The sequence below is a fragment of the Dyella sp. 2HG41-7 genome (assembly GCF_021390675.1).
Classification (GTDB): domain Bacteria; phylum Pseudomonadota; class Gammaproteobacteria; order Xanthomonadales; family Rhodanobacteraceae; genus Dyella_B.
Genome location: NZ_JAJEJV010000004.1, coordinates 2,177,920 through 2,233,538, shown reverse-complemented (window position 1 = coordinate 2,233,538; position 55,619 = coordinate 2,177,920). Strand labels below are relative to the sequence as shown.

Sequence of the window (55,619 nt, the reverse complement as noted above, 5' to 3'; positions counted from 1 at the left end):
GCTGCCCGTTTCCGTGCATTCGACCACGCCCGAAGGCATGCGCCGCGCGATTCTTGCTGGCGTGGACACCGTCGAACACGCTTACGGCGCCACGAAAGAGACCTTCGCGCTGATGAAGCAACACAACGTCGCTTATATCCCCACGCTTGAAGCTGAAACTGCGTATTCCGAATATTTCCATGGCTGGAAGCCCGGCGCGCCGCCCACCGACGATATGCAGCAAGCCGCACATGCGTTCAAGCTCGCCCTGGAATCCGGCGTCACCATCGGCAACGGCAGCGACGTGGGCGTGTTTACGCACGGCACCAATTACAAGGAACTGGAATGGATGGTGCGCGATGGCATGTCGCCGACACGCGCACTGCTCGCCGCCACGGCGGTAGACGCGAAAATCTTGCGGCAGCAGGATAAGTTCGGGCAGCTAAAAGCAGGACTGGATGCCGATGTGATTGCAGTGCAAGGCGATCCGACTCAAGACATCAGCGCAATCGAGCATGTGCCGTTTGTGATGAAGGGCGGCGTGATCTACAAACAGCAGCAATAACTGCACAAATTACAGCCGAAAAAAATTACACCCTCCAGAATGAGGGTGTAATGATTGCTCTACGTGGGATCAGCCGATCTTCAAAGCATCGGCAACTTCAGCCCCTGCTCTTTCGCGCACTCGATAGCAATGTCGTATCCAGCATCCGCATGCCGCATCACGCCGGTACCCGGGTCGTTCCACAGCACGCGTTCGATGCGCTTATCGGCCGCTTCAGTACCGTCGCACACGATCACCACGCCGCTGTGTTGGCTGTAACCCATGCCAACACCGCCGCCGTGATGGAGGCTCACCCACGTCGCACCGCCTGCGGTGTTGAGCAAGGCGTTGAGCAACGGCCAATCGGACACCGCATCGCTGCCGTCTTTCATCGCTTCGGTTTCGCGGTTGGGGCTGGCGACGGAGCCTGAGTCCAAATGATCGCGGCCGATCACGATCGGTGCTTTCAGTTCGCCTTTGCGCACCATTTCGTTGAAGGCCAAACCAAGTTTATGGCGTTGACCTAAGCCGACCCAGCAGATGCGCGCGGGCAAGCCCTGGAAGTCAATGCGCTTCTCGGCCATATCGAGCCAGTTGTGCAGGTGCTGATCGTCGGGGATCAGTTCCTTTACTTTGGCGTCGGTTTTCATGATGTCTTCCGGATCGCCGGAAAGCGCGACCCAGCGGAACGGACCGACGCCGCGGCAGAACAGCGGACGCACGAAGGCCGGCACGAAGCCCGGGAAATCGAAAGCGTTGACGCAACCTTCGTCTTTCGCCATCTGACGAATGTTGTTGCCGTAGTCGAAGGTGGGAACGCCTTGCACATGGAATGCGAGCATGGCGTCCACGTGTTTTTTCATCGATTGCTTGGCCGCTTTGGCAGTGCCGGCGGGATCGCTCTTGCGGCGTTCGAACCACTGCTCCACCGTCCAGCCTTGCGGCAGATAACCGTTCACCGGATCGTGCGCGCTGGTTTGATCGGTGACCGCATCCGGCTTTACGCCACGACGCACGAGTTCCGGCAACACATCGGCGGCATTGCCGAGCAGCGCGATGGATTTCGCTTCGCCGGCCTTGGTGTATTTCTCGATGCGCGCGAGCGCGTCGTCGAGATCGGTGGCTTGCTCGTCGACGTAGCGGGTCTTCAAACGGAAATCGATACGGCTCTGTTGGCATTCGATATTCAAGCTGCACGCGCCAGCCAGCGAGGCGGCCAACGGTTGCGCGCCGCCCATGCCGCCGAGACCCGCGGTGAGTATCCATTTGCCTTTCAGGCTGCCGTTGTAGTGCTGGCGACCCATTTCCACGAAGGTTTCGTAGGTGCCCTGCACGATGCCCTGCGAACCGATGTAGATCCACGAGCCGGCCGTCATCTGGCCGTACATCATCAGGCCCTTTTTATCGAGCTCGTTGAAGTGCTCCCAATTCGCCCACGCCGGAACGAGATTGGAATTGGCGATCAGCACGCGCGGCGCATCGGGATGGGTGGGAAATACGCCGACCGGCTTGCCGGATTGCACCAGCAGTGTTTCGTTGTCGTTGAGATCGCGCAACGCACGCAAAATGGCGTCGAAGCATTCCCAGTTGCGCGCAGCGCGACCGATGCCGCCATAGACCACCAGTTCGGCCGGATTTTCCGCCACGGCGGGGTCCAGGTTGTTCTGGATCATGCGATACGGAGCTTCGGTCAGCCAGCTTTTGCAGGTGAGCTCCGTGCCGCGCGGCGCGTGGATGGTGCGGGTGGTGTCGATACGGGTGGGGGCGTTCATCGGACTTCCTACGACTGCCTAGGGAAAGACCCTAATTATGGTCGCCTTGTTTCTGGGTCGCCAACCGCAGTGCGGCAAAAGCCGAAATCGCCGCCACAGCAAGGTTCACAGCGCATTGACAGCCAAGAAAGCGACGCCCAGACTCGCCGACGGAACCCGGGGTGGCCTGCTCAACCGACGTGGGAGGCCGTATGCGTGCGATCGAATCGAGGTACCGCATCACCATCGTTGCCGCCATGCTCGTCGCCGCGAGCGGCGTGTTGGCGGCCGACAAACCCATGCCCAGCGATGCCCAATTGATCGCCAGCGCCATGCGCGCAGCGCCGCCGGCCGTGGGCAAGGGAGCCACCATCATCGCCATGAGTCCCGATGGCACGATGCGCACATTGCGCCAGGGCACCAACGGTTACACCTGCATGCCGGACAACCCGGCGACGCCCGGACCGGACCCGATGTGCATGGACAAGAATGCATTCGAGTGGGCGCAGGCATGGATGGGTCACAAGCCGCCGGTGGTCGGCAAAATCGGCGTGATGTACATGCTCGAAGGCGGTACGGATGCCAGCAATACCGACCCTTACGCAAAAAAACCGTTGCCCAATAATCATTGGATCAAGACCGGACCGCATTTCATGATCGTGGGCGCCGATCCTGCGTTTTACGACACGTATCCGAAGAATCCGGATCCGGACACCTCGATGCCTTATGTGATGTGGCCCGGCACGCCGTACGAACATTTGATGGCCCCGGTGAAATAACCGGCATCCGGAAACCGTTGCCCGACGGTTTCGCTAGTGGCGTGTCCGGCGCATGACCCGACGCGATGCGCTGTGCAAGCGCCCAGGTGCTTGCACATGATGAAGTGTGTGAAAGCTGTAACCGTTCGGCTGTTATGTTCGAAGTAACCGGCATCATCCTGCTGCAAGGACGCTGTGTGTTGCTTTCTCTTCGGCAATCGATGTTGACATCGGTTCGTCGCGCTTACGATATTTCATCGGCAAGGACATGACCTTATGCATGCCCCACTTCCTCTTTCCGGTCGCGCTATTTTTCTAAGGCTCGCCCTTATTGGCGTTGTACTTCTTGTTATCGTGCTTGCGCTTGCGTACGTGGGCGGCTGGATGACGCCAAATCGGCTGACCGCGCAGCGCATGGTGAATCAGTTGCAAGCTAATGCCGGCGTCTTCCCAGGCTATCGCCGCAATCACGCCAAAGGTGTGTGTGTGGCGGGTTATTTCGATAGCAATGGTCAAGCGCAGACATATTCGGTCGCACAAGTGTTCGCAGCCGGTAGAACGCCGGTGGTCGGGCGTTTTGCCGTGCCCGTAGGCAATCCGTATGCACCGGATAGCGCCGTTCCGATTCGCAGCATGGCGTTGCGCTTTTCACAGGCGAACGGCCAACAGTGGCGCACGGGCATGAACAGCATGCCGGTGTTTCCCGTAGCAACGCCGCAATCGTTCTTCGAGTTTTTGCAGGCGCAACAGCCCGATCCTTCCACGGGAAAACCCAATCCCGCGAAAGTCGGGGCGTTTTTCGCAGCGCACCCCGAGACCGGAGCCTTTCTGGCATGGGTTAAAACGGCGAAGCCTTCCGCCAGTTACGTGACGGAAGGTTATTGGAGCTTGAATGCGTTCAAATTTGTTGATGCAAACGGCGAACAACACGCGGTGCGCTGGCGCATGGTGCCAGAGGCGCGCGATTCCACCGCAGGCGGCGCCGATCCAAATTATCTCGACGCCGATTTGACCGATCGTCTCGCGCAAGGGCCACAGCGTTGGCATTTGATCGTCACGCTCGCTAATCCTGGCGATCCCACCGACGACGCTACAAAGGCATGGCCGTCGGATCGCCGCGAGATCGACGCAGGCACCTTGGTGCTTACGGGCACTGAGTCGCAAGCCAGTGGCGAATGTCGCGATATCAACTACGACCCGACGGTGCTGCCGCACGGCATCGCGATTTCCGACGATCCGCTGCTGCCCGCACGTTCGGCGGCCTATGCGACATCGTATCTGCGCCGTACCAGCGAAGAAGCCCACCTTCATGGCACAGCGACGCCAAACAATCAGCCGGAGGCCAAGTGATGACACGCTCATCCGACTATTTCGTACTCTCCGCCCGCGTGCTGCATTGGCTGATGGCGCTGATGATCGTGTCGATGCTGTTTATCGGTGTGGGCATGGTGTCTTCGGTATCCGAACGACACGAATGGTTGCTCAGCATCCATAAGCCGCTTGGTGTCGCGATATTTATCTTGGCGATCGTGCGTTTGATCGTGCGCCTGCGCAATCCGCCGCCGCCCTTGCCTGCCGATCTGCCGCCGATTCAAGCATTGGCGGCATATGCATCGCACTATTTGCTGTATGCGCTGATGCTGATCATTCCGTTGATCGGCTGGGCGATGTTGTCGGCGGGTGGCTATCCGGTGATGTTGAGCCATTCGCTGCGGCTGCCGCCAATCTTTCCGGTGAGCGCAACGGCTTTTGCGATTCTTCGACACGCGCATGCATGGTTGGCGATGTTGTTGTTTCTGACCTTTCTGGCGCATCTCGGCGCGGCGTTGTATCACGGGTTGATACGTCGCGATGGTGTGTTGTCGAGCATGACGGGTGTGGGGCGTCATAGTTAGGCGTTTAGGGAAATCACGTTCGCGGCAAGCTCGTGCGACCCCACCCCAGCCCTCCCCTGCCACACAGGGGAGGGAGTAAGAGGCGCAAGCGTTGATGTCCGAAAACGGCGAGTTTCGCGTCGGCAAGGGTGTTAGCCTGCGTCTATGCCAGATACCCACGCCCTCCCCGCGCTGGACCCGCAAACCTGCGAGCGAGCTCGACTGAGCCGCGATGCGCGTTTCGACGGGTTGTTTTTTATCGCCGTGCGCAGCACCGGCATTTACTGCCGACCGGTATGCCCGGCGTCGCCATCGCCCAAGCGCGACAATATTCGCTACTACGTGACTGCAGCGGCGGCTGAAGCGGAAGGGTTTCGTCCGTGCCTGCGTTGCCGCCCTGAGCTGGCGCCTGGCAACGATGCGTGGCAACGCGGCGATCATGTCGTGACGCGCGCGTTGAAACTTATCGAATCAGGTTTGTTGCAGGATCACCCTGTTGATGAATTGGCGCGACGTGTTGGCGTGGGTGCGCGGCAATTGCGCCGCTTGTTCGTAGAAAGATTGGGCGCGCCGCCGATCGACGTGCATACCACGCGCCGCCTGCTTTTCGCCAAACAACTGCTGACGGAAACGCGCATGCCGGTGACGGATGTTGCGCTCGCTTCCGGCTTCGGCAGCCTGCGTCGGTTCAACGCCGCGTTTGCCCAAGCCAATCGCATCGCGCCGCGCGATCTGCGTCGCCATCCGCACGCCGGCAGCGACGACAGTTTGAGTTTGCGGCTGAATTATCGTCCGCCCTACGACTTCGCATCGCTGCTCGCGTTTCTGCGTGGCCGCGCGCTGCCTGGCATCGAAGTGGTGGACGACGATAGTTATTCGCGCGTATTCGGCCCGGCCGACGCACCGGGTTGGTTACGATTGAGCGTGTGGCCCGGCAAGGAAAATGCGCTGCGTTTGCAACTGCATTGCCCGCAGCCCGCGCACATGCTGGCGGTCGTCACGCGAATCCGGCGCATGTTCGATCTGGATGCCGATCCGCAAGCGATCGACGCGGCGCTGCAGACGACTTCCCACATGCGTTCGTTGTTGCGCAAACGCCCCGGCCTGCGCCTACCGGGCAGTTGGGACGGTTTCGAAGTGGCCGTGCGCGCCATTCTCGGCCAGCAAGTAAGCGTGGCGGCGGCCCGCACGCTGGCGTCGCGCATTGTGCATCGCTATGGGCAACCGCTGGCGACACCGGTGGCCCCCGGCTTGGAGCGTCTTTTTCCTACTCCGGAAACGTTGGCTGACGCCGATCTGAATTCGCTTGGCATTACGACCGCGCGCGCTGAAAGCATTCGCGGGGTGGCGCGCGCCTTGTTGGATGGACGCGTGGACTTTCGCGTCGAGCAATCGTTGGATGAATTCGTGCAACGATGGGTTGCCCTGCCAGGCATTGGCGAATGGACGGCGCACTACATGGCGATGCGCGGCTTAAGCCATCCCGATGCGTTTCCGGCCGCCGATTTGATCTTGCGCCGAGCCGCATCGAACGGTGAAGAAGCTCTCAGCACCAAAGCGCTAACGCAGCTTGCCGAAGCGTGGCGACCCTGGCGCGCTTACGCCGTGATGCATTTGTGGCGCAGCGCAAGCGAATTACCCAAACCGGTCGCCGCATCTGGACAAGGAGCCGTCGCATGAAACCCTCTGACGCCACGATTTGGTACGACCAACTCGCCACACCCATCGGCACATTATTGCTGGCCGCCGATGCAAACGGTTTGCGCGAAGTGTGGTTCGAAACAGGAAAGCACAAGAAAGAACCTGATGCCGCGTGGAAACGCGACCCTTCCAAACTGCGTTTTGCGCGCAAGCAGTTGGAAGAATATTTCGCTGGCGAGCGCACGGTGTTCGATCTGCCGCTGCATCCGCTGGGCACAGATTTTCAGGTTACGGTGTGGAAAGCGCTGGCAAAGATCCCCTATGGCGCCACCATCAGCTACGGCGAACTGGCGCGGCGCATCGGACAACCGCAAGCGGTGCGCGCGGTTGGCGCTGCGAACGGGCGCAATCCGTTGCCTATCGTCTTGCCCTGTCATCGCGTGATCGGCAGCGATGGCAGCTTGACCGGTTTTGGCGGCGGCCTGCCAACCAAGCGGTTCCTACTGGCGATGGAAGACCGTGTATCACGAGGCGATTTATTCGGTCCGGCGGCGGTTGAAAAGGCGCTGCAGTAAAAACAAATCGTCGTGCGCGATTGAGATAGGCTTGTCGGCGTTTCGCTTCGAGTCGACATAGCCCCATGACCACGGCACATCCTTCCATCGCGCGCATCATCGACAAACTCGACCTGCAACCGCATCCCGAAGGCGGCTTCTATCGCCAAACCTATCGCAGCGATGAATTCGTCTCGCGATCGGCCGAGGGCAGCACTACAACCCAACGACGTGCATCGACCGGCATCTACTACCTGCTGCACGGCCGCGCCTTTTCCGCCTGGCATCGTATCGATTCGGACGAAATGTGGCACTTCTACGCTGGCGACTCCCTGCTGATCCATATGCTGGATCAGCACGGCGATTACTCCGTCCAGCGGTTGGGCAACAGCCTGCACGCAACGGATGCGGTATTTCAGTTCGTCGTGCCGGCCGGCCGCTGGTTTGCCGCGGAACGCGACGGCGCTGAGGGCTTTTCGCTGGTCGGCTGCACAGTCGCGCCGGGATTTGAGTTCGACACCTTCGAACTGGCAGAGACCAAGGCGTTGCTACGGCGCTATCCGCAGCACGAAGCGCTGATTTGTAGGCTCTCGCCTGACAGACATCGCGTCTAACTCTTTCTACAATGCAGGGCCTTTCACGCTACGCCCGCGCATGTCTTCGTCATCCCAACATCCTCCAGGCTTGGTCATTATCGGCGGCGGCCCCGCCGGCCTGATGGCGGCCGAAACGGCGCGTGCGCAAGGCTTCGAAGTCGATCTGTACGAGGCCAAAGGCTCGGTGGGTCGTAAATTTCTGATCGCCGGCAAGGGCGGCATGAACCTCACGCACAGCGAGCCGCGTCCCGATTTCGATCACCGCTACGGCGAGCGCGCTGCGGAAGTCGGCAAATGGTTGAATGCTTTCGACGCCGAAGGACTGCGTGCATGGGCGCTCGAATTGGGGGTGGAGACCTTCGTCGGCAGCTCGGGGCGCGTCTTTCCTAGCGACTTGAAAGCGGCGCCATTGCTGCGGGGCTGGGTGCGCCGCCTGCGCGAAAGCGGCGTGCGCTTTCATGTGCATCATCGTTGGTTGGGCTGGCACGACGATGGCGCTTTGCGCTTCGCCACCGACGGAGGCATGTGCGCGATTCACGCCAACGCAGTGGTGCTGGCATTGGGCGGCGGCAGTTGGCCGCAGCTCGGTTCCGATGGCGCGTGGCAACCGTGGTTGTCGGAGCATGGTGTCGACGTAGCGCCGCTGCAGCCTTCCAATTGCGGTTTCAATATCAGTTGGACCGAAAAGTTTCGCTCGGATCACGCGGGCACCCCGCTTAAATCCGTGGTTGCGCATTGGCGCGACGCATCCGGGCGTGAGCATGCGCGACAAGGCGAGTGCGTGATCACCGAAACCGGTATCGAAGGGAGTTTGATCTACGCGGCGTCGCCGCACTTGCGCGACACCATCGCGCTTCAAGGCCGCGCAACGCTGGAGCTGGATCTTGCACCGGACCGCTCGCTGGAACGCCTGCTCCACGAAATGTGCAAGCCGCGCATGCGGCGCACTGTCAGCGAGCATTTGCGCCGGCACCTCGGCATGACGGGCGTCAAGGTGTCGCTGTTGCGCGAAGTCCTGGACGCGAATCAACTCAAGGACAGCGAACTTCTCGCCAGAACCATTCATCGTCTGCCACTGCGCCTGAAATCGCCGCGCCCCCTCGCCGAAGCCATCAGCAGCGCCGGCGGCGTACGGTTGGAATCAATGAACGATTCGCTGATGCTGACCGCGCGTCCTGGCGTATTTTGCGCTGGCGAAATGCTGGATTGGGAGGCCCCCACCGGCGGTTATCTGTTGACCGCATGCTTTGCCAGCGGCTATCGCGCCGGACGGGGTGCATCAGCATGGCTGAGAGATTCGAAATAGCCTTGAAAGACCTTGAAAGCCAGAGCCATTGCGTCTATACCGGCTCGCGTATCACCGCAATACATGCCGCCGAATAATTCGGCACGCGTTACCTCTTGTCGTAGAAGATCGTCGCGTTCGTTCTGACTACTCATCGGAGGTGGACCATGTGCGATCACGCTTCGCATTCGTTTCATTCGCGTCGTCAGTTTCTGGAAGCCGGCCTTGGGCTGCTCGCCCTCTCGGCGGTTGCGCCATGGAGTGCGCTGGCGGCAAGCCCACCGGTTCAAAATGCGATTACGCCCGATGCTGCCTTGCGTAGATTGCTGGATGGCAACGCGCTGTATGTTGCGAACAAGCTAGACGCCAAGGATTTTTCGGTCGGCCGCGCTGCCCGTGCGAAAGCGCAATATCCGATCGCGGCGATATTGAGTTGCGCCGACTCGCGCGTCGCGCCTGAACTGGTGTTCGATCAAGGCCCGGGCGATCTGTTCGTGATGCGCATCGCAGGCAATTACCTGAGCGGCGATATTCTCGCCAGCCTCGAATACGCCGTCGGCGTGCTTAAAGTGCCGCTGATCATGGTGATGGGCCATACCGAATGCGGCGCGATCAAAGCCACCATCAGCGAGATCAAAGACCCTGCCCCATTGCCGGGACATATCTGGGATATCGTCGACGCGGTGCGCCCTGGCATCGACAAGGTCGTGCAAACGGGTGGCGGCAACGTACTGCTCAACGCCATCGGCGCGAATGTGGACTACAACGTCGCGCGTATCGCCTCAGCGCAACCGGTGGTCTCCGAAGCGATAAAAAGCGGCGCGGTGAAGGTCGTCGGCTCGGTTTACGAATTGGCGACGGGCAAAGTGCTGATGCGTCAGACCGCGTAAGCACAGCGCGCGTTGTTCGGCGGTATCGGAACAACGCGCGCCTGATGCTTCACAGCCCCAGATCGCTAAGCCCCGAATGATCGTCGGGCCTGCGCCCTTGTGGCCAGTGGTATTTGCGATCCGCCGCTGCAATCGGCACATCATTGATGCTGGCGTAGCGTGCGGCCATCAGACCGTTGTCATCGAACTGCCAGTTCTCGTTGCCGTATGAGCGAAACCAATTACCGGAATCGTCGTGCCATTCGTACGCAAATCGCACGGCGATCCGATGACCTTCGAATGCCCACAATTCCTTGATCAACCGATAGTCCAATTCGCGTGCCCATTTGCGAGTGAGAAACGCGACGATGGCCTCTCGCCCGTCGACGAATTCCGCGCGGTTGCGCCAACGACTGTCCGGCGTATAGGCAAGCGCAACGCGGCCGGGTTCGCGCGTGTTCCATGCGTCCTCCGCAAGGCGCACCTTTTGAATGGCGGTCTCGCGAGTGAAAGGCGGTAATGGTGGACGTTGTTCGACGGTGGACATAGTTGCTCCAACACGTGATGGGGTAAGGCGATCCGTCACATTGTAGACCCGACGGCACGCACCGACTGGGGCGGCTTCAAGAACTTGCGTCGGGGATCACATCCATCGACATGCTGAATTAGTCACACATCTGCGTCATGATGGACCGCTGTATGTCGATCCACATGGATTCCGCCCCGATGAAATGCTTGTCCCGCTTGCTGCTTTGTTCATTTGTCGCCCTGAGCGTCGCCGGCTGCGCCACCCACCCCGTGTCGGCGCCCACCCAAACGCAACAAGCGAAGATCGAGGCCACCGCACCCTTGCTGCTTATCTCGATCGACGGCTATCGCGCCGATTACATCGGCCGCGGTTTGAGCCCCACGCTGCAGCAGCTCGCCGCCACCGGAGTGCATGCCGATTCGATGCAACCTTCGTTTCCTTCGCTGACCTTTCCCAATCACTACGCCATCGTGACGGGCATGGTTCCGGACCATAACGGCATGGTCAACAACACCATGGTCGATCCACAACTGGGCAGGTTTACGCTTAGCGATCGCAAAGCGGTGAGCAACGGTTTGTGGTGGGATCAAGCCACGCCGCTGTGGGAAACGGCGGACGCGGCGGGGCTGCGCACGGCGACCATGTTTTGGCCCGGCTCCGAAGCGAATATTCAAGGCCAGTATCCCGATTACTGGAAGCCTTACGACGGCAAGGTGACGCCCGATCAACGCGTCGATCAGGTGCTCGCATGGCTGGATCTTCCCGCCGACAAGCGCCCTACGTTCATCACGCTGTATTTCGACGCCGTCGATCACGCCGGTCACGATCATGGACCGGATTCGCCGCAAGTGAATCAGGCGCTGCAAAGTACGGATGAAGCCATGTCGCGCCTGGTCGACGGACTGCGTCAGCGCCAGTTGTTGGACAAGATCAATATCATCGTGCTGGCCGATCACGGCATGGCCAGCGTGCCGCTGGAAAACTCCATCTATATCGACAAGCTGATTTCCATGGACGATGTGGACGAAGTCAGCCTGGGCGTGCTCGCCGGCTTCAATCCCAAGCCCAAGCATGACTTCAACGCGATCGAAGAAAAAATGGAACAACCGCAGCAGCACATGCAATGCTGGGATAAAACGCGCATCCCCAAACGCTTCAACTACGGTGCGAACGCGCGCGTGCCACGCATGGTGTGCTTGGCCGATGTGGGCTGGCGCATCACGACCACGAAATATGCTGAAAAGCATCAAGGTCATATCAGCATCGGCGAACACGGTTACGACAATGCGGACCCGCGCATGCAAGCCCTGTTTGTCGCGCACGGCCCGGCGTTCCAGAGTGGTATCCGCTTCCATCATTTCCCGAATGTGGACGTGTATCCGCTGATGGCGCATCTGCTTGGCGTCAAGGCCAATTTCAGCGACGGAAACTACGAAGACGTGAAAGGGATGCTGAAGCCCGAGCCAGAGGCGGCAGGCCAGTAATTGTCCTGTGGTGCGAAAGCGCCGCGACGTCGGTACGCTATGCGAACTTAAGCCTGAGCAAGGCATGCGCATGAATATCGAACTTCGCCATTTGCGCTATTTCGTGGCGGTGGCCGACACCTTGCATTTCGGCAAAGCGGCAGAGCGGCTGGGCATGTCTCAACCGCCGCTCAGCCAGCAGATTCGTCAATTGGAAGAATCCTTGGGCGCGCGCCTGTTGACGCGCACTAACCGACGCGTGGCGCTGACCGAACCGGGTCGTGTTTTTCTGCAAGAGGCGCGGGACATTCTCGCGCGTGTCGATCACGCGGTGGATTTGACGCAGCGTGCACAGCGCGGCGAATTGGGCGAGCTGCGTATTGGATTCACGCGCACGACGCCGCTTTCTCAGGACATTCCACGTGCGATCTTTGCGTTTCGTCAACGCTATCCTGCCGTGCATCTGCAACTGGAGGAAATGAACTCCTTGCAGCAGATCGACGCATTGCTAGAACGGCGACTGCAAGTCGGAATTTTGCGCCCGGGTACATTGCCAACTTCACTGCTTTCGAAGCGACTGTTCCGTGATCCATTGGTCGCAGTGATGCGTTCGGATCATCCAGCGATCAAACGCGTCGGCACGCGCGGCAAGTTGGCGGTCAAAGCCTTGGCGCAGGAGCCGTTTGTGGTGTTTGCGCGCAGCGCTGGGGCGGGTGTGCACGAACATGTGATGTCTTTGTGCCGCACCGCCGGCTTTGCGCCGCGTATTTCGCAGGAAGCGCGGGAAGCGTCCACCATTATCGGCTTGGTGGCGGCGGGTTTCGGCGTGTCTATTCTGCCTAATTCATGCAGCCATATTCAGGTGGAAGGTGTGAGTTATGTGCCGCTCGTCGACGCCAACGCGATGTCGGAAATCCATGTGGTCTACCGCGAAGACGAACGCTCGCCGCTAGTGCCGCGCATGCTGCAATTGCTGCTCGCGGTAAAAAGCTGATCAGGGCATCGCGCCTTTGCTCATCGGCGTTGGCGGCGTAACCAACTGCGGCAACGGTGGCAAGCGGTACAAGCGCAGCGAAATCAGCAGTCCCGCCAGCACCAGCACGCCGACAAAAAGCGCCACGCCGTTCCAGCCGTGCGACGCATAGAACAATCCTCCGCTCCACCCGGCGACGCTCGAGCCCATGTAGTAGCTGAAGAGATACATCGATGACGCTTGCGCCTTGGCCGCGCCGCCGCGCCGACCAACCCAGCTGCTGACGATGGAATGACCGCCGAAAAATCCGAAGGTGACGGCGGTAATGCCGAAAATGATCAGCCACAACGGCTTCGTCGCCGTACACGCCACGCCCACCAACATCAAGGCGAAAGCCGTCCACAACACTTTGCGCCGCCCGAGCTTGCCGGCCAGATGTCCCATCCATGCCGAACTAAATGTACCGACCAGATAAATGCCGAAGATCAATCCTACAACCGTTTGACTGAGGCTGTAGGGCGGCGCCAACAAGCGATAACCCAGATAGTTGTAAACCGTGACGAACGCGCCGAGCAGCAGAAACCCTTCCAAAAACAACCAGGGCAACCCGGGATCGCGAAAGATGCCTGCAAAGCGCGCGAACAGCGTGCGCCATTGCAAGGCGCTCCGCTCGAAATGACGCGACGGCGGCAAGGCTTTCCAAAAGACCAGGCCTGATAGCAACCCGATTACACCCACGACAGCGACGCCCGCACGCCATCCCGCATAATCCGCCACGATGCCGGCGATCAACCGTCCGCTCATGCCGCCTATCGCGCTGCCGCTGATATACAGCCCCATGCCGAGCCCGATGGATTCGGAATGCATCTCTTCGGTGAGATAGGTCATCGCCACGGCAGGCAACCCGCTCAGCGCAATACCCAGCAAGGTGCGCAAGGTAAGCAGCGCATACCAGTTGGGCATGAGTGCGGTGAGCAACACCAGCACGGCCGATGACAACAGCGAGGCCACCATCACCGATTTGCGCCCAAATGCATCGGATACACCACCGGCGAACAACATCGCGAACGCCAACACACCCGTGGTCAGCGACAGCGACAACGCGCTAGTGGCCGCGCCGACGCCGTATTCGTGACTGAATTGCGGCATCAATGGCTGCACGCAATACAGCAGTCCGAATGTAGCGAGCCCCGCCGCGAACAACGCCAGATTGGTGCGTTTGAATGCGGGCGTCCCGTGGCGGATAAGGTCGTCGGTCGGGAAAGATGTGGTTGGCGACATATGCATGCGGAATGGTCGGTGATATGGCCCGGTTTTCCGCATCGCGCGGTGCTAAACGATGAGGGATATCGCGGGATTTCCGAATGTCCTAATCATAAGGTGGTACTCGTCGACAATCGATAAGGAGCGAAGTCCGGCTCGATAGTCTTCAAATATCAATCCTGCGCCGGTAGCGCGTCGCGCAGAAGGCCAAGCACCTGCGCTGGAGCTTCCAGATTTACGTGGTGCCCTGCGCCGTGCACGACAACCATGCGGGCGTGCAGCAGCCCTTCGACCAGTTCCTTCGACAAGGCATGCACTTCCGGCTGATCCTCGCTTCCTACGATCAGCACGGTCGGAACGTCAATGTCCTGAAGACGCTCCAGGGCGCTTGGTGAGGGTGTGCGCTGATCCTTTGCTGCATGGGTCCAATAGCTGATCTCGCGCTTGAACAGGCGCGCGGTCATCGCTTCAGTGCGTTTGCGCGCAACAGGATCGACGTCATGGCTGGCGCGACGCGGGCCATCTGTAAACGCGCGCAATGAACTATCAATCAATCCATGGGCATCCAGGGTTCCAAGCGCCTGCAAGAAGGCGCGCGCCGCCGGCGTGCTGTCGGCGAATCGGCCCCAATAGCCCGCTCCGACGAACACCAGACTGCTGACGCGCTCCGGATAGGCCAGCGCGAAATCCAACGCCGTCGCCGCGCCGCCCGAACAGGCGAGCAAGGCGGTACGTTGAACTCCGCACGCGTCGAGCACGGCGACCAGATCTTCATGATGCGCATAACGGCCAGGCTCGATGGTCGAACGACCGAATCCGCGCGCATCGTAGCGAATCACATGATGCGTGTCGGCCAACGCAGCGAACTCGGCATCCCATTGCCCGCTGTCGACAAGAAAACCGTGCAGCATGGTGATCGCGTCGCCGGCGCCGGCTTCTTCCACATAAAGCCTGGCGTGATCGACACCGATCACGCGTGATGTTTGATGGGTCATGACCTTCCCTCTTCGCGCAAGGTCCTCCCTCTGCATGCAGAGGGAGGAAGAAACATCAGCGGGCTTTGATCTCGCGCGCCTCCAGCTTCGGCACGAATACCGGTGGCGCGTAACCGGCGGGCTTGTCGCCTACCGCGACGCCACCGTGAATTCGCGTCTGCTGGATATCGGCGAACATGTAATACGGGAACGGCTTTTCCGTCGCGCTGACGGCATCCAACCTCGCACGCAATTCCGCAGGCAGTTCGAATGACAGCGCGTCGAGATTCGCGTCGAGCTGTTCCAGTTTGGTCGCGCCGACGATCACCGAAGCGATACCCGGTTGCGTCGCCACCCAATTCAAGGCGACCGCCGCCATGCTTTGGCCGGCCTCTTTCGCCACTTTTTCCAGCTCCGCAACGATCTTCCAGTTGCGCTCGGTAAAGCGCTCGAAGCCCGGCGCGCTGGTGACTTTGGCGAGGCGTCCATCGCCCTCCCCGCCTTGCTGGCTGGGTTTGTATTTACCGGAGAGCATGCCCATCGCGAGCGGACTCCATGCGGTGATGCCTAGGCCCAAGTTCTGAGCGAGCGGTACGTATTCGTTTTCGATATTGCGTTCGGCCAGCGAGTATTCCAGCTGCATATTCACGAACGGAGTCAGCGCATGCGCTTCGGCGAATGTCTGCGCACGCGCCGCATACCATGCGGGAATATCGGAAAGCCCCGCGTAACGGATCTTGCCCGCGCGCACCAGATCGTCGAGCGTGCGTACTACCTCCTCCGCCGGCGTAATGCGATCCCACGTGTGCAGCAGATACAAATCGATGTAATCGGTGCGAAGACGACGCAGCGAACCTTCCACCGCACGCATGATGTTCTTGCGGCCGTTACCGCCTGCGTTGGGATTACCGGGTTGCGCGTTGTACGTGAACTTGGTGGCGAGCACGACGCGATCGCGCGTGCCGCTTTCCTGCACAAACTTGCCCAGCATGCTTTCGCTGGCGCCTTCGGTGTACATGTCGGCGGTATCGATGAAATTGCCGCCCGCTTCCAAGTAACGATCGAACATGGCGCGTGCGGTCGCCTCGGCGGTGCCCCAACCCCAGTCTTCGCCGAAGGTCATGGTGCCGAGCGAGAGGCGGCTAACGCGCAGGCCAGAACGGCCAAGGGTGAAATAGTGATCGAGCGACATGGCGGAACTCCGTGTGGGTGGCGACGGAGTGCAGTCTGCGCCGGCCAATCCTCTTGAAAAACCACCCTCAGCTTGATGCATTATTAAGCCAAGCTAATTAATGAGGAGCCAGCCATGCGCGACCACGACGCCTTGCGCGCCTTCCGCGCCATTGCCGAGCACGGCAGCTTTACCCGGGCTGCAGCGGCGTTGGATGTCACCGCATCGGCCCTCAGCCAAACCATGCAGCAACTGGAAAGCCAGCTCGGCACGCGCCTGCTCCAGCGCACCACGCGCCGCGTAGGCCTTACCGAGGCGGGCCAGGAAATGCTCCAGCGTATTGCGCCGGCGCTCAACGAGCTGGATCTGGCGCTCGACGCGATACGCCAGCACGGCGACCGACCGCGCGGCACCTTGCGGTTGACGCTGCCGACGGTGGCGGCGCGATCGATCCTGCAGCCGATGCTGGGCGAATTCACCGCGCGCTGGCCGGATGTGCAACTGGATATTCGGGTGGAAGACGGTCTTACCGATCTGGTCGCCGAAGGATTGGATGCAGGTATTCGCCTTGGCGAGCGTTTGCAGCGCGATATGGTGGCGGTGCCGATCGGCGGTCCGATGCGTTCGGTTGTGGTGGGATCGCCGGCTTACTTCGAGCGCCACGGTTATCCCAAGGAACCGAAAGACTTACAGCATCACAATTGCATCAAGCACCGCCTGATCGGCAGCGGTGCGATCTATCGTTGGGAATTCGCCCATCGCAGCGGCCCGATGAAGGGTCGCTGGTTCGAAATCGCCATCGACGGCAGCCTTACCGTCAACGATATTCCGCTCGCCATTCGCGCTGCAAAAGAAGGCATCGGATTAGCGTGCATGTTGGAAATCTCCGCGCGCAAAGCGATGCGCGACGGAAAATTGGAAAGCGTGCTCGAACCGTGGCTGCCGCCGTTCGAAGGTTTTTATCTGTATTACCCGAGCCGATTCCAGGTACCGCCCAAGCTGCGCGTGCTTATCGACTTTATGCGCGAGTGGGGTGCGCGCGAAGTCGATGCATCGAACCGCATGTAAACACCGCAGCTTCGACGAATGCGCTTAGCGATAACGCCAATAGCCGCCTACCCACACATGTCCCCCGCCCCAATAACCGGGTACCCAAACGCGCGCAGGACGCGGTGCGACGACAACGCAGCCCGTCTGCGCCAGGCTTCCGCCAAGCACGGCAAGCGCAATCAAAAGTGTGGAAAGGTAACGGCGCATGTGTTTCTCCCAGTGAGTGAAAACTCACATCGGAAAACGCGACCGAGAATCTGGCGATGACGGCGAAAAGCTGAACTGATGCCGAGGGTTCAGCCTCGCCGACAGCAAAGTGAAAGACATGCCGCTGCGCCAAAAATTACGAAATCTCTACGCAACGGCTCGAATCGTTCATGCCGTTTCTACGCGACCGCGCGCATGATGCGCTCGCTTCGATGTTCAGCAGGCTTGCAGCCGGAGGCCCCCACGCGAGGTAGCGGGCAGCAGCCTTCAGATGATCCGGCTCCGGCTGCAAACCTGCTGAACATCATGGGTGGAAATGCGCGCCGTTATCCGACCAACGACAGCATGGCGGTTCGATAGCGCGCCGCGATGCGCGTTTCGTCGCGATGTCGAAAATCGCGAACCACCCATTTGCCGCCCGCCATCACATGACGCACCGGCGATACGTTTCCGGCGAAGAGAAAACTGTCCATCGCGGAACGATGATCGCGTGCGGCAAGCAATGGCGAATCGTTGTCGAGCACGATGAAATCCGCGCGCATATCCGTATCGACAGCGCCGATAGGCATGCCGGCTGCCTGCGCGCCACCCTTCAAGGCATGACGCCACAACGTTTCGCCCACGCTTTCGTCCGCGTGGCGCGCGGCGACATTACGGTGACGCGTGCTCAATCGCTGCCCGTATTCGAGCCAGCGCAATTCTTCGATCGGCGAGATCGAAATATGCGAATCCGAACCGATGCCAAGCGTTCCACCTGCATCCATAAAACGCGCCAATGGAAAGAGACCGTCGCCGAGATTCGCTTCGGTGGTGGGACACAAACCGGCAATGGCGCCGCTACGCGCGATGCGTGCGGTTTCCGTATCGGTCAGATGCGTCGCATGCACAAGACACCAACGGCGGTCGATAGCCGCGTGATCCAATAGCCATTCGACCGGTCGCGCACCACGCGTAGCGAGGCAATCTTGCACTTCGCCGATTTGCTCGGCGATGTGGATATGCACGGGTCCGGTTTTCAGCGCTTCGTGTTCGATGACGCTGCGCCAGGCTTGCTCGGGAATAGCACGCAGCGAATGCAGCGCCACGCCCACACGCACGTCGGCGCTTTCCAATTTGCGCAAGTTGGAAAGCAGACTCAGATACGCATCCACGTCGTGACCGAATCGCCGTTGACGCGCCGAAAGCGGGCGCCCGTCGAAACCGCCGCTCATATACAACACGGGCAACAACGTCAGCGCGATGCCGGCTTCGCGCGCCGCTTCGATCAGCGCCAACGACATGGCTTCTGGTTGCGCGTACGGCGTGCCGTCGGGTTGATGATGCAGGTAGTGAAACTCGCAGACCTGGGTATAGCCCGCTTTTAGCATTTCGACATAGAGCTGCGAGGCAATGGCCTGCAAGGTGTCCGGCCCGATGCGCGCGGCGAAGCTGTACATCGTTTCGCGCCACGTCCAGAACGAATCGTCGCCAGGCCCGCGACGCTCCGCCAAACCGGCCATTGCGCGTTGAAAGGCATGGGAATGCAGATTTGGCATACCCGGCAAGACCCAGTTGCCGACGTAGTCCGGCGATTCGCTGCTTACGGGGGTAATCTTTCCGGTGCTGTCCACACCGAACGCGGCGTCGTTGCGCCATTGCGCTTCGTGCCAGAGATGACCCGCTTTGAACTGGTATGCCGCCGCATCGCTCATGAACAATCTCCATATAGCCCGTTAAGTGTAACCGGCCGCACCGGCAATACTCGCATCTGCTTCACCTTCCGTACGAAAGGATGAAGAACATGGCCAAGAAGAATGAAAACGCACCCAAACTGGCCTTGCGCCAGGCTGTGCCGGCCGATGTGCCGGCGCTCGTCGACCTTACCGCCCGGGTTTACACGGCCGAATGGGGCCACTCGGCGGAAATGCTGCGATCTCAGCAAACACATTTCCCCGAGGGTCAATTTGTCGTCGAATACGAGGGCAATATCGTGGGCTATTGCGGGACGTTCCGCATCGACGAATCGCTTGCGCTCAAGCCGCATACGTGGATGCAGATTACCGGCGGCGGCATGGCCTCGCGCCACAATCCCGATGGCAATTGGCTTTACGGCATGGAAGTGGTGGTGCATCCGGATTATCGCGGCATGCGCATCGGCCAACGGTTGTATCAGGCGCGCAAGCGGCTGTGCATGGACCTAAAGCTGCGCGGCATCACCTTTGGCGGCCGCGTTCCTGGCCTGGCGCGCAACATCCAGCGCTACGGCAGCGCGGAAGCGTATGTGCAAGCGGTGGTGGAAGGACGCCGGCGCGATCCCACCTTAAGTTTTCAACTCGCAAACGATTTTGAGATTGTCGGCTTGCTGCGCGGTTACGTGCCCGCAGATTACGAATCGCTCGGTTATGGCGCGCATTTGATATGGCGCAACCCTACCCTGCTCGATCAGCCCGATATCCCGACGATCAAATCGTCGCAGCATTTGCCCGACTCGGTGCGCGTGGCGACCGTGCAATATCTGCAGCGACGTATCAAATCGTTCGACGAGTTCGCTACGCATGTCGAATATTTTACCGATATCGCCGCGGATTATTCCGCCGACTTTGTGACGTTTCCCGAATTGATCACACTGCAATTGCTTTCCATCGAGAATGAAGAGCTTTCGCCGGTGGACACCATTCGTAAACTCAGCCACTACACGCCGCAGGTGAAGGAGCTCTTCAGCCGCCTCGCCGTGCACTACAACATCAATATCGTTGCGGGCTCGCATCCTACCGAGCAACCCAACGGCGATATCCATAACGTTTGCTACGTGTGCCTGCGCGACGGCTCGATTCACGAGCGCGAAAAACTGCACCCCACGCCGAGCGAGCGCATCGTCTGGAACGTCACCGGTGGCGAAAGCGCGGCCACCATTCAAACGGATTGCGGCCCCATCGGCGTGATGATCTGCTACGACTCCGAATTCCCCGAAGTCGCCCGGCATCTGGCCGACCAGGGCGCGTTGATGCTGTTCGTGCCGTTTTGTACCGATGTGCGCGAGGGTTATCTGCGCGTCCGTTACTGCGCGCAAGCGCGGGCCATCGAAAATCAGTGCTACGTCATTCTCTCCGGCAATGTGGGCAATCTTCCAGGCGTAAACAATTTCGATATCCAGTACGGACAAAGCTGCATCCTGACGCCTAGCGACTTTTTGTTCGCCAGAGACGGCGTTGCCGCCGACTCCACGCCCAATATCGAGACCGTGCTTTTTGCCGATTTGCGACTGGAAGGACTGGCGCGTGCCCGCAACGCCGGCACCGTACAAAATCTGAAAGATCGGCGATTCGATCTTTATGAAACGCGCTGGCTGAGGCAATCGCGATAGAGCGATTCTCTCGCAATACGGGAAATTCGCGGCGGCGCGCTCACAGTCATCTGTCATAATGGATGAATGTCCGAATCCCCTGCACCATCGCCGAAAGCGTCCAATCCCCGCCTGCGGGCGGTGCTCGGGCATGAATTCTTTGCGCCCTATCAATGGAAGCGCCGCATTGCGCTTTGGAGCGGCGCGGTGCTGGTGGCGCTCTCCGCGATCTTTTTTGCCAAGGCCAGTGAGTTCGCCTATGCGATCTTCAACAAGATCGTCGCCCATGGCATTTGGATTCCGCTGATTCTGACACCGACAGTCTTCGGCTTACTGTGCTGGGTAACGCAAGGACGACTGCGCGCGGCGCGCGGCAGCGGCATTCCACAAGTGATCGCCACCATCCACGTGGACGATGAGGGCTTTCGTTCGCGCATGCTCGCGCTGCCCATCGCTGCAAGCAAAATGGCGCTCACGTTATTGGCGCTGATGGTCGGCGCGTCCATCGGCCGCGAAGGGCCCACCGTGCATGTCGGCGCGGGCTTGATGCATTGGCTGGGTAAGCGCTTCGGCTTCACCGATCGCACCGCGCTATCGCGATTTATTCTTGCCGGCGGTGCGGCCGGCATCGCTGCGGCGTTCAATACGCCGTTGGCGGGCGTGGTGTTTGCGATTGAAGAATTGGCTGGCACGTTTGAGCATCGCTTCAGCGGCTTGTTGCTGACATCCGTATTCGTCGGCGGCGTGGTGTCGATGGGCATCATCGGCAACTACGCCTATTTCGGCACGGTGCAGACGAGCTTGCCGCTGGGATACGCGTGGCTGGCAGTTTTGCAATGCGGGATTATCTGCGGATTGTGCGGAGGGTTGTTCGCGCGCCTGATTCTGCTGAGCAGGCGTGGCCCGCTCGCGGCGCTCGGCAGGTTGCGCGAACGCTTTCCGGTATTGTTTGCGATCGGCTGCGGATTTGCGTTAGCCGCTATTGGCGTGCTCTCGCACAATGCGGTCTACGGCACCGGTTACGCGCAAGCGCGCGCGTTTGTGCAGGATATGCCCGATACGCCAGGGCAAAGTTTCGGCATCCTCAAACTGCTGGCCAACGTGGTGTCGTATTGGGCGGGAATTCCCGGCGGCATATTCTCTCCAGCGTTGGCAGTCGGCGCAGGCCTGGGTCATAACATCGCGACCTTTCTTCCGCATATCCCCGAGGCCGCGGTGGTACTGCTGGGCATGAGCGCGTATTTATCCGGCGTAACTGGCGCACCGCTCACCTCCGCGGTGATCGCGATGGAATTGACCAACAACCAGGATATGGTGATACCCATCATGGCGGCCTGCCTGCTGGGACGCGCGGCGGCGTCGATTTTTTCGCCGACGCCCGTGTACAAAGATTTCGCCGAGCGCATGATCCAAGATTTCGAACGACAGCAAGCCGCGCGCAACGAGGCGGGAAAAAATGCCGAACCGCCTTCGCCAGTGGAAGATATCGGCAACACCAGCACGTATGGCGAACCGGTCGTTCCCACTCACACCGAAACCAAAGAAACCAAACCATGAATTGGGATCTGTTGCTGACGCACGCAACGCTCGCGACGTTTGCCGGCGATAGCGGTTACGGATTGATAAGCGACGCGGCGATCGCGTGCCTGGATGGAAAGATCGCGTGGCTTGGCTCGATGCGCGATTTGCCTTCCAACGCCGCATCCTCCGCACGCGAAGTGCATGACGTGAATGGCGCGCTGATTACGCCAGGCTTGATCGACTGCCACACGCACCTCGTCTTCGGCGGCGACCGCGCGCAGGAATTCGATATGCGCCTCAATGGCGCCACGTATGAAGAGATTGCGCGCGCCGGCGGCGGCATCGTCTCCACGGTACGCGCCACGCGCAACGCCAGCGAAGACGAGTTGTTCGCGCAATCCTTGCCGCGCGCGCGTGCGCTGCTGGCAGACGGCGTAACAACCTTGGAAATCAAATCCGGCTACGGCCTCGAACTGGACGCAGAGCGTCGCACGCTGCGCACGGCGCGCCGGCTCGGACAAGCGCTTGGCATCCATGTTCAAACCAGCTTTCTCGGACTGCATGCCTTACCGCCCGAATACAAAGAACGCCGCGACGACTACGTTGCGCTGGTTTGCAGCGAACTGCTTCCCACGTTAGCCAACGAGGGTCTGGTGGATGCCGTCGATGCCTTCTGCGAAGGCATTGGCTTTACGCGTGCGGAAACGCAGCGCGTGTTCGAACATGCGCGCCAGCTTGGGTTGCGTGTAAAGCTGCACGCGGAGCAGCTCTCCGATCTGGATGGCGCCGCGTTGGTGGCCGAGTTCAACGGGCTATCCGCCGATCACCTGGAATATCTCAGCGACAAAGGCATCGACGCCATGGCGCGCGCGGGAACCGTTGCCGTGCTTCTTCCCGGCGCTTTTTATGCCTTGCGCGAAACCAAGCTGCCGCCTATCGAAGCGCTTCGCGCGAGCGGCGTTCCCATCGCTATCGCCACCGACTGCAACCCAGGTACGTCGCCGCTGCTTTCCGTGCGACTGGCGGCGAACATGGCGTGCACCCTCTTCCGCTTAACGCCCGAAGAAGCGCTGCGCGGTATTACGGTGAATGCAGCCCGCGCGCTGGGTCTGCCTGATCGCGGGGAACTCGCGGTAGGTAAGCGCGCGGACCTGGTCGTATGGAACGTTGCGCAACCGGCGGAGCTTTGCTACTGGATTGGCGGCGCGCTGGTGCGGCAAGTGTGGATCGGCGGCGTATCGGTTTCGACTCAGGCATAAAAAAACCCCCGATAAACGGGGGCTTTTCGTTTCGGCGAGCGGATCGCTCAGGCCGATTTTTTCTTCGGAGCGGCAGCCTTTTTGACGGCGGCCGGCTTGGTCACGGTCGTCTTGGCGCCGGTCACGGCAGGCTTCACGGAGTGCGCGCGCGAGTTACCGTAGCTGTTACGGTAGGTTTTGCCGCGACGGGTTTTACGATCGCCCTTACCCATAGGAAACTCCTTGATTCGACATACGGTTGATGGTTAATCATCCTAGCAGCGGCCCGCCAAAGCGCAAGCGGGAGTAGAAACTGGAACCGGGCTAGTGACGATGGTGCTGCGTACCGCAACCGGGACTGCCGTCCGGGCAATGCCCTGGGTCGATCTGCACCGTGGCGTGCTGAATGCCAAAGCGCTCCAACAAAATGCGATGGACCGATGCCAACGCACGCGCGTCGTCGTTCCGATCATGCAATTCCAGATGCAACGTCGCCATGAACGAACCGGACGCCACCTGCCACACATGCACATGATGCACATCGCGAATCGACGTGTCGGCGTCGCGCAACACGGTTTCCACTTCGTGCGGATCCATGCCTTCCGGCACGCCTTCCAGCAGGATGTGCGTGGAACGTCGCAGCAATCGCCATGCGCTGTTCAAAATCAGTAACGACACCAGCACGGATAACGCCGGGTCGGCCCAATTCCAGTTCAGCCAGCGCACCAACAACGCGGCGATTACCGCACCGACCGAACCGAGCAGATCGCCCAGCACGTGCAAACTCGCCGCGCCAATGTTGACATCGTCGTGCGAATGCCCATGCAAGCTGCGCAATACGATCAGATTCACCAGCAAGCCGACGACTGCGACTCCGAACATAACGCCGGAGAGAATTTCCACCGGTTTGAAAAAGCGCGAGATCGCTTCATAGGCAATGAAACCGACCAGCACGAATTGCGTCAGCGCATTGACGAAACCCGCCAGCACTTCCATGCGGCCATAACCATAAGTACGACGCGCATCGGCGGGACGCTGCGCCATGCGCACGGCCAACAAGGCCAGCATCAACGCCGCCGCGTCCACCAGCATATGCCCAGCATCGGCCAGCAAAGCGAGCGATCCGGACCACCAGCCGCCGATGACCTCGGCGATCATCATCCCTGCGGTAAGGACGAACGCGAAAAGCAGTTTTCGCTCGCGCCCCATCGTTCCCGCAGGATGTGCGTGATCGTGATGATGGTCGGCGTGGCTGTGCACGTGATTCATATCGCCATGCTAAAAAGCGATGCGGCCGTTACACAATCACTGCACATCAGCCGTGCGCGCACTGCGGACCATGCACATGACCGTGCAGGCGATCAAATCGAAGATTCGTGAAGTGCGCGGTGGCGACCAGCAAACCGCCGCACGTCACCATCACGCTATGCACGACGATCGAATAATTTTCCGCGAAGGTGACGCCGAGGATCAGCAGCGCAAGGCCGGGCAGCGCCAAACGCAGCGGCAGCGCGCGATGGTGCCGACGATAGCCGTTGACCAGCGCAAACAACGCCAGCGAGCTGGCGAACAGCACAAAACACCGTTCGAACGCGCGGCCGCCCAGAAAGCTCAGGCCCAGCAACGGGAGCACGGCAAGCAAGAACGGTAACGCGGCGCAGTGAATGGCGCACAGGAACGACGCGGTCGCGCCAACGCGATCGGCAAGGTTCCAGAAGCGAGCATTCGGCTGCGTTGGTGTGGGATCCATGGGCGGGACGGCACCATAAGGAAATGGCCGGCGGGTATCGGCTAGTTTTGATACATTATAACATCCAATGCCCGCACGCAAGGCGTGCTGGTGCGTCAGCCGAGGATTGGGGAATCGGATTGGGGAATCAGGCCTTACGGCACTGCTTGCACACGCCGTGAACTTCCAGCGTTTGCGCCTGGGGGCGGAAGCCGAAAGTCTTGGCCTGGGCCTCGATCAGCTCCGCGACGCGCTCGTCGCAGACTTCCTGGGCGCTGGAACAAACATCGCAAATCAGAAACGGCACCTGATGCGCCTCGGCCGGGTGATGGCAGGAGACGAAGGCGTTGATCGATTCCAGCTTATGGATAAAGCCGTGCTCCAACAGAAAGTCCAAAGCACGATAAACGGTCGGCGGCGCGGCGTTGCCGTGACGTTCGCGCAGATGATCGAGCAAGTCGTATGCCTTCACCGGCTTGCCGGCCGCGGCGATCAATTCCAGCACTTCTTTGCGCAGCGGCGTAAGGCGAAGGCCGCGTTCCTCGCTGGCATGTTCCACCGCCGCCACGAAGTCTTTGGGACTCTCGTGATGGTGATGTGCATGCTTGGTGGTTGTGCTGTTGCTCAACGTGTTCACCTCGTCGGCGATCATACACCGCTACCGTGGCAGCGGCGGCGGCTTAGCCAATTTGGGGGCGCGCAGCACGATTATCCAGCCGATGGGCCCCAGCACTGCCGCCCAGATTACGCCGGCTAGCAATCGCCCTCGCCACCAACCTAGCAAGGCCCCGACGGCGATAAACGCGAGATTCCACCAAAACAACGCGACCCAGGGCATCATCGCCATCAAGTTGATGAAGATGTGCAGATAGGCGTCGGGCGCATTCAGATCCACACCTTGCGTGGCTTTGGCGAGCAGCTCGTCCATGTATGTGTTGTCGTTTGCGCGCCGACGATCAGGCTTGCGCCAACGCGATCGCGTCGTCGATGCGCTTGAGCGCGACGTCGCGTCCGGTAAGATAAATCGTGTGGTCGATGGACGGCGACACCTGCGTTCCGGTCATGGCTACGCGTAGCGGTTGCGCAATTTTGCCCATGCCAAGTTCCAGCTTTGCGGCAACTTGCTCGATCACCTGATGAATCGGCTCCGGCTTCCACTCGCAGGTGGCGAGCAATTCGCGCGCGGCGCTCAGCACTTGCGCGGCGCTCTCGTTTTTCAGGTGTTTGGCGACTGCTTTGTCGTCCCACTCAACGATCGGGCCGTACCAAATCGCCGCGCGTTCGGCCATTTCCTTCAAGGTGTGCACGCGATCGCGCAACGCCACGATCACTTCGGCTGGCGCTGGCCCTTTGCTTGCGTCGATGCCAGCGCGCGCGAGATGCCATGCGAACTCGGGCGCCAGCGTTTGCGGATCGTCGGTTTTCAGATAGTGCTGGTTGAGCCACATCAACTTTTCGACGTCGAAACGCGACGCGGCTTTGTTGACATCGCCGACGTCGAACAGCTTGATCATTTCTTCGCGCGAAAAGATTTCCTGATCGCCGTGCGACCAGCCGAGGCGGACGAGATAGTTGAGGATCGCGTGCGGCAGAAAACCGTTCTCGCGGTACTCCATCACGCTGACCGAATTGGTGCGCTTGGAAAGCTTTTTGCCTTCCTTGTCCAGGATCATCGGCAGATGCGCGAACTCCGGCACCTTGGCGCCCAGCGCGTGATAGATGTTGATCTGGCGCGGCGTGTTGTTGACGTGGTCGTCGCCGCGAATCACTTCCGTGATGCCCATGTCGATATCGTCGACCACCACGGCAAAGTTGTAAGTAGGCCACCCGTCGGAGCGGAAGATCACCAGATCGTCCAGCTCCGCGTTGGACCATTCCACCCTGCCCTTCACTTTGTCGTCGAACACCACCGAGCCTTCCAGCGGGTTCTTGAAACGGATCACGCGATTGGGGTCCTCGCGATACGGCTCGTTGCGATCGCGGTAATAGCCGTTGTAGCGCGGCTTCTCGCCGCGCGCCATGGCAGCTTCGCGCATGGCTTCGATGTCTTCTTTGCTTTCGTAGGCGTAGTACGCCTTGCCGGCCGCGAGCAATTCTTGCGCTACTTGCTTGTAGCGTTCCAGGCGATGCGTTTGATAAATCGGCTGCTCGTCGGCGCTCAGATCCAGCCATTGCATGGCGTCGAGAATGGCCTGCACGGCCTCGTCGGTGGAACGCTCGCGATCAGTGTCTTCGATGCGCAGCAGGAATTCGCCGCCGCGACGACGCGCTTCCAGCCAGCAATACAGCGCGGTGCGCGCGCCGCCAATATGCAGGAAGCCGGTGGGACTGGGAGCGAAGCGGGTGCGGACGGTCATGATGTTTAGCGTTGCGCCGGGGCAGAACGCGAAATTTTAACCGATACCGAGGGGGAACTCCCCTTTCCCCCGCGGGAAAGGGGAATACCGCTTATTTCACGTGAATAGTGATCGGTTTCGACACGATCGGCGGGTCGAACGGAATGTGGTTCGAATCGCCCAATTCCAGCTGCAGCGTGTGGGTACCGGGCGGCAGCTTCAGCGTTGTTTCGGTCTGTCCACCGCCGAAATGAAGATGCTGCTCGTCTTTGGGGATGGGCTGGCCTGCCGAGGGCATGATTTTGACGTCCACCAGCAAATGGTGATGTCCCGTGTTTTCGTGGGTCACGCCTGCGGGCGCGACACCCATGCCCTTGAGGCCGAATCGCACGGTAAAACTTTGCGACACCGTGGCGCCATCTTGGGGCGAGATGATGTAGACCTCCGCGCCCGCAGGAGCTTTGGTCACGGGTAAGGCTGGCGTTTCCGCTGCGCAGAGAAAAGCAGGGGCGGCAACGAAGGCGAACGCAAGCAGCAGACGTTTCATTGGAAGTCTCCTGTTTCGGGTCGAAAAAGCCTATTCACCCAATCTAGTCCACCAGCGTTCGCCAAAACCAGCTTTTTCCGCATTCGGTAACACCCGTAACCGGCCTGTCACGTCTCCGCCATCGCCACGAAACGACACGAGCTCAAGCTATCGCCGTACAAGACGAGGATGCGCCATGCGTATCGGCATCATCAGCGAGACGTATCCGCCTGAGATCAACGGTGTCGCACTCACCGTGCATGGTCTGGCGACGGGTCTGGCCGCACGAGGCCACGAGATCGATCTCGTCCGTCCCCGCCAAATCGTCAGCCACGTCGACGAGCCCGGCATTGATGCACTGGAAACACGCGGCGCGGCGCTGCCACGTTATCCCGGTCTTCGCTTCGGACTTCCCGCGCCGCGCACGCTGCGCCATCGCTGGACCGAACGCCGTCCCGATGCGATTTACGTCGCGACCGAAGGTCCGCTGGGACGCTCTGCGGTCAAGACCGCGGTGCGATTAGGCATTCCCGTCGCCACCGGCTTCCACACGCGTTTCGATACGTATGCTGATCACTACGGCGTAGGTTTTCTGACCCCCATCGTGCACGGATATCTGAGCCGCTTCCATCAGCGCGCCAATGTCACGCTGGTTCCTACCGACGCACTCGCTGCGGAACTGACCGCGATGGGCGTCGATCATGCGCGCCTGCTGCGCCGCGCGGTCGACACCAAGCTGTTTCATCCGTCCAAGCGCGACAACGCCTTGCGCGAAAGCTGGGGCGTAGATGCGGATACGCCGGTCGTGCTTTATGTGGGACGCATCGCGCCGGAGAAAAATCTGGAGCTTGCGGTCGAGACCTTCCGCGCCATCCAGCAGGTCGCACCGAAAGCGCGCTATGTGTGGGTCGGCGATGGTCCCGCGCGCGCATCGCTGCAAGCTGCGCATCCCGATTTCAACTTTGTCGGTATGAAGCGCGACGAAGACCTGGCCGCGCACTACGCCAGCGCCGATCTGTTTCCGTTCCCGAGCCTCAGCGAAACCTTCGGTAACGTGATTTTGGAAGCGCTCGCCGCCGGTTTGCCGGTGGTGGCGTATGCCGAAGGCGCCGCGCGCGAACATCTGATCGATGGCATCAACGGTTTCCGTATCACGTCCGGCGATGCCCGCGCCTTTACGTCGGCAGCGGTCACGCTGGGCGGCGATATCGATTTGATTCGCCATATGGGACACGCCGCCACCGTCAGCGTGGAGCGTTTGTCGCCGGAAGCGGTGATCCGCGAATTCGAAAACCTGTTGCGCGAACTGGTCGAGGAGAACATGCATGACCGTCATGTCACCATCGCACCGGCCTGAGTCCGCCGTTCTTCCGCGCCATGCGTTCGACCGACGCATGTGCATCGCCGCCAACCGCTGGGGCGCGCGTCACGCTGTCGGCTTGTTCTTCGGCATCATCAGCCGCCTCGGCGATGGTGTGTTCTGGTACGCGCTGATGCTCGCCTTGGCGCTGATCGACGGCCTGCGCGGTCTGGAAGCCGCCGCACACATGGCCGTCACGGGATTGGTCGCGCTGTTGCTGTATCGCATTCTGAAGCGCTGGACGCGTCGTCCGCGCCCGTTCCGCACCTGCCCCGGCGTCATCGCGCATGTGCCGCCGCTGGACGAATTCAGTTTTCCGTCGGGTCACACGCTGCAAGCGGTGGGTTTCACCATCGTTGCGCTGGCGTATTACCCGATGCTCGCGCCGCTGCTGTTGACGTTCACCGCGCTGGTGGCGGCATCGCGCGTGATTCTCGGTTTGCACTACCCCAGCGATGTATTGGCTGCAATGTTTGTTGGCAGCGGTCTCGGCGCGCTGTCGTTGTGGATCGTGCACAGCGCGCCGCATTTGTTCGCCTGATCAATTTTTGCGCTGATCAATGGCTAGTCATGCTGTGCGCATACGCTTTGCGCTCAACGAGATAGCGCACCTATCCACAGGCTCTACCGGATACTTTCCACAACGCTTGTGGAAAACTGCGCGCACTTTCTGCGCAAAATTTCATCACGGTGTGCCAAGTGCTTGATCGCACAGTTGCGTGTGCGAGTTTTCCACAGGCTTTTCCAAGAAGCGTCCACATTTGCTGTGGAAAACATTCGTTTTCGCAGCGTGCGAATTTTTCCGATCTTAGAAACGACGATGCCGCCCGAAGGCGGCATCACGTGCAATTGTCAAGCACAAACTTTATGCCGCGCGCGGCACCTTGCGCAAAATGTTCAACACATCGGAAAGTTTGTCGCGCATCTCGCGGCGGTCCACGATCATGTCGATGGCGCCGTGTTCCAGCAGAAACTCCGAACGCTGAAAACCTTCCGGCAACGTCTCGCGCACTGTCTGCTCGATCACGCGCGGACCGGCAAAGCCGATCAAGGCTTTCGGTTCGGCGACGTTGATATCGCCCAACATGCCAAGACTGGCCGACACGCCACCAGTCGTCGGATGCGTCAGCACGCTGATGTACGGAACGCCCGCTTCGCGCAAACGCGCCAACGCAGCGGAGGTCTTGGCCATCTGCATCAGCGAGAACAAGGCTTCCTGCATGCGCGCGCCGCCCGTGGCGGAGAAGCACACCAGCGCGCTGCGATCACTCAACGCACGCTCGGCGGCGCGCGTGAATTTCTCGCCGACTACCGAACCCATCGAGCCGCCCATGTAAGAGAACTCGAAGGCCACCGCCATCAGCGGTTGTTCCTTGAGCTTGCCGCTCATCGCGATCAGCGCATCTTTTTCGCCGGTGGATTTCTGCGCGGCGACGATGCGGTCGCGGTACTTTTTCGAATCGCGAAATTTCAGCGGATCATTGGGCTCCAAGTTCGCCCAGAGCTCTTGCGCGCTTCCGTCATCCAGAAGCGCCAGCAACCGCTCGCGCGCGCCGATGGCATGATGATGGCCGCACTTGGGGCACACCATCAGGTTGCGTTCCAGCTCCGGCTTGTACAGCACGGCGCCGCAGCCACCGCATTTCTCCCAAACACCTTCGGGAACCTTGCCCTTGCCGCCGGGAGCCCCTGGGGTCCGCGTGCGGGGTGTCATGATTTTTTGCAGCCAATTCATTGATTCCGCCTCGATCTGAAAACAAGCGCGGCCTGTCCGGCACGCCCGGTCTGGCGATTCCTGCGCGTGTCCTTTGTCTATGGCGACGCTTTCGCCAAAGATAAAGGTCGAGGACGACCCGGCCTCGATCCAGGCTCTAGACCATAAAAGGTCAGAGCCGTTCCATTGTCAGTTTTTCGCTAAGCCCCGACGCCTCACCCTTCCCCCTCCGAAAAGGGAGAGCGAGTCATCAAGCGGCGTCCAATGCCGCGCGAATCGGACGGAGAAAATCGCCAACCCGTGTTGCGATTTCTTGTGCCGTGTTCGCACCGTTCAATCGCTCCACCAGCGCGCTGCCGATCACCACGGCATCCGCAAATTCACTGATGGCTTTCGCGCTCTGCGCATCCTTGACACCGAAACCCACGGCGACAGGCGCATTCGCTTGAGACCGGATATCCGCCACGCGTGCGGCGATGTCCTGCGTACTCAAGCGTCCTGCCCCGGTGATGCCGGCGAACGATACATAGTACAGGAAACCCTCCGCCGCCTTGCACAACTGCGCCATACGCGCGGGTGCGGTGGTGGGCGCGGCGAGCAGAATCTGCTGCAAGCCGGCCTGGCGCAGGGGCGCAAGAACGTCGGCTTCTTCCAGTGGGCAATCCACCAGCAACACGCCATCGACGCCGGCCGCGGCGGCTTCCTTGGCGAAACGCGCGTACCCGTGAATTTCCACCGGATTGAGGTAACCCATCAACACCACGGGCGTGTCGTTGTCGCGTTCGCGGAACGTAGCGACCCATCCGAGCACATCGGCAAGCCCCACGCCCTTGGCGATGGCGCGCTCGCTGGCGTGTTGGATCACCGGACCGTCGGCCATCGGATCGGAGAACGGCACGCCGAGTTCGATCACATCGGCGCCTGCATCGACCAACGCGTGCATCAAATGCACGACATGCTCGGGCGCGGGATCGCCGGCGGTGACGAACGGAATCAAGCCCGTGCGACCGGATGCTTTGAGCACGGCGAAACGGCGGTCGATGCGGTTCATACCTGAACTCCTTCGCGTGCTGCGATCGTGTGTACGTCCTTGTCGCCGCGGCCGGAAAGATTGCACAGCACGATGCCGTCTTTGGGCAGTTCGCGCGCCAGCTTTATCGCTTGCGCCACGGCATGACTGGATTCCAGCGCGGCAAGAATGCCCTCGGTACGCGCGAGCAAATGGAACGCTTCGAGCGCTTCGTCATCGGTAACGCCGACATATTCCGCACGACCGGCATCCTTCAAAAATGCATGCTCGGGACCGACGCCGGGATAATCCAAACCAGCAGAGACCGAATGCGTTTCGGTGATCTGACCGTTGTCGTCGCATAGCACGTAGGTACGATTGCCATGCAAGACGCCGGGGCGACCCGCTGCCAGCGACGCAGCGTGATGCCCCGTCGCAATGCCCTCACCCGCCGCTTCCGCACCGACGATGCGCACGTCACTGTCGTTGAGAAATGCGTGGAACAAACCGATGGCGTTGGAGCCGCCGCCGACACACGCCGTAAGCACGTCGGGCAAGCGACCGTATTGCTCCAGCATTTGCGCGCGCGCTTCACGCCCGACGATCGCATTGAAATCGCGCACCATCATCGGATACGGATGCGGGCCCGCCACGGTGCCGATGATGTAGAACGTATCGGCGACATTGGTCACCCAGTCGCGCATCGCTTCGTTCAACGCATCCTTCAGCGTTTTCGAGCCCGATGTCACCGGCACGACTTCGGCGCCGAGCAGCTTCATGCGGTACACGTTGATTTTCTGTCGCTCGATATCGACGGCGCCCATGTACACCACGCACTTCAAACCGAAACGCGCAGCCACGGTTGCGCTCGCAACGCCGTGTTGGCCTGCGCCGGTTTCAGCGATGATGCGCGGCTTGCCCATGCGCTTGGCGACCAAGGCCTGGCCGATGGTGTTGTTGATCTTGTGCGCACCGGTGTGATTGAGGTCTTCGCGCTTGAGCAGAATGCGCGCGCCGCCAACGTGCTTGGACAAACCTTCGGCGTGATAGATCGGACTGGGCCGCCCCACGTAATGGGTAAGGTCGCGATCGAGTTCGGCCAGAAATTCGGGATCCTCGCGCAGGCGCAAGTAGGCCTCGGTAAGTTCGGCCAAGGGCGCCATAAGGGTTTCGGCGACGTATTGACCGCCGAAGTTGCCGAACCGTCCGTGGGGATCGGGCCATTGATGGAAATCTTGGAGAGTGGCCATTGGTTAGAAATCCTGGGAAGACGCACGTGGCGGCTTGGACTGTGGAACGTTAAAAATACTGCGATTGGCCCGATCAAAAAAGCGATATCATGGCCTCAACATGTTAGAAAAACTCACGCCATAGATGCGCGACCTGCCCTCACTCAACGCCCTGCGCGCCTTCGAGGCCACCGCCCGCCTGGGCAGCGTGAGCCGCGCGGCGGAGGAGCTGCACGTCACCCATGGCGCCATCAGTCGGCAACTGCGCGTGCTGGAAGACGCGCTGGGGCAACCCCTGTTCGCCCGCTTCGGTCGCGGCGTCGCACTCACTGTCACAGGCGAGCAACTGCGCGATCGCGTCGCCGGTGCGTTCGATCAGCTGCGCGATGGCTGGGCGGAGCTGCGGCGTCATCGTCAGGACGCGCCGTTTGTGCTCAGCTGCGCGAGCAGTTTGCTTGCGCGTTGGGTGATACCTCGCCTCGAGCGACTCGAGCGCGATCTGCCGATGCTGCGATTGCATCTATCGCCCGAAGAAAATCCTCTTGCCCCTCAACACGCCGAGCCTGATGCCGCGCTGGCCGTTGCGACACCGCCGTGGCCGTCTGGTTGGCAGATCTATGAACTCGCGCCGGAGCGTATCGGTCCCGTCGTCAGTCCTCGCTATGCCGGCCTCCCACGCTTGCTGGAACGCGGTGCGACCGCGCTGAGCGACGAAGCATTGCTGCATACAAGTTCGCGCCCGCAGGCATGGCAGGCCTGGGCGGACGCCGCAGGCGTGCCTGCCGAAACCTTACGTCACGGGCAAGGTTTCGCGCGTCTGTTTTATCTGCTGGAAGCCGCTGTCGCCGGACTTGGCGTTGCGATTGCGCCGGCGCAATTGGTGCAGGAAGACATCGATGCAGGCCGCCTGCTCGCGCCGTGGGGTTTCGAGCAAACCCATGCGCGATGGATTCTGGCCGTACCACAGCGCCGACATGACCAACGCATCGACGCGTTAGCTACCTGGATGCGCGACGCGCTCTCTCAGACTTAATCGTACTTATGCGTTGCGAACCGCTTCGATAAACGCGCGCAACTTGATCGGATCCTTGATGCCCGGCGCGGATTCGATGCCACTCGCCACATCCACGGCCCACGGTTGTGCGGCGCGAATGGCGGTGGCCACATTGTCGGGCGTGAGTCCGCCGGCAAGTATCAACGGCTGTTTCAGATCGCGCGGCATCAGCGACCAATCGAACGACTTGCCGCTGCCGCCCGCCTCGCCCAGACCGTGGCCATCGAGCAGCAAGCCTGCGGCGTGCGGATGATCGCGCAGCTGATAAAGCGCCGCGGCGCCCTCGCCCATCGCGATAGCTTTCAGATAAGGCTGACCGAACTGCGCGCACCATTCGTCGCTTTCGTCGCCGTGGAACTGAAGCATCGAAGGACGAACGGTATCGATGATCTCTTGCACGAAGTTCGCTTCGTCGTCCATGCAAAGCGCAACCGTAGTGACGAAAGGAGGCATCGCTTCAATGATGGCGCGCGCTTGCGACAGCGAAACCTTCCGTTTGCTGCGCGCGGTCAACACGACGCCGATGGCGTCCGCGCCGAATTCCGCCGCCAGCAAAGCGTCTTCCACGCGCGTCATGCCACAGCTTTTAATGCGGGTCATTCGCTGACCTCCTCCGGTAAGCCCCAATGTCGTTCGTAGCGTGGACCGATAAACGTCAGGCCCGATGCTGCGGCGGTGGGCCCGGCGACTTCGCGATTGCGTCCAGCTAACAACGACGCCACCCATTCCACCGACTCTTCGCCGCGACCGACTGGCAGCAGCGAACCGACGATATTACGCACCATGTGATGCAAAAATGCATTCGCTTCGATATCGACGATCACGTGATCGCCTTCGCGTCGAACACTCAATTGTTTCACTTCGCGACGCGCGTGCGCCGCCTGACAGGAAATAGCGCGAAACGCGGAGAAATCGTGTTCGCCGGTCAACGCTTGCGCGGCGGCATGCATACGTTGGGCGTCGAGAGGCTGGCGTTCCCATGCGACATAACGTGCATCCAGCGCGGGACGAATCGCGCGGTTGAGAATGGTGTAGCAATAGCGACGGCTTCGCGCCGAGAAGCGCGCATGAAAATCGTCGGATACGTGCTGCGCCCACAACACCGCTACGGTCGTCGGCAAATTCGAACATGCGCCCAGCACCCACGCACGCATATCGCGCTGCGCGTCGGTGTCGAAATGCACAACCTGGCAACGGCCATGAACGCCTGCGTCGGTGCGACCGGCGCAGGTCACGGTCGTCGGCTGCGCGGCGACGAACGAAAGCGCTTGCTCCAGGCTCGCTTGCACGCTGGCGCCGTGGCTCAGCCGTTGCCAGCCGAGAAAGTCGGTGCCGTCGTATTCGATGCCTAAGGCGATGCGCATGGGTAATCGGGAAATCCAGTGAGGCGACAAGAGTAACAGGTGCCTTCGCGTCGCCTCGCGTCGAGCGCTAAAACGCATCGGGCCGGCATAGCCGGCCCGATGGATATCACTGGAAGGCGACAACACTCAGCGGATCTTTTCCATGAGCGTCTTCGCCACATCCTTCTGCATCTGGGTGCCTTCGTGCAGAACTTCTTCCAACATGGCGCGAGCACCGTCCGGGTCGCCCATGTCGAGGTAGGCGCGTGCGAGATCAAGCTTGGTGTCGATCGGATCGTCGTGGAGTTCGCCGAATGCGTCGTGGTCGGCGTGTTCGACGTGATCGGTGTGCGGCGTCTCGGTCGGCTCTTCGAAATTCCAGGTCGAAACCGGTTCTTCGTCGGTTTCTTCTTTCACTGCGGGCGCGGCCGTGCGATTGGCCGGCTCGCTGTGATGCGGCGTCAGATCGAAATCGAAGTGGTATTCGCTCACTTTGGACGGCTGCGGCGACGGGCTCTTGACCGGAGCAATGGGCTCCGCGTCCGCAGCCGCGCGATCGCTGGCGTAGCTATCCAGATCGAAATGATGGAGCGGGGCATGATCGTCGTGCGCCGCCTCACCAACGCCATGCGCGAAGAGCGGATGGCCGGGGGCCAAGTCTGCGCCCATGTGCATCACGTCCTGCCACTCCGGTTGGTCGGGATCGGAGATATGCGCATGCATCGCTTCGGCAGCCGCTTCGAAATGCTCGACGTCGCGACGCGTGTAGTACAAGCTGACCAATTCGAGATGCAGCGCGATGTCGTCCGGCTGTTCGGCGAGCTGATCGAGCAATTCGTCCTGATCCAGATCGACGCCCGTGTGGTCGTGGCTGTCTTCGCCATCGACAGTGCCGAAGCGATCCGCAAGCGAACCTCCGGTCGGAGCAATCTTCGCCGGCTTGGCGCCGCCGGACTTGCCGCGGCGTGAAAGCAAACCGAGCAGCAGCAACACCAGCACACCGCCACCTGCGGCCATCGCCCAGGTTTGCGTGTACCAGGGCTCCTCCGCAGCAGGCGCCGCGTGATGAGGCGGCGCAACTACCGGCTTGGCGGCAGGCTTCAGCGGCGTGGTCGCTGCGACGTGAGCCGCGGTGGAAGCATTCGCTGGCGACGTGGCCGGCTTGTTCGCTGCCGTCGATGCAGCCGCAACAGCGGGCGCGGGTGCTGCGGCATGCGTGGATGCAGGCGCTACAGGCGCCGGAGCGGGGGCAGCGGCTTTGTTCTGCGCGGCCGCTACAGGCGCATTCGTTGCGGCCGGCGCGCCAGCGGACTTGCGGGCTTCGGCGAGCTTTTTCTGCAAATCGGCGATTTCGTCGTCTTTGAGCGACAGCAAATGCTGATTCTTGTTATTGAGGTCTTCCAGATCTTTCAGGCGCGACTTCAGGTCGGTGCTCTGTTGCTGCAACGATGCGAGCGTTTCCTGACTGCGCTGCAATTCCTGGCGAACCTTGGCGTCGTTGCCGCCTTTTCCGGTCGCTGCGGCGCCTTCGCTGCCCGGCGGCACCAGCGCCAGTCGATCTGCCTTGCTATTTGCAGTGGGGGCGACCGATGCATTTTCGCGTGTGCCACCCGCCGCCACAGCGACCGGTGTGCTGACTGCGCCGTTACGCCAGTCGCTGTTTTGCTGACGGACGGTAGCGGCTGCCGCTTCGGCCGCGGTCGCCATCGCATCGTCGCGCGAGGGCACGCGCAGAATGGCGCCCGCCTTCAAAGCATTGATGTTGTCGCGATAGAAGGCATCCGGATTGGCGGCCTTCAAGGCCAACATCATTTGATTCGTGTCGACGCCGGACGGCGCGACTTCGGTCGCGATATGCGACAGCGACGTGCCTTTTTCGACCGGACCGAACTGACCGTTCTTGACCTGGCTGGCGCCGCCATGAGACGCGGCATGGCGCGGCGCGGCAGCGGCTGTTTCATTCGATGCCGGCGCGGAGGCGCTGGCGGCAGGCGCGCGATGCGTTGGCGCGCTGCTCGCCGGCGCAGTCTGCGCAACCTTGCTGGCCGGATCGAGCAGGATCGCGAATTCGCGCACCGTGCTGCCCGCGTTGGTGTTCACTTCGACCAGCAGATCGAGGTAAGGGTCGTCCACCGCCGAGCTGCTGGTGACGCGAATCAGGCGATGGCCACCGACGTCCACGACGTTGAATTGCAAAGGGACCGAGGGACGCTCGCTGCCTGCTTTGGCGAAAGCCTCGTTCGACGCCAATTGAGCGCTGAGGCTGTCAAGTTCGGCGGGGGTGGCCTGCGTGACCGGAATTTCCACCAGCAGCGGCTGACCCAACGCCGATTTGACGTGCGCTTGGCCCAGTTCCACGGCTGCCGCCTGGCTGCTGCCCAAGGCGAGCGCCAACAGTATCGACAGCTTCAACGAACGATTCATCGCTTGGCTCCCCCGAGACACCCCGGACGCTTTACCGAAAAGCCACCGCAGGTTGCGGCGACTTCCTCTTGGAAGGCGTCACTTTAGTTAGATAAACGTCAATCAACAATACCATATTTATCCGCCAGACCCTTCCGGCGACGATTTTCTTCGTCCGGCGTGACGGCCATCAATGCCCGGTCGCAGAGGGCTTGCTTGCATCCTGGGTCGCCTTGAGCTGTTGGCGCAGCTCGGCGATGGTACGGTCCTGTTGTTGCAGTCGTTCCGCCGCCTGTTGGCTGGCGGTTTCCTGCTGGGTGACATTCTTCTGCAAACGCTGCACTTCGGCCTGGTGCTGGACGACACGTCGATTCACGTTGACGACCGCTTTGGTCGAATCGGACGACGACTGCGCCCACGATACCGAACTCAACAGGCAACCCACCAAAACCAGACCGAAGCGATGCATTACAGATAATCCTCAATGAGCAGTTCCGCGATTTGCACGGCGTTGAGCGCCGCGCCCTTGCGGATGTTGTCGGCCACGATCCACAGATCAAGCCCGCGATCGTGCGAAATGTCTTCGCGAATGCGCCCGACGAACACCGGGTCCTGTCCGGCCGCATCGCCCACTGGCGTGGGATAGCCGCCTGGCTTGCGCTCGTCCTGCACCACCACGCCATCGGCGCTTTCCAGCAGCGAGCGCGCTTGATCGGCGGTGATCTTGTCGCGCGTTTCGATATGCACGGCTTCGGCGTGACCGTAGAACACCGGCACGCGCACGGCGGTGGGATTCACCTGGATGGATTCGTCTTCCAGGATCTTGCGCGTTTCCCACACCATCTTCATTTCTTCTTTGGTGTAGCCGTTCGCCTGGAATTCGTCGATATGCGGAATCACGTTGAACGCGATCTGCTTGGGAAACTTGGACTTTTCCACATCCTGGAAGTTGAGCAAAGCTGCCGTCTGCTTACCCAGCTCTTCCATGCCCGAACGACCCGCGCCGGATACCGACTGATACGTCGCCACGTTGATGCGTTCAATGCCCACCGCGCGATGAATCGGCGCCAGCGCCACCAGCATCTGCATGGTGGAGCAATTCGGATTGGCGATGATGCCGCGCACGGTGTATTGCGCGATGGCGTGCGGATTCACTTCGCTCACGACCAGCGGGATATCGTCCTGGTAGCGGAACTCGGACGTGTTGTCGATGACCACGGCGCCAGCGGCGGCAGCGCGCGGCGCATGCGCGCGACTCACCGAACCGCCGGCGGAAAAGAAGGCGATGTCCACGCCATTGAAGTCGTAGTTATCCAGGTTCTGCACGGTGACCTGTTTGCCAGCGAACTCCACTTTGCTGCCAGCCGAACGCTCGCTCGCCAGCGGCACCAGCTCGCTGATCGGGAAATCGCGCTGCGCCAGAATGCTCAGCAGGGTCTCGCCCACGGCGCCAGTCGCGCCCACCATGGCTACCTTGTAACTACTCTTCTTGCTCATCTTCAGATCACTTGTCTTGGGGTTTAGTAGGTCGCCATGGCGGCGCCGAGACCCCGACTGGGGAATCTAGCCTGCACGGCACGCGAACAACACGGCACAACCTTGCCAGCGTGAGACGTATCACGTTTCGACATCATGCCTTGCTCGCGCTTCAGGATTAAGCAGGGATGGCGGATGTCCCGCGCTGGGTCCGTAACCCAGCGCGGCCAGCAAATTATCGGCGGCCAGCTGCGCCATCGCGCGGCGCGTATCGGCGCTGGCGCTGGCGATATGCGGGCTTAGCACGGCGTTGTTCAGTTCGCGAAGGGCCGGATTGACGGCAGGCTCGCCCTCGAAGACGTCGAGCCCGGCCGCGGCCACTCGACCTTCGCGCAACGCCACCGCAAGCGCTGCGTCGTCGACGATCCCGCCGCGGGCGATATTCACCAGCACGGCCGTCGGCTTCATTAGCGCAAGTTCTGGCGCGCCGATCGCATGATGATTTTGCGCGTTGTAAGGCAGCACCAGTATCAGATGATCGGCGCGCTTGAGCAGCGCTGTTTTCTCGACCCATTCGGCGCGGCATTCGCGCTCGATCGCTTCAGGTAGGCGCGAGCGATTGTGATAGAGCACCGGCATCCCGAAACCGTAGGCGCGACGTGCGATCGCTTGCCCGATGCGCCCCATACCGAGAATGCCCAGCGTTTTGCCGTGAACATCCACGCCCAGCCAATCGTCGAAACGCATACCGCCGCGCCATTCCCCGGCACGCAGCCAACGTTCGGCGCTGCTGACGCGTCGCGCGGCAGCCAACAGCAACGCCCACGCGTAGTCGGCGGTGGTTTCGTTGAGGACGTCCGGCGTATTGGTGGCGAGAATACCGGCCTTCGTCAGCGCTGGAAGATCCAGATTGTTGTAGCCAACCGCCAAATTGGCGATCGCGCGTAAGCGCCGATTGCCCGCAATCACCTTGTCGTCGATGCGATCGCTCAAGCCGATAATGGCCCCATCGACTTCTGCCAGCTTTTCGCGCAACTCCTCCGGCGTGTGCTTGTGCTCGCTGGTTTCCACATGCACGTCCACATACTGGGCGAGGCTCGCCAGTACTTCCGGGAAAAGTGGGCGCGAAACCCAGATGCTTTGTGACTTGCTCATGCCGACCGAATACCGTGGATGCGTATTTCCTGTCGTTGTGCTCGTTGCAGCGGACGACAGGCCCTTACTCCATTAAGGGATGCGCGGTTTTATGTCGCCTACGTCGCCGCACTGCGCGCGGTGGCGCAAGGCATGATCCATCAACACCAAAGCCATCATTGCCTCCGCGATAGGCGTGGCACGAATGCCGACGCAGGGATCGTGACGCCCCTTGGTGACCACGTCGACCGCCTCGCCGGACAGGTTCACGCTGTGGCCGGGAATCAGAATGCTCGATGTGGGCTTGAGCGCCATCGAGGCACGTACCACCTGCCCCGTACTGATGCCACCCAGAATGCCACCAGCGTGATTGGACGTAAAGCCGTCCATTTGCATTTCATCGCGATGCTGACTGCCTCGCTGAGGAACGACGTCGAAGCCGTCACCGATTTCCACGCCCTTGACGGCGTTGATCGACATCAGCGCGGCGGCGAGGTCGCCATCGAGCTTGCCGTAGATCGGCTCGCCCCAGCCCGGGGGCACACCTTCGGCTTCCACGTTCACGCGCGCACCGACCGAGTCACCGGATTTGCGCAGCGCGTCCATGTATTTTTCCAGCGCCGGCACCTGCGCTTCATGCGGCCAGAAAAAAGGATTTTGCTCGACGGCATCCCAATCGAAACCTTCGGGAACGACATCGCCGATTTGCGCAAGATAACCGCGAATGCGCACGCCGTAGCGCTCGGCCAGCCACTTCTTCGCGACCACCGCCGCAGCCACGCGCATGGTGGTTTCGCGCGCGGAAGAACGTCCGCCACCACGCGGGTCGCGAATGCCGTACTTTTGCCAATAGGTGTAGTCGGCATGGCCCGGGCGAAACGTCTGAGCGATATCGCCGTAGTCCTTGCTGCGCTGATCGGTATTGCGAATCAGCAGCGCGATCGGCGTACCCGTAGTGCGACCTTCGTAAACGCCCGAGAGAATTTCCACGTCGTCCGCTTCGTGACGTTGCGAGGTGTGGCGACTGCGTCCGGTTGCACGGCGCTCAAGATCGGTGCGGAATTCTTCGGCAGAAATGTGCAATCCGGGCGGGCAGCCGTCGATCACGCAGCCGATGGCGGGGCCATGGCTTTCGCCGAAGGTGGTGACGGTAAACAGCTTGCCGGTGGAATTGCTGGACACGAGGGGGACCGAAGTGGCAAAAGGAATGGCCTGCAGACGCGGGCCAGATCCTCATCTTGCCATGCTTGAAGGCCTCACGCCCGTCTCATGACGAACGATCAGATCGTGCGGACAGCCATTCCCGCGCCAACAGCGCATAGATCGCGTCGTCCACCCACTCGCCCCGAAGCTTCAAGCTTTCTAGAAAATGCGCTTCTTGCCGCATGCCTAGCGAGCGAAGCAACGCGGCGCTTGCGATGTTTCTTGGATCGATGGACGCATGCATGCGATGCGCACGCCATGTCTGGAACACGAACGCGAAAACCGCTTCTAATGCCTCGCGGGCATATCCTTGGCCTTGGTACGCAGGCGCGATCGATATACCGAATTCGTACGAAGCATCGAGATCGACGGGAATATGGACACCCATATCGCCGATCAGATCGTCGTTATCCGATAGGCGGATAGCGCGCTGCATCCACCGCCCGCGTTGCGCGGACGATGCTTCGCGTTGCGCTCGAATAAATGCCAGCGCCTCCGCACGCGTCACAGGACACCAGCCCTGATAACGCGCCACCGCAGGATTGGAGCGGTAACCGAACAACGCATCCGCATCCTCTTCCCGCAATGCGGTGAGGCGCAGCCTTGCCGTGAAAAGCTCCATGCGCTGGCGCTACGGATTAACCGCGAAAGCGCGCCATCGCCGCTGTGTGAATGGCATCGGCGTGTTCGATCAGATCGCGCCGCTCCACCGCAAACACGCCCATCTGCCCGACTTTGAACTCGATCCACACAAAGGGCACTTCAGGCAGCAACGCCATCAAGGCGTGCTCGCTTTCGCCGACTTCGACGATCAGCAGACCGTCTTCGCTAAGGAAATCGGCAGCTTCGTCCAGCATGCGCAGGCAGATATCGAGGCCGTCTTCGCCCGAGGTAAGGCCGAGCTTGGGCTCGTGCGTGTATTCGCCAGGCAGCGCGGCGTATTCGTCTTCGGTGACGTACGGCGGATTGGACACGATCAGGTCGTACTTGCGTCCTTTCAGCCCTGCGAACAGATCCGAATGGAGCACTTCCACCCGCTCGCCCACATGCTGAAAGGCGACGTTCTCGCGTGCGAGCGACAACGCATCGTCGCTGATATCGACGATATCCACCTGCCAATGCGGGTTGTATTCGGCCATCGCGATGCCGATGCAACCGGAGCCCGTGCAAAGGTCCAGCGCGCGCTCCACATGGCGACCGTCCAGCCACGGCGTAAAGCCCGACTCGATCAATTCGGCGATCGGCGAACGCGGCACCAAGGCGCGACGGTCGCTCTTGAACTTCATGCCGGCAAACCAGGTTTCGCCGACCAGATAAGCCACGGGAAGACGCTCGGTGATGCGGCGCTCGATCAGATTCAGCACGCGCGTGCGCTCTTCCGCCGTGAGTTTGCCGGCGCCATAGGCCGGCGGGATATCCGGCGGCAGGTGCAGGCTGGCCAGCACCAGATGGGTGGCTTCGTCGATGGGGTTGTCGTGACTGTGGCCAAACGTGAGGCCCGCAGCGGAAAAGCGGCTAGCGCCGTAGCGAATGAAATCGATGATCGAGGCGAGTTCAGCAGTCACGTAGGCACGGTCCGACTTGGGGGTTGTGAAGTATAGCGACTGTGTGTCGAAGGACTCATGCCCATTCATCGGCCCTGCCTCCCGTAACGGGTTGCGATCCCGGTCGCTGACCGGTCACACCTTACGCCGTCTCGCCCCCTGGCGGCCCGTAGAACATCACCCACGCGCTGAAATCGTGGGAGAAATCTTCGAAGTGATGCGGCCTGCCCGCCGGCACGAACAGCAGCTCGCCGGGACCAAAAGCTTGCCGGGAATCGCCGCAGACGAAATAGCCGCGCCCGGAAATCACCATGCAGAGTTCGTCGCGGCGATGAGGCATCTGCCGATCGATACCGCTCGGCTGAAAGATCTCCACTTCCAGCGTGCCGTGTTTGAACATGCCCAGTGCGGCTTTACCGACTTGGTCGAGTGCGGCCAAGGCATTGGCCGGTGTGATTCGCTGTTGCATGATCGCCCTCCCTCGAGGCATTCGCTGCCATCGTCAGGAATCGCCTCGATTCCTTATACTTGCCGGATGACTTTCAAGGTATTCCTGCAATACATCCTTCCCCATCGGGCCCTGTCGCGCGTTGTCTATTGGGCAACGCGGTGGACGTTCGCGCCGTGGAAAAATTTTCTGATCGGTCTGATCGTCAAACGCTATCAGGTCAATATGACCGAAGCGGCGCAACCCGATCCCTTCGCCTATCCCCACTTCAATGCATTCTTTACGCGCAAACTGCGCCCCGATGCCCGCCAAGCCGATACGGCTCCCAGCGCCCTGATATCGCCGGCCGATGGCCGCATCAGCCAGGCGGGTCCCATTGTCGATGGACGCATTTTCCAGGCCAAAGGGCAGGAGTACACCGCCGCGGAATTGCTCGGCGACGATGAATCGGCCGCGCCGTATCGACGTGGCCGCTTTGTCACCATCTATCTTTCGCCGCGCGACTACCACCGCGTGCATATGCCGTTGCGCGGCACGTTGAAAGAGACGGTGCATATTCCCGGTCGAATCTTCAGCGTCGCGCCGTTTGCCGTGGAGGCCATTCCGCGACTGTTCGCGCGCAACGAGCGATTGGTCTGCCACTTCGACGGCGAGCACGGACCGTTTGCCGTGGTGATGGTGGGCGCGATCCTGGTGTCGTCGGTGGCCACGGTATGGGACGGCCTGGTGATTCCGCCGTATGCATCGTCCATCCGGCGCAAGTCATTCGAGGGCCAGAACGTAACGCTGGAACGCTTCGGCGAGATGGCCCGCTTCAATATGGGTTCCACCGTTATCGTGCTGTTGCCCGAAGGCGTCGCCGAGTTGGATGCGCTGACATCACAGCAGAGCATCAAGGTCGGCCAACGATTAGGTGAACTGCGTCACACTTAGTGCGTGGATCGGGCGTCGATGACGCGCCCAATATGCAGCACTTTGACATTTGTCGTCATTTTGTGACGTTCTCGGCGCATCGCGCCGGATGAGATCGATAAGCTCCGATCCCAATCCGCGCGCAAAGTGCGGCGTGTCCAACGAGGGGTCACATGCAGATCGTCACTCGCTTCATCGCGATGAACCGCGCTTGGCAACTGCAGCGCCAGTTCCGCCAGATCGATCAGAGCATCTCGGCCCTGCCAAAGCGCACCCGCGCGCGCCTGGGCATCATGACGCTTCGCGAAATCGGGCAGGCATCCCGGTGCGAATTTCCACACCTGTACAGCACGAACCCCGAGCAGCGTTATATGCCCTGGGGCCAAGGCACGGAGATCGGTTTTAGCCGTGCACAATCGGATAACCCGGAAGTCTCCTTGCGCGGCATTGCGCTCTGGCTCGCCGTCGCCTACCACGAAACCAAAGAATCGCCTCACCCCAGCCTGCAGCCGCAACATCGTCAGTTGATGCGCGTATTGCGCGAACTGCGCGACGCCACCGGCAGCGAACAGCCTGACACCAAGGCTCAATGGATGCGTTCGGGAGCCGCCGCGTAAGCGACCTTCCAAGCGGTTTTCCGCACTAAATCGAAGGGCCGGCATGGCGAATGCAATATTCGCCTGGGTTCCGGCGGTGCGTCACGATCAAAGGGACGAGCGACGAGTAGCGAGGCGTCACAGCCCCGCTCTGCCGCTATAGGAATCATGGGTGACTGACGAGGCGACAGCGGATTGCTCTAGGCGGCGGTCCGTTTCAAGCAACCTCGCTACTCGTCCCTCGCCCCTTGGTGAGATCGCGACGGTACGCTGCCATCACCGGCAACTAGGCAGCTTCAACACTTGACCGGCTTTTACGTGATTGAACTTGAGGTTGTTCATGCGAGCAATCTCCGTCTCGCTGCTGCAACCGCCATGCTTGCGTGCAATGCCCGCCAAGGTATCGCCGCGTCGAACCGTGTAGCGAACGACCGGATCCGGCGCCGACGCGGCCGGCGGATCGGGAAACACCGGCACCACCGCATTGTGCAGATCGCTGGCGAGAATCGGCCACGGGCCATCGACGCAACGCACGCCGTAGATTTTTTCCAAGGACTTCGGAATCTGCATCACGCTGCCGAGCGGCTGCTCCTGCTGCGGATCGAGGCGCGGATTGAGATTGCGCAACGTGCGAAACCACCCTTCGCTCATGTCGTTCGCAGAGCCCAGGCATACCGTGAGTTCGGAGATGGACGTGGCGCGCTTGAGCGTGATGCTGCCTGCCTCACCGTCCACGCGTGGAAAGTGAAGGTTGTAACTGTCCGGATGCAGGAACAGCCAAGCAGCCGCCAGCACCTCGGGCACGTAGTCGCGCGTTTCCTGCGAAACCTGACCGTAAATGCGCGGGTCGTAGAAGCTCACCGACGTATTGTCGCCGACCAGCCGACGCATCCGCCCTTCGCCACCGTTATAGGCCGCCAGGGTGAGCTCAAGGTTGTCGTTGAAGGCTTTGAGTTGCTCGTTGACGTACTCGGCGTTCGCGCGCGCGGACTCCGCAGGGTCGAAGCGCGTGTCGAATCCATCCTGATCGCCAAGCCCGAAGCGCGCGCCCGTGGCGTACATGAATTGCAGCGGCCCCGCCGCGCCCGAGCGCGACACGGCGTGCACTTTGCCGCCCGATTCCTTCGCCATGATGCCGAACAACAAGGCTTCGGGCAGGTCCTGGTTCTGATACTGCGGCCACATCTCATGACGCAGGTACTGATAATTGACGTAGGCATCCATCAGATTTCCACGCCACTGCGTCAGCCACATTTCCAGCGCGGCTTTCACCGGACCGTTCATGGCGATCAATTCGGAAAGCTGATGGCCGCGCAACAGCGTCACGCTGCGCTGCCCCTCAGGCAGGCTGGCGGCGCCCGCTTGGCCCGCCAAAGGCGAGGAAGAAGGTTCGCTGGTTTCTTCGCCCGGCGTCTGGTCGCCGATAAAGCTGCCGTCCTTCAAGCGCAGCAAGTGATCGAAGACCGAGAAAAAACGCTGCGGATCGCAGCCCGGCGTGGTGCCGCAATGCGCAGACGCCTCCTTTAACTGGTCGAGCGCGGCGTCCAGCGTCTTTTCCGCGCCTTGCGCGTCGCCAGCGCGTGTTTGCTCCAGCGCCGTTTCGTAACCGCGGCTTGCCTGATCGAGCTGACCGTAAAGCGCCGTCAGCGAGGCCGAAGCCGGCTTCGGCGGATTGGCGCTGGTAGAAGCGCATGCTGCCAATTGCATGACGGCCGCCACCGATAGTGCGAGGCGAGCGGAACGAAAAACATCTCGGAAAACCATGACTGGTACACCCATACGAAAGGACGCCGCCACACCCGGCAGCGCAGGCAGACTCAAACACGTTCTCTTCGATGCGGTACGGACGCGTTCCATGCCGTACACCCAACACCGTTACAATCGAGCCCCAGTCTTGGAGGACTTCATGCCAGACATTCGCACCAAACGCAATACATGTTTTTCGTTGACGACACCCAATTCTCGACGCGTCGATTTCGGCATGACCTCAAGGCATTTTTGGAACAATCCATGCATCGGATTTGGGTTATGCGGCGCGACGAAAAACACTTCGTCGGCAACGACTGAAGACGGCATGTCATGACTCGTTGGCGCCCTCCTGCCCCACGTTCGACCGCCATCATCACGCGCGACGGCTTTGAAAAACTCAAAAGCGAGTTGGACCACCTCTGGCTCACTTTGCGCCCCGAAGTCGTGAAAGCGCTGGCCGCGGCCGCCGCGGAAGGCGATCGCTCGGAAAACGCGGAATACACCTATCGCAAGAAGCAACTCGGCGAAATCGACCGCCGCGTGCGCTATCTCAGCAAGCGTATTCCGTCGCTAAAAGTGGCCGAAGGTGCGCCCGCTGACCGCGAAACGGTGTTCTTCGGCGCGGTGATCGAATTGGAGAACGTGGAGAGCGGCGATATGGCGCGCTACCGTATCGTCGGCCCAGACGAAACCGACGCCAAGCGTGGCTGGATCAGCATCGACTCCCCGCTCGCTCGCGCGGTACTGAAGAAAAAGATCGACGACGAATTCGAGGCCGAACTGCCAGGTGGCCGTACGCGCTTTGCTGTGATCGCGGTGGAATACGTCGACGCGTGACGCCTCACGTAAAGCGCTGCAAGTCCCGGCTATCGACTAAGCCGCAAAGGGGCCGGATAAGAGCGCCCTTCGCGCAGCGGCTGGTAACAAGCCGCTGCGCGATGGAAGGTTTCGTCGACGTTTGCGACATGCCAACCGGGAATACCTGACAGCGGCAGCGGACGCAATTCCAGCGGATCGCGCAGCCAGCGCCCATCGACAATCGCGTTCGCACAGCAGGAGACCGATTCTTCGCCATGCGCTTGGCTGTCAGCCATCACCACCAAGGCCTTGCCGACCAGCAGCTTGCTCGGCATGAGTGCATGCTCGAGCAACGCATGACCGAATACATGCATCAAGATCGACCCATCCATCCACGCCGCGCGGCGTTGCCAGAACAACGCGTGCCAATCGTGACGGTCCCATAGCTCCAGCAAGGACGGATCTTTCAGGGTAACGATGACACCGGCTTCGTCGAAATGCGTCTGCGCGTATTGAGCGCGCGAGCGCTCGCGCCGGCCGAAGCTGGCGACGTCCGCAACTTGCTGCCGGTTGAGCGCCCGCTTGAGTTGCGGATAACGCAGCCAGATCATGGCGTTGAAAAGGTCGTGCCAGTTCGCTTCGCGCGTCGCGATCAAACCGCGTTGCGCAATACGTTCTTCGTAGTGCAGACCGTCGTCGAGTAATTCGCGCGTTTGCGCTACAAAACGCTCACGGGCGTTTATCGGCCATCGCGCATTGAGTTCGTCGATCAACGGCCACTCGACCCCATGCAGCCAATCGGCATAATCGAGCCAGCCGTTCAGCGGCGCAAGCGCGAAGACTGATGGATCGACAGCCTCTCGCGCTGGCGCGACGTAGCGCATCGCTGACTATCGATCAGTTGACGAGCACCGCGTGCAGATCGTGTTCGTCGGCGGATTCCACCACCACGTCCACGAATTGCCCCGGCTTGAGTTTCTGGCCATTCGCGATGCGCACCACGCCGTCGATCTCTGGCGCATCCGCAGACGAACGCGCAATCGCGCCTGCGACACCCGCTTCGTCGACCAGCACCTTGATGGTGCGGCCGATCTTGCGTTGCAACTTCGCCGCGGAGATTTCAGCCTGGACTGCCATGAACTGTTCGAGTCGATCTTCCTTCAGCTCTTCCGGCACCGGATTCGGCAGCTCGTTTGCCTTCGCGCCTTCGACCGGCGAATAGGTGAACGCGCCGACGCGATCCAGCTCGGCTTCGCGCAGGAAGTCGAGCAACTCGTCGAATTCCGCATCGGTTTCGCCGGGGAAGCCCACGATGAACGTGCTGCGCAAGGTGATATCCGGCACGAGCTTGCGCCAGTTTTGAATACGCTCCAGCGTTTTGTCGATATTGCCGGGGCGCTTCATCAACTTAAGGATGCGCGGGCTGGCGTGCTGAAACGGGATATCGAGATACGGGAGGATCTTGCCCTCGGCCATCAGCGGCATGATCTCGTCCACGTGCGGGTACGGGTAGACGTAGTGCAGGCGCGTCCACGCACCGAGTTCCGACAGCCCTTCGCACAACTCGGTCATACGCGTGCGGTAGTTCTTCTCGCGCCACACGCGTTCGGCGTATTTCACATCCACGCCGTAAGCGCTGGTGTCTTGCGAAATCACCAGCAACTCTTTTACGCCGCCCCTCACGAGGCGTTCTGCTTCGACTAGCACCTCGTCCACGGGTCGCGAAACGAGATCGCCGCGCATCGAAGGAATGATGCAGAAGCTGCAGCGATGATTGCAGCCTTCGGAGATTTTCAGATACGCATAATGCTTGGGCGTCAGCTTGATACCCACCGAGTCATCGCCTTGGGCGCCAAGGTGCCCAAGCGGGATGATATCGAGTAACGGATTGCGCTTCGGCGGCAACACAGCATGCACCGCGTTCATCACGCTGCCGTAATCCTGCGGACCGGTGATAGCCAGTACATCCGGGTACGCTTCGCGAATCAGTTCGGAGCGCTTGCCCAGACAACCGGTGACGATCACTTTACCGTTCTCGTGCAAGGCTTCGCCGATGGCGTCCAGCGACTCCTGAACCGCAGCGTCGATAAAGCCGCAGGTGTTCACCACCACCGCGTCGGCCGCGTCGTAACTGGGCACGATCTCGTAGCCCTCGACCTTGAGCTGGGTGAGGATGCGTTCGGAATCGACCAGCGCCTTGGGACAACCAAGACTGACGAAGCCGATTTTCTGAGTGGCCTTAGACATGACGGAGAGTCGGTATGACAAACCAGGAATTATAGCGGGAATGAAGGACCCAAGCCGAAATCGACCTCGTTTACGTAAGCAATACCCGACAAGCGCTGCGGGAAGCCCCGCCAGCGAGGTTTGCCGGCCTGCCCGCTCCACCTAAAATCGTCCGATCACGCTGCAGGAGTCGATCATGGGCAAACACATCAATATCCCCACTAGCGGCACCCAATGCATCGGCGCCTATCTGGCCGAGGCGCCTGGCAAGCCCAAAGGCGGCCTTGTCGTTATCCAGGAGATTTTCGGGATCAACGCCCATATCCGCACTGTTGCGGACCGCTTTGCCGCGGCCGGATACACCGCCGTTGCGCCGGCTTTTTTCGACCACGTCGAAACCAACGTGGAATTGGATTACTCAAGCGAAAGCATGGCCAAAGGCCGCCAGCTGGCGACCGAGGTGGGATTGAATCGCGCCGTGGAAGATGTCGCCAGCGCAGCCGAAGCCATCGCGTCGGCCGGAAAGATCGGCACGGTCGGTTATTGCTGGGGCGGTACGGTGGCGATGCTCTCGGCCATCCGCCTGGGTCTTCCTTCCGTGAGCTATTACGGTGCGCGCAACGTGCCGTTTCTCGAGGAACAACTGCAAGCGCCGGTGATGTTCCATTTCGGCGAAGAAGACGCGTCCATTCCCCCGGATATGGTCGCCAAGCACCGCCAGATGCTGCCGCAAATGGACGTCTACAGTTATCCGGGCGCCGGGCATGCCTTCAATCGCGATATCGACCCGAGCCATTACCATCAAGCAAGTGCGGAGCTGGCGCTGAAGCGCACCCTCGCCTTTTTCGACAAATACCTGGCACACGCATGAGCGCACGTGACTTCGTACTCGATCCACGCTTGCAAGCCGATACGAAACACGTCGCGTCGCTTTCCTTGTGCGACGTGTTGCTGATGAACGACGCGCGTTTTCCCTGGCTGATTTTGGTTCCTCGCCAGGCGGGATGCAGCGAAATTCTAGATCTGCCCGAAGATATGCGATCCGTGCTGTGGCACGAAATCAATCACGTCTCGGCCGTCTTTCGCGATACGACGCCGTGCGACAAGCTCAATATCGGCGCGCTCGGCAATGTCGTGCGGCAACTGCATGTGCATCTCGTCGCGCGCAACGAAGGCGACGCTGCGTGGCCCGGTCCCGTATGGGGAAGCGGCCGCGCCGTGCCTTATTTCGACGATGTCGCGCAATCGCTTGTCGAACGTTTGCGATGCAAGCTCCGTGCGCATGAATAATCGACCGTCATATCCATGCCAATAAAAAAACGCCCGCGATATGCGGGCGCTTTTTGAACTGCGATGCAACACCTATCAGTGGCCTTGCGATGAATCACCGCCGCCCTGATCGCCATAGGCCTTGCCGCTCGCATCCTTGCTGGTATCGCTGGTGCCTGCCGCCGTCGCCGGCGCGTGGTAATCCTCCAGCGCGCGCGCCTTGGTTTCGATCGGATTGATGCGCGCCAGCTTGCCACCGTCGTCGTAGTACACGACGAAACCGTAATCGATCTGCAAGCGCGCCATGTATTCCAGGTGCTGCTTGCGGATCTTCGAATCGTCGCTGGGCACCAGCAACACGGTTTTGGGCAACTTGCCGGTTTCTTTCAGGTAGGCGAAGTGGCTGCCCGCATCGAGCGCGGAAACCACGGCACCGTCAATCAGGAACTGACCGTTCTTGTAAGCCTTCACGGTCATGTCGAACTGGTTTTGCGTTTGCGTGGTTTCCACCGTGTCCTTGGTCGCGCCGCGATGGCAACCGCCAAGCACCAGCAGGCTGCCGAACATCAAGACGGCTGCGCCGCGGGTCGACAGTGTGGAAAGACGGATCATGCTCGGATCTCCTGCAAATATCAGCGAAGCCTAACGGAGTGTAGCTCCGCCGCGTCGAAGTGGATGTAGTGGGTGAATAGTGCGTTCAGGTCCGCGGCAAGGTCACGCCTTGCTGGCCCTGGTACTTGCCGCCGCGGTCTTTGTAGCTGGTTTCGCATTCTTCGTCGGATTCGAAAAACAGCATCTGAGCGACGCCTTCGTTGGCATAAATCTTGGCAGGCAACGGCGTGGTGTTGGAGAACTCCAACGTCACGTGGCCTTCCCATTCCGGTTCCAGCGGCGTCACGTTCACGATGATTCCGCAACGCGCGTACGTGCTCTTGCCCAAGCACACCGTAAGCACCTGACGCGGAATGCGGAAGAACTCAACCGTGCGCGCCAATGCAAAGGAATTGGGCGGAATAATGCAAACGTCCGCTTCCACATCGACAAAGCTCGTCGGATCGAACGCTTTCGGATCGACGATCGTGGAATTGATGTTGGTGAAGATTTTGAATTCGCGCGCGCAACGCACGTCGTAACCGTAACTTGAGGTGCCGTACGACACCAATCGGTTGCCATCTCGCAGTTTGACCTGCCCAGGCTCGTACGGCTCGATCATGCCTTGCTGTTCCGCCATACGGCGGATCCACTTGTCGGATTTGATACTCACGCGGACTCCGGTGCTCCCAGCCGCGCCCGGTCGATCCCAGGCGCAAAGCGGCAAAAATACATGGTGGATGGGCGGTTGCGCCAGATCGGAAGGCGGCCAGTCTTGGAATCGTGGCTCCGCAGGCGTCCCGCCTCACCGAGAGACAGGCTTGCGCGATGCGCAGTTCCACAGAACGCCCGGGAGTGGCTAGGACTTCATCCTCCGAACGGCGCTTACGCCGTGGGCTGGCCCTGCACGACGATCTTGCCCAGGCCCAGCGATTTATTGCGCGGTTGACGCGCAAGCCGCCCTGCGGTGTTGCGCGCGATGTCGCGGTAGCGCGCGGCCAGGTCCGAGTCCGGCATCGCCGCGACAGTCGGCGTGCCGCCATCGGCCTGCTCACGAATGCGGATATCGAGCGGCAACGAACCCAGGTACGGGACCTGATATTGAGCGGCCATGCGCTCACCGCCGCCGGCGCCGAAGATATGTTCTTCGTGGCCGCAGTTCGTACAAACGTGCGTCGCCATATTCTCGACGATGCCGAGCACCGGCACTTCCACCTTCTCGAACATCTTCAGCGCTTTGCGAGCATCGAGCAGCGCGATGTCCTGCGGTGTGGTGACGATCACCGCGCCGGACACCGGCACTTTTTGCGACAAAGTGAGCTGGATATCGCCCGTGCCGGGCGGAAGATCGATGATCAGGTAGTCGAGCATGTCCCAGCGCGTATCGCTGAGCAGCTGCATCATCGCCTGCGTCACCATCGGGCCGCGCCAGATCATCGGCGTTTCTTCGTCGACCAGAAAACCGATCGACATGGCCTGCAAACCATGCGCGGTCATCGGCGTAATGGATTTGCCGTCGGGCGATTCCGGGCGGCCTTGGATGCCCAGCATGCGCGGCTGGCTTGGACCGTAAATGTCTGCGTCGAGAATACCGACCTTCGCACCTTCCGCCGCCAGGGCGAGAGCGAGATTCGCTGAAACGGTGGACTTGCCGACCCCGCCTTTACCAGATGCGACGGCAATGATGTTTTTCACATTCGCCAGCGGCGCCAACGTACCCTGCACTTTGTGCGCATGAATGCGGCTGCCGATGGAGACCGCCGCCGCCTCGATGGCCGCATCCGCTTCCAGCGCCTGCTTTACCTGTTGCGTAAGCGATTCAATGGCGCCTGCGGCCGGATACCCGAGCTGGATATCCACCGACACGCGAGTCCCATCTACGCCTACGGCGCGGATGGAGTCGACGATGGGGGCGCCGGTAAAGGGGTCGATAAGGTCGCCGAGGATTCGGCGCACCAGGGCTTCGTTCGCCTGCGTCATGGGAAAAGGGGCTGTGGTCAGGACGTTCATTATGCCAGCAGCCGCGCCCCGACCGTCGCGCCGAGCCCGCCGAAGCGTGCGCCGTCAGGGCACAAACCCCACGAAAACACCCGTTTGCGCAATGCAGCTTGACCGCCCCCTGAGCCGCTCGGCAGGCTCCCCATACGCCAACGTAGGGAGTTAGGTTATGAAACGACTGTCGCAGTTTGCTGTTGTCGCTTGCCTGTTGCTGGGGTCGGCCGTCGCCTGGGCCGCCAACGACACGCCGGTCGGCACATGGCGGCAGATCGACGACGAGACCGGCAAGCCCAAATCGATCATCCAAATCACCGACGACAACGGCAAGCTCCAAGGCAAAGTCGTGCAGGTTCTGATGTCCGATGACGGCCCGCACCCGATCTGCAAAAAATGCGACGGTGCGCGCAAGGATCAGCCGATCGAAGGCATGGTCATCATGTGGGGCGTCAGCAAGGACGACAACGTGTGGGACGGCGGCAAGATTCTCGATCCGAAGAATGGCAAGGTGTACAGCGTGAAGCTCACCCTGGCCGACGGCGGGCAGAAGCTCGACGTGCACGGTTACATCGGCTTTTCGTTGCTCGGACGCAGTCAGGTGTGGCAACGAATTCAGTAACGCGCGCTTTTTAGCTCCCTCTTTCTTTCACAGATAGAGGGAGCGGCGCACCGCTTCACGAATCGCTCACGCATCAGTTATCACTGCAGCATCGCGCTGCGATCGCTGTCATCCCGCCGTCGCGCATTCGCAACGACACCATTGCAATGTCTCGCCCTTCTCACACCAAGGGAGGGCGTTTGCACATGCACGATCTACGTAAGTCATACGTAAGAAATATGCTCGCGACAGCATGCTTGGCTGCGTTGTTCGCATCACCGGCGTTTGCCGCGAATAGCGGCAATTTGCTGCTGAACGGCAATGGTGAAGCAGGCACGTGCACCACCGATTGGTCCGCCGTGAACACGGTGCCGGGCTGGACTGTTACCCAAGGCAATCCTTCCACCGTCTGCTATTCGATCGGCAGTTTCAGTACGCCAGGTGGCACATCGGGCGGGAACGCGTTCATTGCCGATGGACCCTACGGCGATTCCGCGCTCCGCCAAAATGTCGATGTGTCGAATGCGGCGAGCGCCATCGATGGCGGCAACATCACTTACGCGTTGTCCGGCTGGCTTGGCGGATACACCACGTATAACGGACAAGCCATTGTCACGGCCGTCTTCTTGGACGCCAACGGCAAACCGCTTGGCGCGCCTGCCCAACTCGCCGGCGTCAATGCATCGGCGCGCAACGACAAGACCGGCTTTGTCGCGCAATCCACGAATGGCAACGTGCCCGCAGGTACACGCTCGATTTCAGTGCTTCTGCAATTCAACAACACATCCGGGTCGTATAACGTCGGTTATGCGGAC

At 60.7% G+C, this 55,619-nt stretch carries 58 protein-coding genes (2 of these 58 only partly in view); 25 read left to right on the top strand and 33 right to left on the bottom strand.

The features are described 5' to 3' along the window. On the top strand, positions 1–544 hold the 3' end of the coding sequence (locus L0U79_RS11435; protein WP_233842407.1) for an amidohydrolase family protein. 791 nt of this gene lie to the left of the window's left edge; the window shows 544 of its 1,335 coding nt (coding positions 792–1,335); its start codon lies beyond the left edge, outside the window; it ends in the stop codon at positions 542–544. Positions 545–624: 80 nt separating this feature from the next. On the opposite strand, the gene hutU is transcribed toward L0U79_RS11435, so the two are convergent. Further along, positions 625–2,295 carry a urocanate hydratase gene (gene hutU / locus L0U79_RS11430; RefSeq protein WP_233842406.1) on the bottom strand — a complete coding sequence of 557 codons (1,671 nt, stop codon included), beginning with the start codon at positions 2,293–2,295 and terminating at the stop codon, positions 625–627. 191 nt (positions 2,296–2,486) lie between these two features. On the opposite strand from hutU, the gene L0U79_RS11425 reads away from it, so the two are divergent. The 8 genes from L0U79_RS11425 (at position 2,487) to L0U79_RS11390 (ending at position 9,872) form a co-directional block, all read left to right on the top strand. Continuing rightward, positions 2,487–3,053, top strand: coding sequence for a hypothetical protein (locus tag L0U79_RS11425; protein WP_233842405.1), 567 nt, complete (start codon positions 2,487–2,489; stop codon positions 3,051–3,053). Between the two features lie 255 nt (positions 3,054–3,308). Beyond that, a complete protein-coding gene (locus L0U79_RS11420; RefSeq protein ID WP_233842404.1) occupies positions 3,309–4,382 on the top strand; it encodes a catalase family peroxidase in 1,074 nt (357 codons plus the stop codon). Then, entirely contained in the window at positions 4,382–4,927 is a 546-nt protein-coding gene (locus L0U79_RS11415; protein ID WP_233842403.1) for a cytochrome b/b6 domain-containing protein, read from the top strand. Before L0U79_RS11420 ends, L0U79_RS11415 begins: the two co-directional genes overlap by 1 nt. Before the next feature lie 144 nt (positions 4,928–5,071). Then, positions 5,072–6,586, top strand: coding sequence for a DNA-3-methyladenine glycosylase 2 (locus tag L0U79_RS11410; RefSeq protein WP_233842402.1), 1,515 nt, complete (start codon positions 5,072–5,074; stop codon positions 6,584–6,586). Then, the gene (locus L0U79_RS11405) at positions 6,583–7,122 is read left to right on the top strand and encodes a methylated-DNA--[protein]-cysteine S-methyltransferase (protein ID WP_233842401.1); all 540 of its coding nucleotides are present in this window, start codon (positions 6,583–6,585) and stop codon (positions 7,120–7,122) included. Before L0U79_RS11410 ends, L0U79_RS11405 begins: the two co-directional genes overlap by 4 nt. 65 nt (positions 7,123–7,187) lie before the next feature. Further along, positions 7,188–7,715, top strand: coding sequence for a cupin domain-containing protein (locus L0U79_RS11400; RefSeq protein WP_233842400.1), 528 nt, complete (start codon positions 7,188–7,190; stop codon positions 7,713–7,715). Between the two features lie 40 nt (positions 7,716–7,755). After that, positions 7,756–9,003, top strand: coding sequence for a TIGR03862 family flavoprotein (locus L0U79_RS11395; RefSeq protein ID WP_233842399.1), 1,248 nt, complete (start codon positions 7,756–7,758; stop codon positions 9,001–9,003). Between the two features lie 146 nt (positions 9,004–9,149). Next, positions 9,150–9,872 (top strand): carbonic anhydrase, encoded by a 723-nt coding sequence (locus L0U79_RS11390; protein WP_233842398.1) that lies wholly within the window; start codon positions 9,150–9,152, stop codon positions 9,870–9,872. A gap of 49 nt (positions 9,873–9,921) precedes the next feature. Here L0U79_RS11390 and L0U79_RS11385 read toward each other — a convergent pair whose 3' ends face one another. Beyond that, positions 9,922–10,398, bottom strand: coding sequence for a nuclear transport factor 2 family protein (locus L0U79_RS11385; RefSeq protein ID WP_233842397.1), 477 nt, complete (start codon positions 10,396–10,398; stop codon positions 9,922–9,924). 179 nt (positions 10,399–10,577) lie between these two features. Between L0U79_RS11385 and L0U79_RS11380 the strand changes: the two genes are divergently transcribed. Further along, a complete protein-coding gene (locus L0U79_RS11380; protein ID WP_233842396.1) occupies positions 10,578–11,864 on the top strand; it encodes an ectonucleotide pyrophosphatase/phosphodiesterase in 1,287 nt (428 codons plus the stop codon). Positions 11,865–11,934: 70 nt separating this feature from the next. Further along, entirely contained in the window at positions 11,935–12,837 is a 903-nt protein-coding gene (locus L0U79_RS11375; RefSeq protein WP_233842395.1) for a LysR family transcriptional regulator, read from the top strand. Here the strand turns inward: L0U79_RS11375 and L0U79_RS11370 are convergent, their stop codons facing one another. The 3 genes from L0U79_RS11370 to L0U79_RS11360 all read right to left on the bottom strand — a co-directional run bounded on the left by L0U79_RS11370 (position 12,838) and on the right by L0U79_RS11360 (position 16,245). After that, a complete protein-coding gene (locus L0U79_RS11370; RefSeq protein WP_233842394.1) occupies positions 12,838–14,103 on the bottom strand; it encodes an MFS transporter in 1,266 nt (421 codons plus the stop codon). A gap of 149 nt (positions 14,104–14,252) precedes the next feature. After that, positions 14,253–15,074, bottom strand: coding sequence for an alpha/beta hydrolase (locus tag L0U79_RS11365; protein WP_233842393.1), 822 nt, complete (start codon positions 15,072–15,074; stop codon positions 14,253–14,255). Positions 15,075–15,129: 55 nt separating this feature from the next. Beyond that, entirely contained in the window at positions 15,130–16,245 is a 1,116-nt protein-coding gene (locus L0U79_RS11360; RefSeq protein ID WP_233842392.1) for an aldo/keto reductase, read from the bottom strand. Positions 16,246–16,359: 114 nt separating this feature from the next. Between L0U79_RS11360 and L0U79_RS11355 the strand changes: the two genes are divergently transcribed. Further along, a complete protein-coding gene (locus tag L0U79_RS11355) occupies positions 16,360–17,292 on the top strand; it encodes a LysR family transcriptional regulator (RefSeq protein WP_233842391.1) in 933 nt (310 codons plus the stop codon). Positions 17,293–17,316: 24 nt separating this feature from the next. On the opposite strand, the gene L0U79_RS11350 is transcribed toward L0U79_RS11355, so the two are convergent. Next, positions 17,317–17,481, bottom strand: coding sequence for a hypothetical protein (locus L0U79_RS11350; RefSeq protein ID WP_233842390.1), 165 nt, complete (start codon positions 17,479–17,481; stop codon positions 17,317–17,319). Positions 17,482–17,807: 326 nt separating this feature from the next. Continuing rightward, positions 17,808–19,172, bottom strand: a complete 1,365-nt coding sequence (locus L0U79_RS11345) for a formimidoylglutamate deiminase (protein ID WP_233842389.1) — start codon at positions 19,170–19,172, stop codon at positions 17,808–17,810. 89 nt (positions 19,173–19,261) lie between these two features. On the opposite strand from L0U79_RS11345, the gene L0U79_RS11340 reads away from it, so the two are divergent. The 3 genes from L0U79_RS11340 (at position 19,262) to hutI (ending at position 23,583) form a co-directional block, all read left to right on the top strand. Then, entirely contained in the window at positions 19,262–20,824 is a 1,563-nt protein-coding gene (locus L0U79_RS11340) for a bifunctional GNAT family N-acetyltransferase/carbon-nitrogen hydrolase family protein (RefSeq protein ID WP_233842388.1), read from the top strand. A gap of 66 nt (positions 20,825–20,890) precedes the next feature. Beyond that, a complete protein-coding gene (locus tag L0U79_RS11335; protein WP_233842387.1) occupies positions 20,891–22,360 on the top strand; it encodes a chloride channel protein in 1,470 nt (489 codons plus the stop codon). Then, positions 22,357–23,583: an imidazolonepropionase gene (hutI, locus tag L0U79_RS11330; RefSeq protein WP_233842386.1), complete on the top strand. Its 1,227-nt coding sequence runs from the start codon at positions 22,357–22,359 to the stop codon at positions 23,581–23,583. The genes L0U79_RS11335 and hutI overlap by 4 nt, the downstream gene beginning before the upstream one ends. A 47-nt stretch (positions 23,584–23,630) precedes the next feature. On the opposite strand, the gene L0U79_RS11325 is transcribed toward hutI, so the two are convergent. The 7 genes from L0U79_RS11325 to L0U79_RS11295 form a co-directional block, all read right to left on the bottom strand. Continuing rightward, positions 23,631–23,795, bottom strand: coding sequence for a 30S ribosomal protein THX (locus L0U79_RS11325; RefSeq protein WP_233842385.1), 165 nt, complete (start codon positions 23,793–23,795; stop codon positions 23,631–23,633). Positions 23,796–23,886: 91 nt separating this feature from the next. Beyond that, entirely contained in the window at positions 23,887–24,831 is a 945-nt protein-coding gene (locus L0U79_RS11320) for a cation diffusion facilitator family transporter (protein WP_233842384.1), read from the bottom strand. Positions 24,832–24,877: 46 nt separating this feature from the next. Next, positions 24,878–25,312, bottom strand: a complete 435-nt coding sequence (locus L0U79_RS11315) for a MerC domain-containing protein (RefSeq protein WP_233842383.1) — start codon at positions 25,310–25,312, stop codon at positions 24,878–24,880. 127 nt (positions 25,313–25,439) lie between these two features. Continuing rightward, entirely contained in the window at positions 25,440–25,943 is a 504-nt protein-coding gene (locus L0U79_RS11310) for a transcriptional repressor (RefSeq protein ID WP_233842382.1), read from the bottom strand. A 6-nt stretch (positions 25,944–25,949) separates the two neighbouring features. Beyond that, entirely contained in the window at positions 25,950–26,219 is a 270-nt protein-coding gene (locus L0U79_RS11305; RefSeq protein ID WP_233842381.1) for a hypothetical protein, read from the bottom strand. A gap of 28 nt (positions 26,220–26,247) precedes the next feature. After that, positions 26,248–27,648, bottom strand: coding sequence for a glutamate--tRNA ligase (gltX, locus tag L0U79_RS11300; RefSeq protein WP_233842380.1), 1,401 nt, complete (start codon positions 27,646–27,648; stop codon positions 26,248–26,250). A 91-nt stretch (positions 27,649–27,739) separates the two neighbouring features. Then, positions 27,740–28,174, bottom strand: coding sequence for a DUF4399 domain-containing protein (locus tag L0U79_RS11295; RefSeq protein WP_233842379.1), 435 nt, complete (start codon positions 28,172–28,174; stop codon positions 27,740–27,742). 175 nt (positions 28,175–28,349) lie between these two features. On the opposite strand from L0U79_RS11295, the gene L0U79_RS11290 reads away from it, so the two are divergent. Further along, positions 28,350–29,510, top strand: a complete 1,161-nt coding sequence (locus tag L0U79_RS11290) for a glycosyltransferase family 1 protein (protein ID WP_233842378.1) — start codon at positions 28,350–28,352, stop codon at positions 29,508–29,510. Then, complete coding sequence (locus tag L0U79_RS11285) at positions 29,479–30,054, top strand: phosphatase PAP2 family protein (RefSeq protein WP_233842377.1); 576 nt, start codon at positions 29,479–29,481, stop codon at positions 30,052–30,054. Before L0U79_RS11290 ends, L0U79_RS11285 begins: the two co-directional genes overlap by 32 nt. A 324-nt stretch (positions 30,055–30,378) precedes the next feature. Here L0U79_RS11285 and accD read toward each other — a convergent pair whose 3' ends face one another. The 3 genes from accD to trpB all read right to left on the bottom strand — a co-directional run bounded on the left by accD (position 30,379) and on the right by trpB (position 33,486). Then, positions 30,379–31,248 (bottom strand): acetyl-CoA carboxylase, carboxyltransferase subunit beta, encoded by an 870-nt coding sequence (gene accD / locus L0U79_RS11280; RefSeq protein WP_233842376.1) that lies wholly within the window; start codon positions 31,246–31,248, stop codon positions 30,379–30,381. A gap of 229 nt (positions 31,249–31,477) precedes the next feature. Beyond that, positions 31,478–32,278 carry a tryptophan synthase subunit alpha gene (gene trpA / locus L0U79_RS11275; protein ID WP_233842375.1) on the bottom strand — a complete coding sequence of 267 codons (801 nt, stop codon included), beginning with the start codon at positions 32,276–32,278 and terminating at the stop codon, positions 31,478–31,480. Further along, complete coding sequence (trpB, locus tag L0U79_RS11270) at positions 32,275–33,486, bottom strand: tryptophan synthase subunit beta (protein ID WP_233842374.1); 1,212 nt, start codon at positions 33,484–33,486, stop codon at positions 32,275–32,277. The genes trpA and trpB overlap by 4 nt, the downstream gene beginning before the upstream one ends. 124 nt (positions 33,487–33,610) lie before the next feature. Between trpB and L0U79_RS11265 the strand changes: the two genes are divergently transcribed. Continuing rightward, positions 33,611–34,498, top strand: a complete 888-nt coding sequence (locus L0U79_RS11265; RefSeq protein ID WP_233842373.1) for a LysR family transcriptional regulator — start codon at positions 33,611–33,613, stop codon at positions 34,496–34,498. A 6-nt stretch (positions 34,499–34,504) separates the two neighbouring features. On the opposite strand, the gene L0U79_RS11260 is transcribed toward L0U79_RS11265, so the two are convergent. The 10 genes from L0U79_RS11260 to L0U79_RS11215 all read right to left on the bottom strand — a co-directional run bounded on the left by L0U79_RS11260 (position 34,505) and on the right by L0U79_RS11215 (position 44,091). Continuing rightward, positions 34,505–35,119 (bottom strand): phosphoribosylanthranilate isomerase, encoded by a 615-nt coding sequence (locus L0U79_RS11260; RefSeq protein ID WP_233842372.1) that lies wholly within the window; start codon positions 35,117–35,119, stop codon positions 34,505–34,507. Next, positions 35,116–35,883, bottom strand: a complete 768-nt coding sequence (gene truA, locus L0U79_RS11255; protein WP_233842371.1) for a tRNA pseudouridine(38-40) synthase TruA — start codon at positions 35,881–35,883, stop codon at positions 35,116–35,118. Before truA ends, L0U79_RS11260 begins: the two co-directional genes overlap by 4 nt. Positions 35,884–36,009: 126 nt before the next feature. After that, complete coding sequence (locus tag L0U79_RS11250; RefSeq protein ID WP_233842370.1) at positions 36,010–38,286, bottom strand: FimV/HubP family polar landmark protein; 2,277 nt, start codon at positions 38,284–38,286, stop codon at positions 36,010–36,012. Positions 38,287–38,455: 169 nt separating this feature from the next. Continuing rightward, on the bottom strand, positions 38,456–38,734 hold the full coding sequence (locus tag L0U79_RS11245) for a hypothetical protein (RefSeq protein WP_233842369.1): 279 nt from the start codon (positions 38,732–38,734) through the stop codon (positions 38,456–38,458). Continuing rightward, the gene (locus tag L0U79_RS11240) at positions 38,734–39,762 is read right to left on the bottom strand and encodes an aspartate-semialdehyde dehydrogenase (protein WP_233842368.1); all 1,029 of its coding nucleotides are present in this window, start codon (positions 39,760–39,762) and stop codon (positions 38,734–38,736) included. The genes L0U79_RS11245 and L0U79_RS11240 overlap by 1 nt, the downstream gene beginning before the upstream one ends. A 120-nt stretch (positions 39,763–39,882) precedes the next feature. Beyond that, entirely contained in the window at positions 39,883–40,896 is a 1,014-nt protein-coding gene (locus L0U79_RS11235) for a D-glycerate dehydrogenase (protein ID WP_233842367.1), read from the bottom strand. A 72-nt stretch (positions 40,897–40,968) separates the two neighbouring features. After that, on the bottom strand, positions 40,969–42,057 hold the full coding sequence (gene aroC, locus L0U79_RS11230; protein ID WP_233842366.1) for a chorismate synthase: 1,089 nt from the start codon (positions 42,055–42,057) through the stop codon (positions 40,969–40,971). Between the two features lie 85 nt (positions 42,058–42,142). Continuing rightward, complete coding sequence (locus L0U79_RS11225; RefSeq protein WP_233842365.1) at positions 42,143–42,700, bottom strand: GNAT family protein; 558 nt, start codon at positions 42,698–42,700, stop codon at positions 42,143–42,145. 16 nt (positions 42,701–42,716) lie between these two features. Further along, positions 42,717–43,643 carry a 50S ribosomal protein L3 N(5)-glutamine methyltransferase gene (gene prmB / locus L0U79_RS11220; protein WP_233842364.1) on the bottom strand — a complete coding sequence of 309 codons (927 nt, stop codon included), beginning with the start codon at positions 43,641–43,643 and terminating at the stop codon, positions 42,717–42,719. A gap of 121 nt (positions 43,644–43,764) precedes the next feature. Continuing rightward, positions 43,765–44,091: a cupin domain-containing protein gene (locus L0U79_RS11215; RefSeq protein ID WP_233842363.1), complete on the bottom strand. Its 327-nt coding sequence runs from the start codon at positions 44,089–44,091 to the stop codon at positions 43,765–43,767. Positions 44,092–44,157: 66 nt separating this feature from the next. Between L0U79_RS11215 and asd the strand changes: the two genes are divergently transcribed. Together asd and L0U79_RS11205 are read left to right on the top strand one after the other, a co-directional pair. Beyond that, on the top strand, positions 44,158–45,003 hold the full coding sequence (asd, locus tag L0U79_RS11210) for an archaetidylserine decarboxylase (RefSeq protein ID WP_233842362.1): 846 nt from the start codon (positions 44,158–44,160) through the stop codon (positions 45,001–45,003). 152 nt (positions 45,004–45,155) lie between these two features. After that, positions 45,156–45,599 carry a hypothetical protein gene (locus L0U79_RS11205; RefSeq protein WP_233842361.1) on the top strand — a complete coding sequence of 148 codons (444 nt, stop codon included), beginning with the start codon at positions 45,156–45,158 and terminating at the stop codon, positions 45,597–45,599. Between the two features lie 255 nt (positions 45,600–45,854). Here the strand turns inward: L0U79_RS11205 and L0U79_RS11200 are convergent, their stop codons facing one another. Next, entirely contained in the window at positions 45,855–47,285 is a 1,431-nt protein-coding gene (locus L0U79_RS11200; protein WP_233842360.1) for a transglycosylase SLT domain-containing protein, read from the bottom strand. Between the two features lie 372 nt (positions 47,286–47,657). Here L0U79_RS11200 and greB point away from each other — a divergent pair, with 372 nt between their 5' ends. Next, the gene (gene greB, locus L0U79_RS11195; RefSeq protein WP_233842359.1) at positions 47,658–48,164 is read left to right on the top strand and encodes a transcription elongation factor GreB; all 507 of its coding nucleotides are present in this window, start codon (positions 47,658–47,660) and stop codon (positions 48,162–48,164) included. A 29-nt stretch (positions 48,165–48,193) separates the two neighbouring features. Here the strand turns inward: greB and L0U79_RS11190 are convergent, their stop codons facing one another. Together L0U79_RS11190 and rimO are read right to left on the bottom strand one after the other, a co-directional pair. Then, complete coding sequence (locus L0U79_RS11190; protein WP_233842358.1) at positions 48,194–49,009, bottom strand: DUF3025 domain-containing protein; 816 nt, start codon at positions 49,007–49,009, stop codon at positions 48,194–48,196. Between the two features lie 13 nt (positions 49,010–49,022). Then, entirely contained in the window at positions 49,023–50,372 is a 1,350-nt protein-coding gene (rimO, locus tag L0U79_RS11185) for a 30S ribosomal protein S12 methylthiotransferase RimO (protein WP_233842357.1), read from the bottom strand. 175 nt (positions 50,373–50,547) lie between these two features. Between rimO and L0U79_RS11180 the strand changes: the two genes are divergently transcribed. Further along, positions 50,548–51,222: a dienelactone hydrolase family protein gene (locus L0U79_RS11180; protein ID WP_233842356.1), complete on the top strand. Its 675-nt coding sequence runs from the start codon at positions 50,548–50,550 to the stop codon at positions 51,220–51,222. Continuing rightward, positions 51,219–51,641 carry an HIT family protein gene (locus L0U79_RS11175; protein ID WP_233842355.1) on the top strand — a complete coding sequence of 141 codons (423 nt, stop codon included), beginning with the start codon at positions 51,219–51,221 and terminating at the stop codon, positions 51,639–51,641. Before L0U79_RS11180 ends, L0U79_RS11175 begins: the two co-directional genes overlap by 4 nt. A gap of 75 nt (positions 51,642–51,716) precedes the next feature. Here the strand turns inward: L0U79_RS11175 and L0U79_RS11170 are convergent, their stop codons facing one another. The 3 genes from L0U79_RS11170 to apbC all read right to left on the bottom strand — a co-directional run bounded on the left by L0U79_RS11170 (position 51,717) and on the right by apbC (position 54,191). Beyond that, positions 51,717–52,232: a hypothetical protein gene (locus tag L0U79_RS11170; RefSeq protein ID WP_233842354.1), complete on the bottom strand. Its 516-nt coding sequence runs from the start codon at positions 52,230–52,232 to the stop codon at positions 51,717–51,719. A gap of 85 nt (positions 52,233–52,317) precedes the next feature. Beyond that, positions 52,318–52,884, bottom strand: a complete 567-nt coding sequence (gene dcd / locus L0U79_RS11165) for a dCTP deaminase (RefSeq protein WP_233842353.1) — start codon at positions 52,882–52,884, stop codon at positions 52,318–52,320. 212 nt (positions 52,885–53,096) lie between these two features. After that, a complete protein-coding gene (apbC, locus tag L0U79_RS11160; RefSeq protein ID WP_233842352.1) occupies positions 53,097–54,191 on the bottom strand; it encodes an iron-sulfur cluster carrier protein ApbC in 1,095 nt (364 codons plus the stop codon). A gap of 187 nt (positions 54,192–54,378) precedes the next feature. Between apbC and L0U79_RS11155 the strand changes: the two genes are divergently transcribed. Both L0U79_RS11155 and L0U79_RS11150 read left to right on the top strand, forming a co-directional pair. Next, positions 54,379–54,825, top strand: coding sequence for a DUF2147 domain-containing protein (locus L0U79_RS11155; protein ID WP_233842351.1), 447 nt, complete (start codon positions 54,379–54,381; stop codon positions 54,823–54,825). Between the two features lie 185 nt (positions 54,826–55,010). After that, a protein-coding gene (locus tag L0U79_RS11150; protein WP_233842350.1) for an alkaline phosphatase family protein crosses the window boundary here: on the top strand, positions 55,011–55,619 show its 5' portion. The gene runs 1,194 nt beyond the window's last position; the window shows 609 of its 1,803 coding nt (coding positions 1–609); its start codon is at positions 55,011–55,013; its stop codon lies beyond the right edge, outside the window.

Bases quoted from the DNA above. Each gene is read 5' to 3' on its own strand.
- L0U79_RS11335 (WP_233842387.1), top strand. From the start codon at position 20,891: ATGTCCGAATCCCCTGCACCATCGCCGAAAGCGTCCAATCCCCGCCTG.
- L0U79_RS11400 (WP_233842400.1), top strand. From the start codon at position 7,188: ATGACCACGGCACATCCTTCCATCGCGCGCATCATCGACAAACTCGAC.
- L0U79_RS11340 (WP_233842388.1), top strand. From the start codon at position 19,262: ATGGCCAAGAAGAATGAAAACGCACCCAAACTGGCCTTGCGCCAGGCT.
- L0U79_RS11250 (WP_233842370.1), bottom strand. From the start codon at position 38,286: ATGAATCGTTCGTTGAAGCTGTCGATACTGTTGGCGCTCGCCTTGGGC.
- greB (WP_233842359.1), top strand. From the start codon at position 47,658: ATGACTCGTTGGCGCCCTCCTGCCCCACGTTCGACCGCCATCATCACG.
- L0U79_RS11350 (WP_233842390.1), bottom strand. From the start codon at position 17,481: ATGCGCCGTTACCTTTCCACACTTTTGATTGCGCTTGCCGTGCTTGGC.
- apbC (WP_233842352.1), bottom strand. From the start codon at position 54,191: ATGACGCAGGCGAACGAAGCCCTGGTGCGCCGAATCCTCGGCGACCTT.
- hutI (WP_233842386.1), top strand. From the start codon at position 22,357: ATGAATTGGGATCTGTTGCTGACGCACGCAACGCTCGCGACGTTTGCC.
- L0U79_RS11240 (WP_233842368.1), bottom strand. From the start codon at position 39,762: ATGAGCAAGAAGAGTAGTTACAAGGTAGCCATGGTGGGCGCGACTGGC.
- accD (WP_233842376.1), bottom strand. From the start codon at position 31,248: ATGAATTGGCTGCAAAAAATCATGACACCCCGCACGCGGACCCCAGGG.
- L0U79_RS11285 (WP_233842377.1), top strand. From the start codon at position 29,479: ATGACCGTCATGTCACCATCGCACCGGCCTGAGTCCGCCGTTCTTCCG.
- L0U79_RS11215 (WP_233842363.1), bottom strand. From the start codon at position 44,091: ATGCAACAGCGAATCACACCGGCCAATGCCTTGGCCGCACTCGACCAA.
- L0U79_RS11295 (WP_233842379.1), bottom strand. From the start codon at position 28,174: ATGAAACGTCTGCTGCTTGCGTTCGCCTTCGTTGCCGCCCCTGCTTTT.
- L0U79_RS11260 (WP_233842372.1), bottom strand. From the start codon at position 35,119: ATGACCCGCATTAAAAGCTGTGGCATGACGCGCGTGGAAGACGCTTTG.
- L0U79_RS11325 (WP_233842385.1), bottom strand. From the start codon at position 23,795: ATGGGTAAGGGCGATCGTAAAACCCGTCGCGGCAAAACCTACCGTAAC.
- L0U79_RS11380 (WP_233842396.1), top strand. From the start codon at position 10,578: ATGAAATGCTTGTCCCGCTTGCTGCTTTGTTCATTTGTCGCCCTGAGC.
- L0U79_RS11385 (WP_233842397.1), bottom strand. From the start codon at position 10,398: ATGTCCACCGTCGAACAACGTCCACCATTACCGCCTTTCACTCGCGAG.
- rimO (WP_233842357.1), bottom strand. From the start codon at position 50,372: ATGTCTAAGGCCACTCAGAAAATCGGCTTCGTCAGTCTTGGTTGTCCC.
- L0U79_RS11395 (WP_233842399.1), top strand. From the start codon at position 7,756: ATGTCTTCGTCATCCCAACATCCTCCAGGCTTGGTCATTATCGGCGGC.
- L0U79_RS11370 (WP_233842394.1), bottom strand. From the start codon at position 14,103: ATGCATATGTCGCCAACCACATCTTTCCCGACCGACGACCTTATCCGC.
- L0U79_RS11355 (WP_233842391.1), top strand. From the start codon at position 16,360: ATGCGCGACCACGACGCCTTGCGCGCCTTCCGCGCCATTGCCGAGCAC.
- L0U79_RS11315 (WP_233842383.1), bottom strand. From the start codon at position 25,312: ATGGATCCCACACCAACGCAGCCGAATGCTCGCTTCTGGAACCTTGCC.
- hutU (WP_233842406.1), bottom strand. From the start codon at position 2,295: ATGAACGCCCCCACCCGTATCGACACCACCCGCACCATCCACGCGCCG.
- L0U79_RS11190 (WP_233842358.1), bottom strand. From the start codon at position 49,009: ATGCGCTACGTCGCGCCAGCGCGAGAGGCTGTCGATCCATCAGTCTTC.
- L0U79_RS11320 (WP_233842384.1), bottom strand. From the start codon at position 24,831: ATGAATCACGTGCACAGCCACGCCGACCATCATCACGATCACGCACAT.
- L0U79_RS11375 (WP_233842395.1), top strand. From the start codon at position 11,935: ATGAATATCGAACTTCGCCATTTGCGCTATTTCGTGGCGGTGGCCGAC.
- L0U79_RS11290 (WP_233842378.1), top strand. From the start codon at position 28,350: ATGCGTATCGGCATCATCAGCGAGACGTATCCGCCTGAGATCAACGGT.
- L0U79_RS11345 (WP_233842389.1), bottom strand. From the start codon at position 19,172: ATGAGCGATGCGGCGGCATACCAGTTCAAAGCGGGTCATCTCTGGCAC.
- trpA (WP_233842375.1), bottom strand. From the start codon at position 32,278: ATGAACCGCATCGACCGCCGTTTCGCCGTGCTCAAAGCATCCGGTCGC.
- L0U79_RS11200 (WP_233842360.1), bottom strand. From the start codon at position 47,285: ATGCAATTGGCAGCATGCGCTTCTACCAGCGCCAATCCGCCGAAGCCG.
- L0U79_RS11245 (WP_233842369.1), bottom strand. From the start codon at position 38,734: ATGCATCGCTTCGGTCTGGTTTTGGTGGGTTGCCTGTTGAGTTCGGTA.
- L0U79_RS11310 (WP_233842382.1), bottom strand. From the start codon at position 25,943: ATGATCGCCGACGAGGTGAACACGTTGAGCAACAGCACAACCACCAAG.
- L0U79_RS11425 (WP_233842405.1), top strand. From the start codon at position 2,487: ATGCGTGCGATCGAATCGAGGTACCGCATCACCATCGTTGCCGCCATG.
- L0U79_RS11405 (WP_233842401.1), top strand. From the start codon at position 6,583: ATGAAACCCTCTGACGCCACGATTTGGTACGACCAACTCGCCACACCC.
- L0U79_RS11390 (WP_233842398.1), top strand. From the start codon at position 9,150: ATGTGCGATCACGCTTCGCATTCGTTTCATTCGCGTCGTCAGTTTCTG.
- L0U79_RS11155 (WP_233842351.1), top strand. From the start codon at position 54,379: ATGAAACGACTGTCGCAGTTTGCTGTTGTCGCTTGCCTGTTGCTGGGG.
- L0U79_RS11235 (WP_233842367.1), bottom strand. From the start codon at position 40,896: ATGAGCAAGTCACAAAGCATCTGGGTTTCGCGCCCACTTTTCCCGGAA.
- L0U79_RS11265 (WP_233842373.1), top strand. From the start codon at position 33,611: ATGCGCGACCTGCCCTCACTCAACGCCCTGCGCGCCTTCGAGGCCACC.
- L0U79_RS11205 (WP_233842361.1), top strand. From the start codon at position 45,156: ATGCAGATCGTCACTCGCTTCATCGCGATGAACCGCGCTTGGCAACTG.
- L0U79_RS11180 (WP_233842356.1), top strand. From the start codon at position 50,548: ATGGGCAAACACATCAATATCCCCACTAGCGGCACCCAATGCATCGGC.
- truA (WP_233842371.1), bottom strand. From the start codon at position 35,883: ATGCGCATCGCCTTAGGCATCGAATACGACGGCACCGACTTTCTCGGC.
- L0U79_RS11415 (WP_233842403.1), top strand. From the start codon at position 4,382: ATGACACGCTCATCCGACTATTTCGTACTCTCCGCCCGCGTGCTGCAT.
- gltX (WP_233842380.1), bottom strand. From the start codon at position 27,648: ATGACCGTCCGCACCCGCTTCGCTCCCAGTCCCACCGGCTTCCTGCAT.
- L0U79_RS11360 (WP_233842392.1), bottom strand. From the start codon at position 16,245: ATGTCGCTCGATCACTATTTCACCCTTGGCCGTTCTGGCCTGCGCGTT.
- L0U79_RS11365 (WP_233842393.1), bottom strand. From the start codon at position 15,074: ATGACCCATCAAACATCACGCGTGATCGGTGTCGATCACGCCAGGCTT.
- trpB (WP_233842374.1), bottom strand. From the start codon at position 33,486: ATGGCCACTCTCCAAGATTTCCATCAATGGCCCGATCCCCACGGACGG.
- L0U79_RS11175 (WP_233842355.1), top strand. From the start codon at position 51,219: ATGAGCGCACGTGACTTCGTACTCGATCCACGCTTGCAAGCCGATACG.
- L0U79_RS11225 (WP_233842365.1), bottom strand. From the start codon at position 42,700: ATGGAGCTTTTCACGGCAAGGCTGCGCCTCACCGCATTGCGGGAAGAG.
- L0U79_RS11170 (WP_233842354.1), bottom strand. From the start codon at position 52,232: ATGATCCGTCTTTCCACACTGTCGACCCGCGGCGCAGCCGTCTTGATG.
- asd (WP_233842362.1), top strand. From the start codon at position 44,158: ATGACTTTCAAGGTATTCCTGCAATACATCCTTCCCCATCGGGCCCTG.
- L0U79_RS11305 (WP_233842381.1), bottom strand. From the start codon at position 26,219: ATGGACGAGCTGCTCGCCAAAGCCACGCAAGGTGTGGATCTGAATGCG.
- L0U79_RS11410 (WP_233842402.1), top strand. From the start codon at position 5,072: ATGCCAGATACCCACGCCCTCCCCGCGCTGGACCCGCAAACCTGCGAG.
- L0U79_RS11420 (WP_233842404.1), top strand. From the start codon at position 3,309: ATGCATGCCCCACTTCCTCTTTCCGGTCGCGCTATTTTTCTAAGGCTC.